At 47.3% G+C, this 57,671-nt stretch carries 45 protein-coding genes (1 of these 45 running past the window's edge); 10 read left to right on the top strand and 35 right to left on the bottom strand.

Annotated features, from left to right (window positions below; all coding sequences use genetic code 11):
- Positions 1–433 precede the first annotated feature (433 nt).
- Positions 434–1,417 (bottom strand): alpha/beta hydrolase, encoded by a 984-nt coding sequence (locus ACQSGY_RS02720; protein WP_427050564.1) that lies wholly within the window; start codon positions 1,415–1,417, stop codon positions 434–436.
- Positions 1,418–1,673: 256 nt separating this feature from the next.
- On the bottom strand, positions 1,674–2,903 hold the full coding sequence (locus ACQSGY_RS02725; RefSeq protein WP_427050565.1) for an RNA polymerase sigma factor: 1,230 nt from the start codon (positions 2,901–2,903) through the stop codon (positions 1,674–1,676).
- Between the two features lie 302 nt (positions 2,904–3,205).
- Here ACQSGY_RS02725 and ACQSGY_RS02730 point away from each other — a divergent pair, with 302 nt between their 5' ends.
- The 3 genes from ACQSGY_RS02730 (at position 3,206) to ACQSGY_RS02740 (ending at position 6,695) form a co-directional block, all read left to right on the top strand.
- A complete protein-coding gene (locus tag ACQSGY_RS02730) occupies positions 3,206–4,798 on the top strand; it encodes a hypothetical protein (protein ID WP_427050566.1) in 1,593 nt (530 codons plus the stop codon).
- Between the two features lie 100 nt (positions 4,799–4,898).
- On the top strand, positions 4,899–5,789 hold the full coding sequence (locus ACQSGY_RS02735) for an ABC transporter permease (RefSeq protein ID WP_427050567.1): 891 nt from the start codon (positions 4,899–4,901) through the stop codon (positions 5,787–5,789).
- A gap of 15 nt (positions 5,790–5,804) precedes the next feature.
- On the top strand, positions 5,805–6,695 hold the full coding sequence (locus tag ACQSGY_RS02740; protein WP_111272946.1) for a carbohydrate ABC transporter permease: 891 nt from the start codon (positions 5,805–5,807) through the stop codon (positions 6,693–6,695).
- A gap of 161 nt (positions 6,696–6,856) precedes the next feature.
- On the opposite strand, the gene ACQSGY_RS02745 is transcribed toward ACQSGY_RS02740, so the two are convergent.
- The 11 genes from ACQSGY_RS02745 to ACQSGY_RS02795 form a co-directional block, all read right to left on the bottom strand.
- The gene (locus ACQSGY_RS02745; RefSeq protein ID WP_427050568.1) at positions 6,857–8,611 is read right to left on the bottom strand and encodes a cache domain-containing sensor histidine kinase; all 1,755 of its coding nucleotides are present in this window, start codon (positions 8,609–8,611) and stop codon (positions 6,857–6,859) included.
- Positions 8,612–8,658: 47 nt separating this feature from the next.
- Positions 8,659–10,290, bottom strand: a complete 1,632-nt coding sequence (locus ACQSGY_RS02750) for a response regulator (RefSeq protein WP_427050569.1) — start codon at positions 10,288–10,290, stop codon at positions 8,659–8,661.
- A gap of 195 nt (positions 10,291–10,485) precedes the next feature.
- Entirely contained in the window at positions 10,486–11,973 is a 1,488-nt protein-coding gene (locus tag ACQSGY_RS02755) for a glycoside hydrolase family 30 protein (RefSeq protein ID WP_427050570.1), read from the bottom strand.
- A 103-nt stretch (positions 11,974–12,076) separates the two neighbouring features.
- The gene (locus ACQSGY_RS02760) at positions 12,077–13,441 is read right to left on the bottom strand and encodes a glycoside hydrolase family 30 protein (protein ID WP_427050571.1); all 1,365 of its coding nucleotides are present in this window, start codon (positions 13,439–13,441) and stop codon (positions 12,077–12,079) included.
- A gap of 56 nt (positions 13,442–13,497) precedes the next feature.
- Positions 13,498–15,138 carry a sugar ABC transporter substrate-binding protein gene (locus ACQSGY_RS02765; RefSeq protein WP_427050572.1) on the bottom strand — a complete coding sequence of 547 codons (1,641 nt, stop codon included), beginning with the start codon at positions 15,136–15,138 and terminating at the stop codon, positions 13,498–13,500.
- A gap of 54 nt (positions 15,139–15,192) precedes the next feature.
- Complete coding sequence (locus tag ACQSGY_RS02770) at positions 15,193–16,080, bottom strand: carbohydrate ABC transporter permease (protein WP_111272952.1); 888 nt, start codon at positions 16,078–16,080, stop codon at positions 15,193–15,195.
- 14 nt (positions 16,081–16,094) lie between these two features.
- Positions 16,095–17,081 carry an ABC transporter permease gene (locus ACQSGY_RS02775; RefSeq protein ID WP_427050573.1) on the bottom strand — a complete coding sequence of 329 codons (987 nt, stop codon included), beginning with the start codon at positions 17,079–17,081 and terminating at the stop codon, positions 16,095–16,097.
- A 215-nt stretch (positions 17,082–17,296) separates the two neighbouring features.
- The gene (locus tag ACQSGY_RS02780; protein ID WP_427050574.1) at positions 17,297–18,319 is read right to left on the bottom strand and encodes a LacI family DNA-binding transcriptional regulator; all 1,023 of its coding nucleotides are present in this window, start codon (positions 18,317–18,319) and stop codon (positions 17,297–17,299) included.
- A gap of 199 nt (positions 18,320–18,518) precedes the next feature.
- On the bottom strand, positions 18,519–20,897 hold the full coding sequence (locus ACQSGY_RS02785; RefSeq protein WP_427050575.1) for a glycoside hydrolase family 95 protein: 2,379 nt from the start codon (positions 20,895–20,897) through the stop codon (positions 18,519–18,521).
- Between the two features lie 233 nt (positions 20,898–21,130).
- Positions 21,131–22,096, bottom strand: coding sequence for an alpha/beta fold hydrolase (locus ACQSGY_RS02790; RefSeq protein ID WP_427050846.1), 966 nt, complete (start codon positions 22,094–22,096; stop codon positions 21,131–21,133).
- Positions 22,097–22,796: 700 nt separating this feature from the next.
- Complete coding sequence (locus ACQSGY_RS02795; protein ID WP_427050576.1) at positions 22,797–24,095, bottom strand: NCS2 family permease; 1,299 nt, start codon at positions 24,093–24,095, stop codon at positions 22,797–22,799.
- Positions 24,096–24,532: 437 nt separating this feature from the next.
- On the opposite strand from ACQSGY_RS02795, the gene ACQSGY_RS02800 reads away from it, so the two are divergent.
- Positions 24,533–25,894, top strand: coding sequence for an alkaline phosphatase (locus tag ACQSGY_RS02800; protein ID WP_427050847.1), 1,362 nt, complete (start codon positions 24,533–24,535; stop codon positions 25,892–25,894).
- 159 nt (positions 25,895–26,053) lie between these two features.
- Here ACQSGY_RS02800 and ACQSGY_RS02805 read toward each other — a convergent pair whose 3' ends face one another.
- Both ACQSGY_RS02805 and ACQSGY_RS02810 read right to left on the bottom strand, forming a co-directional pair.
- Entirely contained in the window at positions 26,054–27,253 is a 1,200-nt protein-coding gene (locus tag ACQSGY_RS02805; RefSeq protein ID WP_427050577.1) for a macrolide family glycosyltransferase, read from the bottom strand.
- Between the two features lie 63 nt (positions 27,254–27,316).
- A complete protein-coding gene (locus ACQSGY_RS02810) occupies positions 27,317–28,744 on the bottom strand; it encodes an MFS transporter (RefSeq protein ID WP_427050578.1) in 1,428 nt (475 codons plus the stop codon).
- 185 nt (positions 28,745–28,929) lie between these two features.
- On the opposite strand from ACQSGY_RS02810, the gene ACQSGY_RS02815 reads away from it, so the two are divergent.
- A complete protein-coding gene (locus ACQSGY_RS02815) occupies positions 28,930–30,156 on the top strand; it encodes an NAD(P)/FAD-dependent oxidoreductase (protein WP_427050579.1) in 1,227 nt (408 codons plus the stop codon).
- Positions 30,157–30,312: 156 nt separating this feature from the next.
- Here the strand turns inward: ACQSGY_RS02815 and map are convergent, their stop codons facing one another.
- From map to ACQSGY_RS02840, 5 genes are all read right to left on the bottom strand, one after another.
- Positions 30,313–31,053, bottom strand: coding sequence for a type I methionyl aminopeptidase (gene map / locus ACQSGY_RS02820; RefSeq protein ID WP_216514001.1), 741 nt, complete (start codon positions 31,051–31,053; stop codon positions 30,313–30,315).
- A 293-nt stretch (positions 31,054–31,346) separates the two neighbouring features.
- Positions 31,347–33,350 (bottom strand): glycoside hydrolase family 16 protein, encoded by a 2,004-nt coding sequence (locus ACQSGY_RS02825; protein ID WP_427050848.1) that lies wholly within the window; start codon positions 33,348–33,350, stop codon positions 31,347–31,349.
- A gap of 273 nt (positions 33,351–33,623) precedes the next feature.
- Complete coding sequence (locus tag ACQSGY_RS02830; RefSeq protein ID WP_427050580.1) at positions 33,624–35,078, bottom strand: glycoside hydrolase family 1 protein; 1,455 nt, start codon at positions 35,076–35,078, stop codon at positions 33,624–33,626.
- 15 nt (positions 35,079–35,093) lie between these two features.
- The gene (gene licT, locus ACQSGY_RS02835) at positions 35,094–35,933 is read right to left on the bottom strand and encodes a BglG family transcription antiterminator LicT (RefSeq protein ID WP_289372838.1); all 840 of its coding nucleotides are present in this window, start codon (positions 35,931–35,933) and stop codon (positions 35,094–35,096) included.
- A 43-nt stretch (positions 35,934–35,976) separates the two neighbouring features.
- Complete coding sequence (locus ACQSGY_RS02840; RefSeq protein ID WP_427050581.1) at positions 35,977–38,007, bottom strand: beta-glucoside-specific PTS transporter subunit IIABC; 2,031 nt, start codon at positions 38,005–38,007, stop codon at positions 35,977–35,979.
- A 170-nt stretch (positions 38,008–38,177) separates the two neighbouring features.
- Between ACQSGY_RS02840 and ACQSGY_RS02845 the strand changes: the two genes are divergently transcribed.
- From ACQSGY_RS02845 to ACQSGY_RS02855, 3 genes are all read left to right on the top strand, one after another.
- A complete protein-coding gene (locus ACQSGY_RS02845) occupies positions 38,178–38,363 on the top strand; it encodes a hypothetical protein (RefSeq protein ID WP_427050582.1) in 186 nt (61 codons plus the stop codon).
- Between the two features lie 79 nt (positions 38,364–38,442).
- Positions 38,443–38,910 (top strand): hypothetical protein, encoded by a 468-nt coding sequence (locus tag ACQSGY_RS02850; RefSeq protein ID WP_427050583.1) that lies wholly within the window; start codon positions 38,443–38,445, stop codon positions 38,908–38,910.
- Between the two features lie 111 nt (positions 38,911–39,021).
- Complete coding sequence (locus ACQSGY_RS02855; RefSeq protein ID WP_427050584.1) at positions 39,022–39,492, top strand: ferritin-like domain-containing protein; 471 nt, start codon at positions 39,022–39,024, stop codon at positions 39,490–39,492.
- A 219-nt stretch (positions 39,493–39,711) separates the two neighbouring features.
- Here ACQSGY_RS02855 and ACQSGY_RS02860 read toward each other — a convergent pair whose 3' ends face one another.
- The 13 genes from ACQSGY_RS02860 to ACQSGY_RS02920 form a co-directional block, all read right to left on the bottom strand.
- Entirely contained in the window at positions 39,712–41,298 is a 1,587-nt protein-coding gene (locus tag ACQSGY_RS02860; protein ID WP_427050585.1) for an FAD-dependent oxidoreductase, read from the bottom strand.
- Positions 41,291–42,244, bottom strand: a complete 954-nt coding sequence (locus ACQSGY_RS02865) for an ROK family protein (RefSeq protein ID WP_427050586.1) — start codon at positions 42,242–42,244, stop codon at positions 41,291–41,293. Before ACQSGY_RS02865 ends, ACQSGY_RS02860 begins: the two co-directional genes overlap by 8 nt.
- A 175-nt stretch (positions 42,245–42,419) precedes the next feature.
- Positions 42,420–43,253 (bottom strand): MurR/RpiR family transcriptional regulator, encoded by an 834-nt coding sequence (locus tag ACQSGY_RS02870; protein WP_427050587.1) that lies wholly within the window; start codon positions 43,251–43,253, stop codon positions 42,420–42,422.
- A complete protein-coding gene (locus ACQSGY_RS02875; RefSeq protein WP_427050588.1) occupies positions 43,240–43,932 on the bottom strand; it encodes an N-acetylmannosamine-6-phosphate 2-epimerase in 693 nt (230 codons plus the stop codon). The genes ACQSGY_RS02870 and ACQSGY_RS02875 overlap by 14 nt, the downstream gene beginning before the upstream one ends.
- 53 nt (positions 43,933–43,985) lie before the next feature.
- A complete protein-coding gene (locus ACQSGY_RS02880; RefSeq protein ID WP_427050589.1) occupies positions 43,986–45,515 on the bottom strand; it encodes a DUF4127 family protein in 1,530 nt (509 codons plus the stop codon).
- A complete protein-coding gene (locus ACQSGY_RS02885) occupies positions 45,502–47,208 on the bottom strand; it encodes a beta-N-acetylglucosaminidase domain-containing protein (RefSeq protein WP_427050590.1) in 1,707 nt (568 codons plus the stop codon). Before ACQSGY_RS02885 ends, ACQSGY_RS02880 begins: the two co-directional genes overlap by 14 nt.
- A gap of 18 nt (positions 47,209–47,226) precedes the next feature.
- Positions 47,227–48,045 (bottom strand): carbohydrate ABC transporter permease, encoded by an 819-nt coding sequence (locus ACQSGY_RS02890; protein WP_427050591.1) that lies wholly within the window; start codon positions 48,043–48,045, stop codon positions 47,227–47,229.
- Positions 48,045–48,926, bottom strand: coding sequence for a carbohydrate ABC transporter permease (locus ACQSGY_RS02895; RefSeq protein WP_427050592.1), 882 nt, complete (start codon positions 48,924–48,926; stop codon positions 48,045–48,047). The genes ACQSGY_RS02890 and ACQSGY_RS02895 overlap by 1 nt, the downstream gene beginning before the upstream one ends.
- Before the next feature lie 138 nt (positions 48,927–49,064).
- On the bottom strand, positions 49,065–50,369 hold the full coding sequence (locus tag ACQSGY_RS02900; RefSeq protein WP_427050593.1) for an ABC transporter substrate-binding protein: 1,305 nt from the start codon (positions 50,367–50,369) through the stop codon (positions 49,065–49,067).
- Positions 50,370–51,218: 849 nt separating this feature from the next.
- On the bottom strand, positions 51,219–52,118 hold the full coding sequence (locus tag ACQSGY_RS02905; RefSeq protein ID WP_111270984.1) for a cation diffusion facilitator family transporter: 900 nt from the start codon (positions 52,116–52,118) through the stop codon (positions 51,219–51,221).
- Positions 52,119–52,334: 216 nt separating this feature from the next.
- The gene (locus ACQSGY_RS02910; protein WP_427050594.1) at positions 52,335–53,054 is read right to left on the bottom strand and encodes a hypothetical protein; all 720 of its coding nucleotides are present in this window, start codon (positions 53,052–53,054) and stop codon (positions 52,335–52,337) included.
- 112 nt (positions 53,055–53,166) lie between these two features.
- Positions 53,167–54,549: a sensor histidine kinase gene (locus ACQSGY_RS02915; protein WP_427050595.1), complete on the bottom strand. Its 1,383-nt coding sequence runs from the start codon at positions 54,547–54,549 to the stop codon at positions 53,167–53,169.
- Between the two features lie 41 nt (positions 54,550–54,590).
- Positions 54,591–55,301, bottom strand: coding sequence for a response regulator transcription factor (locus tag ACQSGY_RS02920; RefSeq protein ID WP_427050596.1), 711 nt, complete (start codon positions 55,299–55,301; stop codon positions 54,591–54,593).
- A gap of 172 nt (positions 55,302–55,473) precedes the next feature.
- On the opposite strand from ACQSGY_RS02920, the gene ACQSGY_RS02925 reads away from it, so the two are divergent.
- Positions 55,474–55,731: a GlsB/YeaQ/YmgE family stress response membrane protein gene (locus ACQSGY_RS02925; protein ID WP_145402271.1), complete on the top strand. Its 258-nt coding sequence runs from the start codon at positions 55,474–55,476 to the stop codon at positions 55,729–55,731.
- Positions 55,732–55,805: 74 nt separating this feature from the next.
- Here ACQSGY_RS02925 and ACQSGY_RS02930 read toward each other — a convergent pair whose 3' ends face one another.
- On the bottom strand, positions 55,806–56,573 hold the full coding sequence (locus ACQSGY_RS02930) for an alpha/beta hydrolase (protein WP_427050597.1): 768 nt from the start codon (positions 56,571–56,573) through the stop codon (positions 55,806–55,808).
- 140 nt (positions 56,574–56,713) lie between these two features.
- Between ACQSGY_RS02930 and ACQSGY_RS02935 the strand changes: the two genes are divergently transcribed.
- Positions 56,714–57,331: a TetR/AcrR family transcriptional regulator gene (locus ACQSGY_RS02935; protein WP_427050598.1), complete on the top strand. Its 618-nt coding sequence runs from the start codon at positions 56,714–56,716 to the stop codon at positions 57,329–57,331.
- Between the two features lie 69 nt (positions 57,332–57,400).
- Here the strand turns inward: ACQSGY_RS02935 and ACQSGY_RS02940 are convergent, their stop codons facing one another.
- Positions 57,401–57,671, bottom strand: partial view of an ABC transporter permease gene (locus ACQSGY_RS02940; RefSeq protein WP_427050599.1) — the final stretch only. 2,381 nt of this gene lie beyond the right edge of the window; only the last 271 of its 2,652 coding nucleotides appear in the window; its start codon lies beyond the right edge, outside the window; it ends in the stop codon at positions 57,401–57,403.

A 57,671-nucleotide genomic window follows, 5' to 3' on the forward strand; every position in this document is an offset into this window, starting at 1 on the left:
CATGGGTGATCTCCTTTTGTGAGAGTCGTGGATAACATGTGCCACACTTTTACATTAGGGGATTTTTTTATGGTTTGGAAGTCTAAATTCACTTTTTTTTGCTGATTATTCATGTCAGGTTTAACGCATGACTAGTGTTCGTAGAAACCTTATTTTGGGAAAAAGTCAGCTTTTCGATGCCAATCTGAACGATTCTCATGAAATAGCGTCTCTGGGAATCGTTAGCGGTAAAAAAGCTGCCATATCGACCAAATAAGGCTTCACAGAATCGTTAGAGCCTAAGACCTATAAAGTTTTGCATTTTCGCAGCGTGTGCAGCTCCTGGCACACGCTACTCTCCAGGTTGTTCTGTCATCGGAGTGGATGGTGTAAAATCTTTAGTTCAACTTATATAGCTAATCCCCTTTTCAAAAAGTCGGGATATTTCCTGCGGTTACATCCTGCTTTCCATGAAATCCTTAATTTTATCTGCAATTTCGCTGGAGTGGGAGCGATACAGATAATGATCAGCCTCCAGCAGAACGATCTCTCCCTGCTTGGAATTCACGATCTGCTTCTCATGCTCCGAAACCCATTCGTGCACTACAGGGTGATTCTTTTGCACAAAGAAAAGCACTGGTAAATCCGCAGGAAACGTTAACGCTTTAGCGGTTTGAAAGTTGGAATACATGCTTACCGCTTCGTTTAATTGTGTGTCATTATACATATTTTTGCGAATCAAAATGTATAGCTGCTCTTGGGTCTTCTCATCATAAGGCAGCCCTTCATAAGGGTTGTCACCCAGCTTCAATTGTAAACGGGCAAACCCCAGGTTGCGGAACCATTTCACCGGTACAATATCCGATGTTTCCACTTTCTGTTCGCTGAGCGATGGAACACTGTGATCCAGCCCGATAAATGCTTCTACCTCGTCCGGGTAACGGTTCACATAATCCAGGCTGTAGAGCCCGGAGATGGAGTGAGCCATGAGAATATAACGATCTGCGCCGAGGCTTTGTAACGCTTCGTGAATTTCGCTGCTGATATTGGCTGTACTGCGCTTCTTGTCGGTCTGATCGCTCAATCCGTAGCCAAAAGGTTCAATAACAATGACCTTGTAATCAGACTTCAGCCTGGATAGCAGTGGTTTGAAATCAAGTGCAGGCGAAGCCGTGCCAAAGCCAGGCAAAATGACGATCGTTTCTTCCCCTTCTCCCTCAACAAGCACATTCATCTGTTTTCCGGCAACCGATACGAGCTGCCCGTAGGACTCAAGCTTTTGCATTTCGGAATGGCTGCTAACTCGATTCACGGTATACACAATACCAATGAACAGCACAATGGCCAATGCGATGATCATGATGACTTTCAGCAAAATACGCAGTATACGCCGTAATTTGGAATATGGTTGTTGATGTTTATCCTTCGTATGAGTCAAGAATCTTCATCTCCTTCAATGATGTAAACGCACCCGTCTGAACCTTTTCATAACCGTTGAATGATTTCTCATTTGAGCTATTCCATTGTAATGAATGAAAATGTCCTGTTGATGAATGAAACATGAACAGAAGATGAACTGGAGACTACACCAAAAAACACCTTCAAGCAGGTCACTCCTATGCTGCAACAGAGTGAGCCCTTATTGAAGATGTTGTTGAAAATACGTATCGTTGTACGTTTAATTACCGAACAGGTTAATTTTGCAAAGAGTCAACGATTTGTTGATGCAGTGCCGCCTCAGAACAATTCAGGATGCGTTCAACCTGCTGCGGATTACGAATCAGCTGATTCATCGCTTCAATCCCATATGTTTCAAGCACAAACTCAACGAACAGATATGAGAATTGGAAGCCTTTTTTGGCTTCAAAATCCCATGTATCATCTTGCAGCTGAGCAAAAGTCGGAATCGCATGGTTCCAAACGGTCTCTTTAATCGAGCTTTGGATATATTCCGGGGTCATCAATTTGGCTTCGTAACCGCCAATCCCTTGTCTGATCCATTTTGGGGCCTTAGGATTAATCTCTTCAATTATCCACATCGCAAACAGGTGAACGGTACCTTTGATGATGGATTCATACGTGTGCTCAGGGCCTGGATTCAGCGGCGACACGATTTTCAGAATCTCATCCTGATATGTCCCCGTAAACCAGTTCGGTGCATCTTTTTCCCCGACAGCCTGATGAAGTGTGGGTAGATCAGAATACATCTCAATGATGACTTTTCGTGAAGGCTGATAATGATATTTGACCGCGAGTCGTTCAACCTGTGCATCAAGTTCTGTGAAGAGGTCGTGATTCGCTTTTTTCAACTGATCGTCTGAATGTTCGGAATTTCCTTTATTAACAATTGAAATAAATTGCTCCATTGACATGTTAGCCATGCTCCCCCATCCATTTAGTTCATTTTTGAGCTTTGCAAGTGCGCGGTACAGCCTGTTCTTCACTGCACTCTCCCGCATGCCCACCAGATTTGCGATCTCAGGCAGCGTACAATCTGCAAAAAATCGCAGCGCGATAATCTCCTGATCCTTCTCACCCAGCTTCTTCAATGCCGCTCCAATGTCGATACGAAAGTCAACATATTTGGTAAATTCAAGAGAAATGGACTGTGATTCCAGTTGTGTAAAGTCAAGTGGTGTTTCGTGCTGGCGTGCAAGCCTGCGATATTCATTTTTGAGCGTATTCTGGGCAATCTTGAAGACCCATGTGAAAATATGGGCGTTGCCTTTAAAACGATGCATGTTCTTGGCGGCTTTCAAAAATACCTGCTGTGTAAGATCATCCGCAGAGGCAGCATCCAGTTTCATTGAAAAGTATCGGCTGATGCGATCACGATATCGTGAATAGATGTATTCGATCGAATGTGTGCTCTCCTGTTCATCCGGTTGAACAGAAGTTAAAACCTGGTCCTGAGCGCCTGACATGGTGTAACCTCCTCTTGATTTACAATGAATTAGACACCGAAGCACAACGAATAGCCACAAGTATTTCTCAAAAATATGTATACGTCCCCGTCTTGCCACCAGCTTGCTCAGGTCAAAAAAGTGCAATGCAGTTCAAATAAGTGCTGCCCACTAACCTCCACTGGCTCTCTCACTACCGTTCAAAGTAAAAAATCATACAGGTTCTGGTCAATTCCGTTTATATCCTCTCCCTGTATTCTCCATTACAATATCTTCAAGTACAACATTTATTCATGACAACTTGAATCTGAGGGGGAACGTTAATGAACAAAAAGATGAAGCTTCTGGTGCTGTCCATGAGCATGTCCGCTCTGCTCGTTGCAGCGTGCAGTGATGGAGGAAAGAAAACACCGACGGATGCCGATCAAGACGACACAGGCGCGGTCACCATTCACACCGTAACGTCTGAATACAGCTCGGCAAAATATCCAAAAGGCGACGATATTACCAATAACGTCTGGACACGCCGTTACAAAGAGAAATTAAACATTAACGTCAAAACGGACTGGGTGAGTGATGAATATGAAACCAAACTGAATCTGGCCATCTCATCGAATGAGCTGCCTGACGTATTTCGCGTAAATCCTTCTCAGCTTCGTCAGCTGGTTGAGGCCGATATGGTCATGGACTTGACGGAAGCATTTGAACAGCATGCCTCGGAGAGACTCAAATCTTATATGAAAGCGGATGCAGACAGTTATGAATCAGGGAAAAAAGACGGCAAGCTCTACGGCATCCCGCAGATGCATTGGGGGTTGATTGATCAGCCGGACTTCATCTGGATTCGCAATGACTGGAAGGAAGAGCTCGGACTACAGGACCCGAAATCGGTAGATGATATTGAAAATATTGCTCTCAAATTTATGGAAAAACACGGTGGATACGGCATCGCTGTAGATCAATCCCTTGACTATCTGAACCTGCTTGCCATTGCCTGGAATGCACATCCAGACATGTGGATTGATGACGGCTCGGGCAAACTGACCTACGGCTCCATCCAGCCCGAGATGAAGGTCGCGCTTGCGAAATGGGCCGATTGGTACAAGCGGGGTATCATTGATCCGGAGTTTGCGATCAAGGACTTTAATGCGATGAATGCAGATATAGTTGCAGGCAAAGTCGGCGTTCAGCCCTATTATCAGTGGTGGGGTTATAACCCTGGCGTTGATACGGTCGCGAACCTGGGCAAGGACGCCATCTTCTATCCGTATCTCATTCCAACGGTGGATGGCAAGGAAGCGAAGCAGTCTATCTTTTTTGCAAACAACAATTACATCGTCATGAAAAAGGATGCTGCCAATCCGCAGGCAGTGATAGAAATTTTGAATGATTATGCCTATATCGTAGATGAGGGCAACGGCAAGGAATCACCAGAGACTCTGTCCGCTCTGCTCGACAATGATATTGCACATGTTGTTGGCGCATTCCGTGTGCTTAACCCGAACTCGGACTATGAGCAGTATGAGGCTGTATCCAAGGCTCTGGAAACAGAGGACACCAGCGGGCTCACCACTTCAGGCATGTGGCAGAAATATAACAACAGTGTGGAGTTCAAGAAAAATGCTACACCGGGATCGGTTGGCGATTATTTGCAGCAGGGTGCTCCCAAAAATGCATATGGTCTGGCGAAAAAAGTGCTCGACAGTGAGAACTATATCAAAACGGCACTGTGGGGAGTATCCCCCGAAGCGCTGTCCAGCTATGGCACAACCCTGGATGATATTTTGACCGAAGGTTTTACGAAAATCATTATGGGTAGTGAAAGCATTGATTATTTTGACGTTGTGGTACAAAACTGGCGTGCAGCCGGCGGGGATACTGCGATTGAAGCAGTGAACGAAGCCTACGGCAAATAAAGCATCTGCAGTGTGAATGCCGAGGGGTTGAGCCTGTTCTCACCCCCTCTTTTTGATAAAGGTTACAACTGATCCAGTTATGCCGAACGGAGGAACAGCCATGCTGAAAAAATGGAAGCAGCAAAGTCCGTATCACCTCATGTTAATTCCCAGTGTCGTGCTGGTATTTATTTTTAGCTACATCCCGTTCTATGGGCTCATTATTGCGTTTCAGAAATATAACCCCGGACTTGGCTTCAGCTCTCCCTGGGTCGGATGGGATAATTTCACCCATGTATTCAACCAGCCTAATTTCATAAGAACGATCTGGAACACCCTTTACATGTCCATCTTCAAAATGGTTGGGGGGATCGTTGTACCGGTTGTATTTGCGCTGCTGCTGAATGAGGTGATGCATAACGGAATCAAACGCACCTTTCAGACCCTCGTGTATATCCCTAATTTTCTGTCATGGGTTATTATGGCGGGCATTATGCTGGACATTCTGAGTGCCGATGGCATCGTGAACACATTTCTCAGTCTGTTTGGCGTTAAACCGATCTCCTTTCTTGGCACACCTTCCATTTTTCCATGGACGATGATTTTGAGTGATATCTGGAAGGGATTTGGTTTTGGCACGGTAGTCTATTTGGCAGCCCTGACCAGCATCGACCCGGGACTATACGAAGCCGCAGTTATCGACGGGGCCAAACGCTGGAAGCAAACGATCTATATCACCCTGCCTCTCCTGATGCCAACGATTGTTTTGATGTCGGTTCTATCACTGGGGAACGTGTTAAATGCCGGTTTTGATCAGATTTATAATCTCTATTCACCTGTGGTGTATCAGACCGGGGATATTATTGATACTTATGTGTACCGTCTCGGTATTCAGCAGGCACAATATTCGATTGCAACCGCGGTTGGTTTATTCAAATCGGTCATCTCCTGTATTCTGGTCGCTGTTTCTTACATTCTGGCTTATCGCGTGGCAGGTTATCGTATTTTCTAAGGAGGGCACATTGGCATGGTTTATGATAAAAGTATAGGCAGGCGTCTCTTTCATATATTAAATTACACGATATTGCTGACCATCTCACTGCTCTGTGTCCTGCCGTTTGTGAATTTACTCGCCGTGTCCTTCAGCAGCAGCTCGGCGGTATCAGCGGGCAGTGTGACGTTCTGGCCCATTGAATTCACTACAAAGGCTTACGAGTTTGCATTATCTGGCGGGGCATTTTATTCCTCGCTGTGGGTTGCAATTCAGCGTACCGTTCTGGGCACACTGGTCAATCTGGTATTGATTGTGCTCACAGCCTATCCGCTCTCCAAAACCAAACAAAAGGTTGCGGGCCGAAACCTCTACATGGGCTTTTTCATCGTAACGATGCTGTTCAGCGGCGGGTTGATTCCTACGTATCTGGTTGTTGTCAAAATGGGACTGATTAACTCCATCTGGTCTTTGATTCTTCCGGGAGCTCTGCCTGTGTTCAGCATGATTATTCTGATGAACTTTATTCGAGGCCTGCCTGAAGAGATCGAAGAATCAGCCATCATTGACGGGGCTGGCCCCTTGCAGGTACTGCTTCGAATTATGCTGCCACTTCTCAAGCCGGCTCTCGCAACCGTTGGTTTGTTCAGCATCGTGGGGCATTGGAATTCCTGGTTTGACGGCATAATCTATATGAATAATCCGGCGAACTATCCGTTGCAGAGCTATCTGCAAACGTTACTCCAGAGCTTCGAGCAGATGATGCTGAAATCCGGATCAGACTATACCCATCTGTTGTCTATGATGAATGCGAGAACAGGACGTGCAGCGCAGATGTTCCTTGGTGCAATCCCGATCCTGCTGATCTATCCGTTCTTGCAGAAGTATTTTACCAAAGGGCTGGTGCTTGGCAGTGTCAAAGGTTGAGGACGTGTAAATGAATAGTTTAAATTATATAGTGATGCAAGCATACAGAGAAGGCCCGCAGATTCGTCTGCAGGCCTTTTCTTCATTTTCTTCCACACTTAGCCTAAAGAAGAGGTCATTATTATCGTATAAACGTCTCCCTTAAACTCGAAGGTTATTCCTTACTTGTTCTCCGGTAAACAGGTGATCGCAGGCAGCAGGATCTTAAATGTAGTTCCTTTTCCAATCCCACTGTGCACCTCTACCCCGTACGGACTCCCGAAATGAAGCTGAATCCGGCGCTGTACGTTATAAAGTCCAATACCCCGCCCGCCGTTTCCGGGTTCGTTTCTGTCCTCCATCAGACTTCGGATCGTATCCCCGTCCATACCTGTACCGTTATCTCGAACTTCAATACAAATCTTGCTGCCCTGCGGCCGGATTCGAATTGTGATTACACCATCCTCTTCCACCTCCACCAGACCATGAAAGAAGGCATTCTCGACAATAGGCTGCAAAATCATTTTGGGCATAACATAATCCAGTAGGCTCTCTTCAATCTCATACTTCATCTGGATACTGCCATAATATCGGACATTCTGAATGGTCACATAATGCATAATGTGAGTCAGCTCCTCCCGAATTCGGACAAGACTGCCATCCGATCTCGTTGCATATCGCAGCATGGAGATGAGTGCATCGATCATATCTACGATCTTGTCAGCATGCTGCATGGATGCAATCCACTTTACAGAGCCTAAAGTGTTATACAGAAAGTGCGGGTTGATCTGGTCGTGCAGCGCCCGCATCTCGGCAGCGGCCTTCTCAACCTCCTCCTGCTGCATTCGTTCAACCATACGTTTCAATTCATGAGACATACGATTAAATCGGGTCGACAGATGACCGATCTCATCGCGAGAGCGGATATCCTGTACATGCTCGAACTGTCCCTTTTCGACGAGCCGAATGTTGTTCAGCAGCTTTTTGATAGGCCTTGTTATCACATGAGACAGGAAAACAGAAATGACTGCGGCAAAGAGTGACATGACGATGGCCAAGGTTACGAGATTGCGGCCTAAAATTTTGCCATCGGCGGTCAGCTCTTCAAGCGGCATATAAACATATGTAGTCCATTTCTGCTGACTGAGCGGACTCGTCACAACCACATTGTAGGCTTCAGACGGGCGAACGTTATCCCGAAACAAGGTGCCGATCAGCTGCTCATTGACGTTGTACACAATCTTCTCATCTTCGTCGATAATCATAAATCTCGAGCGAAGCCCTTCCTGCAGGTTGCGGTTGACGATCTCAATAAACTTGATATCAATGCTGACAACGATGACACCAAGCAGTTTCCCGTTAGACACATCATGAATCTTTCGGGCATGGGATACGGCGAGCACTTTATTTTCCAGCTGCTTGTCCAGCCGGGTGGTTAACGTAATCGTTCGATCATCATCATGCATGAATTTTTTGAACCAAAGCTCGTTTCTGACGTTAAAGGTAGGGTCAATCGGTTGGTGCGGACTTACAAACAGGTCTTGTCCCCCGTTCATATTATACAGATAGATAGAAAAAACACGATCCTTCATCATGATGTAATTCATAAGGATGTTGTATGCGGCAATCTCATTGTTTTCATCACCTACACGCAGAAAATCCTGAATAGGAAAGCTGCCTTCATGGGTAGCCGACAAGCTGTCACTTAGACCATTGCTCGCAAGCAGGGTGATTTTTTCAATCTCCTTCAGAAACTCGTCGATGCGAATATTAGTCTGTTTGGTCAAATCAGTGAGCAGAGTTGTATAATTTTGCGACAATAAACGTTCAGAAGAATAATAGGAATTAATCGTCATCACGAATACGGGAAAAATAATAACGATGATGCAGATCACCATAATTTTGTACTTGATCTGGAAAGGCCGGATGTGCTTCATTCCTTACACCTCGATCTGATGTAATATCCATTATTCGGGTTTACGAATTAGTGCATATGCTGCTGCTCCCGATATTCTTCTGGCGTAAGACCCGCATTCTTTTTGAAAATTTTACTGAAATAGGTGTAGTTGTGGTATCCGACCTTATCGGCGATTTCATATACTTTCAGCTCTCTATTGAGCAGGTAAGCCTTCGCGTGTTCAATACGAACCCGAGTCAGGTAAGAGATAAAGTTCTCCCCCTTCTCTTGCTTGAACAATCGACTTAAATAGGACGGGTTCACGTTAATCTGGCTGGCTGCACTTTGCAGCGAAATATCCTCTGCATAATACTTGTGAATCAGATCAATGGCGAGGTCTGTATAGGAAAGCTCCTGTGCAGATTGCGAATAAGCATGAAACGTATCTAACATATGAGCTACGACGTTGTTATGGATTTCGTGCCAGCACTCTCCATACAGTACAATTTCATAAGGTGATTGCCTGGAAACGGGGAGCTTGCTTCGTGATGAAACATGTAATAAGTGAGCATGCATCGTCTCCATCATTACAATGTACTGCTTGCGAACACTGCTCTCATCCGCTTGCATGGTCAACAGTTCAGAGCGAATTTCATCCATAAATTGCTGCATGCCCTCCTTGTTCTGGCTGACACAAATCTTTTTGAATCGCTGTTCCTGCTCTGTGTTCAGCATAATGACAACCTCTTGCCTGCCCGGCTGCTCACGTACTTGCTGAACATGTAAAATCGGATGAGCACCCGCGAAAAATCGTTCTTCTAATGCGGCCTCTGCTTCCTGACATGCCCTGCGTATCATTGTAAAATCAGGCACAACCGAGCTTACACCTGCTGTAAGAGACAGGTTCATGAAATCCTTTAAAGAGGACATTATTTTACGAATAAGTTTGTCCAGATCAGTCTGTGTGGCTTTCACGTCAGATTCGACGCTTGAACCTGCGTTCACCACAACCCAGTATTCGGCTGAGCTCTCCACAAAAATCTCCTTGGCCCATCGGGAAGGAATCACTTCCTCCATTATGTTAAGGATAGAGAAACGAAGCAGCTTCTCCCCTTTTTCAATGTACTTGCGTTTGACCTGCTCCACATGATTGACGATGAATTTGATGACAACCAGATCGTCTGACTGAATGCGAAACTGAAGCTCCTCTGCTTTGAGTAACATGTCGTGATTAGATATGAATCCGCTTACAATATCTTGGAAAAAGCTATCTTTCAAGTATCGGAGACTCTTCGAATAATCTGCTGACGCAGGCGGGAAACCGTGTATAAGCTTCTGCTCGCTCTGCAGCTTCTCACGAATCGTCTCCAGCAGCTGGATGAGCGAATGCTCGTTGATTTCACTTTTGATCAGGTAATCTGCAGCACCGAGCTTTAATGCCCTTTTCACATAATGAAGCTCGTCGAAATTGCTGAGAATGACGTATTTGCAATGTTTTATTACATTGGACGCTTCCTGAATCAGCTGCAGTCCATCCATGACAGGCATTTTAATGTCGGTAATGATCAGGTCTGGAGCCTTTTCCAGCGCCATCTCCAAGGCTTCTCTTCCATTGCTGGCCTCACCCGCCACGCAAAAGCCGTGCTCTTCCCAATTCAGCATCGAGCGAATGCCCACACGCATCAGCAGTTCATCTTCCACAATGATCAGTTTATACATGTATGTCCTCCAAAGTTGTTATTTAACACTGATTTCTTCATTCTAGAATTCAAGTGCTTATATGTCCCCCTTGTAATTTATTCGGAGTGAATACACAAAATCCCCTTAAAAGAATGATAAAACGAATAAAAGACCGCTAAGTTCAGCGGTCTTTGGTTTGCGGAGACGTTTCACGCGTATGTTTATTCCGTTTTTCTACCATTTGTAGGTCATGGCCGATTTCCCTGGGATGGTGACGGTGAAACTTTGGCTGCCCCATACCACTTTCACACTTCGGGATGAACTGGAAGCGTTATATGCAACCACCACTTTAGTACCGTCCGGATTGCGAAACGCTACATTTCTCACTTCTGTTCCGGTGTTGCTGTCTATCCGATATGCGCCAGGTACAACAAACTTACTGAAATGACCTAGTAAATAATACTGTTTGTGATAGGTTACCTGGTTCTCGGGATTGTCGTTCCGATTGTCCGAATTACGAATCATGAGCATGCCTTTGTTACTGTTATTGGGTGATAACAGAGCGGGACCGTCGTTCTGATCCAGAGCTGCATTCCAGAGGATGATGGATTTGGACCAGTTTCGTGTAATGTTGATAAACTCATTCATCATGTTATCAAAGCCAGCCGCAGTCCCGTTCGGAGGATCATTCCAGTTCCCGAATCCACCCTCTGTAAACCAGATATCCTTATCTGGATGACTGTTATGCAGTGATGTCATCTGAGAGCCATCCCCGCTGTCATAATGATGGAACGCACTACCTGATACGTAGCTGCCTTTGCCTGAGTTTTTCAAGCTTGTAATGACTTGATTCGGAAAATCCCAATCCAGAAAGTTGTGGTCAAAGGCGATAATTTTGGTGTTCATCCCGGCGCTACGAAGTGCAGGTCCGAGGTAATCGCCAATAAAGCCGATCTGATCAGGGATGTTCATTCCCATGGATGGATAATGAGAGGGCTCATATAGTGGTTCATTCTGCAGTGTAACCGCATAAATCGGAACACCTTCAGCCTGATAGGCTTCGATGAATTTTTTAAAATAGTTCGCATACGTGCCATAATGCTCTGCTCTCAGTTTACCTCCATTCAACTTCTCGGAATATTTCATCCATGCCGGAGCACTCCAGGGAGAGGCCATAACTTTAATCTGCGGATTTTTGGCTAAGGCTGCTTTGACCATCGGCAGAATATAGGGCCTGTCGCGTTGAATGGTGAATTGGCTAAGTGAATTATCATTAGGAGCATCCGCATATGTGTAGGCCGCCCATGCAAAATCAGAGCTGCCCAAAGGCTGTCTTAACATACTAAGCCCAATGCCCGTATTTCCAAAAAGCTTTTCCATAACCTCTGCCCGCTTGTTTGCATCCAGCTTGTAATTCATCAGCCAGGCAGATGAGTCTGTCAATGAGACACCAAAGCCATCCATCTGCTGGAATGTTCTGTTCTCGTTGACCGTAATGGTTACCTCTGCGTTGGCAGATGCATTGTCAAAATGCTGAGAGGCTATTCGGGTCAGCCTGGCATCGGATCGCAGCCCCACTGCAGGCTCTGTATGGGGATCGGCGGTCGAAATCCACACCTCTACCTGTTCTCCTGCGGCTTGTGTGGTGCTGACAGCACCTAAACTGGAAATAACCAGACATATAGAGAGCAATCGAATCAGCCTTATTTTCCAAACCTTCATGAAACCCTCTCCTTCTCATGATCATCTGAGGCATCCAGTGGAAAGACTGCACGTGTATTACAGACAGGAAATAGGCCCTCACCTCCAAAACTATTCTAAATTTCTAGCTCTTTAATATCGACAGTGCACACTTGGGCTCCATCGACAGATTAACCTGCTCTCCTTCCTTCATCTGCACCACAATTTGTTTGCTTTCCTGCCCGTCGTTGAACAGGACCAATGCTACAGATCCGTCTGTGTTGCGGAAAGCAACCGTAAATACTGTATCATCACTGGATATGGAGTGAATCTGGACTGCTTTGGGGCGGATAAACGTACTGAAGTGAGCCAGCGCATAATAATCGAGCGTATACACAAACTCGCCGGTTTGCTGGTTGATCTGTATGATCCCCCGGCAAGTGCTCCGTCCAAATCCAGGCACAGTGGGTCCGTTCTGCTCATCCAGTGCCATATTCCATAAAATCATGGACTTGCTGTAATTTCGAAGAATCTGAATACCGGTTCGTATCACATTGGAGAACGCCTGTTCAAATGGAGGTATCCACTCTCCGCCAGACCCTTCTGTAAAATGCACCTCTTTACCTGCAAAAGCTTCATATACCTCGCTCTGTGCAGCCGCATTGCCGCCATACCAATGCCAGGCAACCCCATCGACAGCTTCTCCAGCCTGCTCAAGCACTGTAAGCGGATAGTCCGGGCGATCCCAGTTATGGTCATAACAGAGGATTTTGGTCTGGAGGTTATTGCGTACGAAAGCGGGCTTCAAGTGGTGCTGGATAAACTCGGCCTGTGCTTCGGCAGGCATCAGCATGCCGGGGTAATGCCCAGGCTCATACAATGCTTCATTTTGCGGTGTAACGGCATAGATGGGCAGACCGTGCGCCGCGTAAGACTGAATGTACTTTACAAAATACGCTGCATATGCCGAATACCACTGGGGTTTTAACTGGCCAGTAATCATCGACCCGCTTGTTTTCATCCAGCCTGGTGCGCTCCATGGCGAAGCAAACAGCTTTAACTCAGGATTAAGAGCCAGCGCCTGACGGGTTAACGGAATGATATCTGCTTCATCATGGGCAATGCTGAACCCGGACAAATCCGGGTCAGTTTGATGGTCGGGCAGATCATTATAACTGTAGACCGTGCGTGCATAATCAGAAGCGCCCATCGGATTGCGGATCACAGACAAACCTATGCCTTCCACAGGATGAAACAGTCGTGTCATCACTTCGACCTGCTGTTCCTCAGTTAACTTCTGATGCATCAGATAGGCAGCGGCATCCGTAAACGAAGCACCGAAACCATCCATCTCCTGATACGTTTCACGATCATTTAATCGAACGCTTACAGTTGAAGCGGCATGGGCTGTGCCCGTATTCTTTGACAGGTCAGCACGGCATTGCTCCAGACTTACGGACTGAAACAGCTCATTCTCACTTGTAGTCCTGTATATTTTATATGTGGTCATTGCGAAGCCTCCCTGTTCAGGTGTGGATTGTGAGACGGTTTATGGAGTTCAGCTTATTAAATGCCTAATTTTTCTTTGTTCTGCTTCATCTTCTCGCTGCGAATCTTCACAATGTCCGGCCAGCGATTCTCTTCAAGGAAGGTTTGGTACGCAGCAAGCGCATTTTCAAACGAGGCATCGTCTTTGGCCCGCAGCATGCTGACAAGGGTAGAGTTCCACTTCGTCTGGATCGCTGACAGCGCACGGGCTTCGGGCGTTCCCAGATTTGGATTAATATTTTCCAAAATAAAATGTGGTGTCAGCTTGCCTTTGCCCCATTCCTGCATCTGCTTGATGGCCTCTGGGAAGGCATCTGCGCTCAGCGCTTTATGACGGTCATGACCAAAGAACATAAACTCGCCCATGCGGTAATCCTTTTTGAATTGATCCGCGTTATGCAGCTGCAGGTCCTTCACCGCGGGGAGTAATTCTACCGTACCATCTGCTTTCTTGGTAAACGTCTCTCCTTCAATGCCGTAATTCATCAGCATCTGTCCTTCTTCACTCAGCAAATAGGTGAAAATCTGGATGGCCTTTGCCGGGTCCTTGCAATCCTTGGAAATAAAGTTGATCATCCAGCCTGTAATTCCGGATTGATTCAGCGTTGGTGCATGCCCCTTGGTGCTCTGCGGTCCGTCAATGGCAATATACTCCTTGCCTTCATTAGCACTCATATAAATCTGGAGATTTCCTCCCTGTTGAGGTGTACCGTCCAGCAGCATCGTAGCATATTTGCCCGACTTGACCTTCTCTTCAAAAGCCGTCCCATCATCCGCAAAGCTGTCATCACTAATATTGCCATCTCTGTACACTGCGTTTATTGTTTTCAGCCAGGTCAGGTAGTCTTCGTCCAGATTACGATCGTAGAACTCGCCAGTGTCCGTCTCCAGCGGCACGCCGATAAAATCCTGAAGTGTATCCCCCAGTGAACCTGTGCCTTCACCAATCGCATTAAAACCAAACGGAATTAAGGAAGGGAACTTTTCCTTGACCTGCTTCATGACACGCTGGAATTGCTCGGGTGTGCCCATAACTGGACTGCCCAGTGCTTCGTATACATCCTTACGAATGATAAAAGCTGTTTTCGCTGGAATGTTACCGCTATCATAATCCTCTTGCGTGTTCGAATAGTTAGGGTAACCATAGGTTTTACCGTCCTCCTGCTGGAACCAGTTCAGCGTGTCCGCAGCAGCAACCTTATTGAAATATGGATCATATTTCTCGGCCAGATCATTCAGGGGCATCGCCCAGGTGGAGGCCTTGTGCACTACGGCTGAATTGGAATCAAACACCGTCAACAGATCAGGCATATCTCCCCCTGCAAAAAAGGTATTTAATTTCGTGTCATCTCCTGTAATGAACTTGATATTAATATTCAAATCCTCCTTGATTTTCTTCGTTACAATATCTTTGCCAAAATCTGTATTCCACCAGTCTGCATTCACATACCATGTCAGATCGGTAGCTTCTTGCTTCTGGTCGAGCGTCCAGGCAGGCTTATTCGGATCAACCGTATAACGGTCTTCAATGGAAATCCAATTGCCTTCACCCGTACCGCTGGAGCCCCCGCTGCATCCGGTAACCATGAGAACTGCTGCCAGCAGCACTGCAAAGCCCCTTACTCCTTTTACTTTGGACCATCCATGAAAATTGAACATGTGTTTGCCTCCTCATTATGAAATGCAAATATGCAGATGTATTGGGTTGCTTCGTTATTCCTTTACCGCTCCAAGCATCATTCCTGATATAAAGTATCTTTGAAGGAGAGGATAGATCAGCACGATGGGCAGCGTTGTAATTACAATCGTGGCGAGCTGCACCCCTTTGGTTGTCGTTTCAATAACAGCTGATCCGCCAATGTTTTGCATGGATTGTGTCTGTGACTGGACAATAATTTCATATAACATCATCTGAAGCGGATATAGCGATTGATCTGTGATATACAGCTTGGTGGTCATGAAGTCATTCCACTGGCCAACCCCGTTAAACAGAGCAATGGTTGCCATCGCCGGCATGGAGAGCGGAATAAATATTTTCAGAAAAATATGCCAGTCTCCCGCCCCGTCCATCTTGGCTGATTCCTCCAGAGAATCGGGGACATTGCGGAAGAAGTTCATCAGAATAATGACATCATAGAAGCTGAACAAGGCGGGGATAATGTACACCCAGAAGCTGTTGAGAAGCCCAAGGGACTTGATCAGCAGGTATGTTGGAATCATTCCGCCGGAGAAAAACATCGTAATGACACCCATCGTGACGTATAATTTGCGGCCGCGCAAATATTTCTTGCTTAGACCATAGCCAACCATGGCACAAAAGAAAACATGTGTTGCTACACCGATCGTTGTTTTGGATACAGAGATAAAAAATGCCTGCCAGATGCTGGAGTCGTTGAACACGGCTCGATAGTTTTCCAGCGAGAACTCGGGGGACCAGAAGATGAATCCACCTTCTGCTAGGGCTCTGCCGGAGCTAAAGGATGAGATGATAACATTCCAGAGCGGAACGACAATCACAATCGTACATAGCAGCAGCAGCATGACATTGACGGTATCGAAGACCCGGCTGTCCAGATCTTCCTTTGCCACCTTTCCGTTCACGGGGAGGCCTCCTTCTACAGCACTGATTGATTGTCATTCAGTTTGCTTGTAATTTTGTTTGCGGTGACCAGCAGAATGACAGACACGATTGAAACGCCCAAACCTACCGCGGTTGCGTAGGAAAAATCACCCTGTGACATCCCCATGCGATAGACATAGGAATTGATCACTTCCGCCTTTTCACGGTTTTGCGAATTCATCAGCACCAGCGTTTGATCCAGATTCGAGCCAAGCAGACCGCTGACCGTCAGGATCAGATTCAGACTGATGATGGATTTCATGTTAGGCAGAGTAATGTTCCATATTTGCCGCAGCCGGCTGGCGCCATCTATTTTGGCAGCCTCGTAATAGGTAGGATCGATCTTTGACATAATGGCGAGATACAGAATCGTACCCCAGCCGGCTTCTTTCCAGATATCGGACAACGTGGCAATCCACCAGTACTTGCCTGCGTCCAGCAAAATATTTTGCGGCTGTGAGATGATGCCGAGTCCAACCAGCAGCTCATTGAACAATCCCGTCGTGGAGAACCAGGTAATCAGCATGCCGCCGAGTACAATCCAGGAGAGAAAGTGAGGTAAATATGAAACCGTTTGCACGAATTTCTTGAAGCGTCCGCTATTTAACTCATAGATCATGATGGCCAGTATAATCGGGATGACAAAGCCGATCCCCAGCTTCAGAAAGCTGATGCCCAGCGTATTGACGACCGCGTCCCAGAAATATTTATCAGACAGAATAATTCTGAAATTATCCAGACCAACCCAAGGTGCAGTAGAAAGGGTATCAATAACGGTGTAGTTTTTGAAAGCAATGGTCAACCCATAGATAGGTATGTAGCAGAAAACAATCATAAAGATTATGCCGGGTATAACCATGGATTGAATCTCCCATTGCCTGGCGTAATCGGCCCAGAATGCCTTAAAGCGCTGAGCTAACGGCGGTTTGCTTCCGGGCTGGTGAGGCTGCTGCTTGCTTGCCGCAGTGGTCAGATGACTCATGTATTCGCTTCTCCCCTCTGCTTATATAGTTTAATAAAAACGTTTTTATTTTTGTGTCGAAAACTCCTTTCCCTGGAATATATAAGTTGAACTAGAGAGTTTACACCGTGCACTCCGGTGATAGAACAACCTGGAGAGTAGCGGTTATGCCCGTGTAAACCATAGTTCAACTTATTTGGATTTTGAGAGAAAAGAACTTCACTCTACTACAGCTATCATTTACGCACGTCTCTTCGGTCCATTTTCACATGGCTTGAACCTCTTACAATAAGCTCTCCTGAGAGCTTCTGTGCGACTCCTTGCTCCTGCCCCTTGATCATATTGACCAATTGAGTAACCGCCAGAATACCCTGTCTTGCAATCTGATTCCGTACCGTTGTTAGTGGCGGAGAGTAATACTGAGCAATATCAATATCGTCAAACCCCACCACACTGATATCGCTCGGTACCTCATATCCATGTGCTTTCAAGGCTTGGATGCAACCAATTGCACTCAGGTCATTGCCGGCCAGGAAGGCATCAGGCAGCTTGCCCGGCTGCAGATGAATGAAGGATTTGGTGGCGCTGTAGGTGGCTTCCTCCTCGAAGTAGCCTTGAATAATGTAGTCTTCATCGACAGGCAGCTCGTATTCACGCAGCGCCGCCAGATATCCCTCTTTCCGCTGCACGCTGTCAAACATCGTATCCACACCGCAGATATAGGCAATTTTCTTATGCCCGAGCCCGATCAAATATTTGGTGGCTTCGTAGCTGGCTACGTACGAGTCAAAAATAACACTCCCCATACGTTCGCTTTCATATTCACGGTCGAGAAACACGGCCTTGATCTTGTCTTTCTCCATAGAAAGAATGTCCTGTTCATCAATTCGAAGCTCTTCGTAAATAATAACGCCATCCACCCGTCTGCCCAGAATATTGCTCATAATGACATGTTTATCCCGGGTAACAAATACATTCAGTCCATATCCGAGACGGTCACATTCACGCGACATCGCTTCAACAAGCTTGTAGAAATAAGGCCCCGATACACTCGTAGTGAAAAAACCGAGCATTTTGGTTTGTCCCGATTTCAGAAGTTTGCCATTCAGATTCGGTATGTAGTTCAGTCGCTCCGCCACTTTGAGCACATGGGACTTGGTCTCCGGGTTCAATACATCCACACCATTCAACGCATTCGAGACGGTAGAGATCGACACGCCAGCTTCTCTTGCCACATCTTTGATTGTGATTTTTCCCATAAGTTCCGGTTCCTTTGCTATAAAAACGTTTTAATACATTCAAAATAGCATAAAACCGTTTTCATTACAACCTTAAACTTACGGAAAAAAGCCAAAAAGAAAACCGCTGATCGAGATTGATCAGCGGCACATGATCTCCAGCGCTTCATATTGAATACGCTGAAGGAAGGTTCATAAGATTAGGTTCATGCGGTTCATTCTATTCAAATGAGATAACATAGGTTTGTCCTTTTTGCGTTGGCACGCTTATTAGGCCGTTCTGCTCCGCGTGTGTTTCTACTTCAGTCTCATCGAGGCGCACCTTTAAGCCTGGCGCAGATTGCAGATAACATACATTACCTGTATGTGAGAGAATTTCAGCTTCAATCAGCTTGCCATTCTCCCAGCGCAGGCTGACCTCGAACCCGCCCCTTGCTCTCAAGCCTTTAACATAACCTGTAGACCATCGCTCTGGCAGTGCTGGCAGGAACTCCAGATATCCTTGATGGGATTGCAGCAGCATCTCGGCAATACCCGCTGTTGCTGCAAAATTACCGTCGATCTGGAACGGCGGGTGAGCATCAAACAGGTTGGCATATACCCCGCCCTGCTCATGTTTGCCTGGCTCATGCGCCTTGACGAGGTTCAAGAGATTAGAGATCAGCTGCTCGGCACGGCTGCCTTCTCCGAACCTTGCCCACAGACCGATTTTCCAGCCCAGACTCCAGCCTGTTCCGCCATCGCCGCGAATTTCAAGGGAAGTGCGGGCCGCACGCATCAGATCAGGAGATTTTTTGTGGGTAATCAGCCTTCCAGGGAATACACCAACCAGATGGGAAACGTGGCGGTGCTGCGGATCTTCCTCAGTGAAGTCTTCACTCCACTCCTGAAGTCTTCCCTGTCCATCGATTTGCAGTGGAAGCAGCTGCGCCCTTTTTGTACGCAGAAGTTCAACGAATTCGCTGTCCGTATGCAGCACATCTGCTGCCTCAATACAGTTATCGAACAACTCCGCAATAAGTGAAATATCCATGGTAGTTGCTTCACTGACCGCCGCCTGTTCACCATTAACGACAAATTTCATCTCTGGTGATGTGGAAGGTGATGTAATGAGGTGTCCTTCTTTATTTTCGATCAGCCAATCCAGACAGAACATAGCAGCATCCTTCATAATCGGGTAGGCCGTTTCCTGCAAGAACTGTTTATCTTCCGAGAATGCGTAATGCTCCCACAGATGCTGTGTCAGCCACACGCCGCCCATCATCCACAGTGCCCATACCGGATCACCTGCGCCATAATCTCCAACTGGAGCCGTCTGTCCCCATATGTCCGCATTGTGATGAGCAACCCAGCCTCGAGCACCGTAGTTGATCTCTGCGGTTTTGCGTCCATTGACTGCAAGCTTGCCAATAAAATCAATAAGCGGTTCATGCAGCTCGGCCATATTACATGTCTCCGCAGGCCAGTAATTCATCTCGGCGTTAATATTTAACGTATAGTTGCTGCTCCAGGGAGCCCGTGTATCCTGATTCCAGATGCCCTGAAGGTTCGCTGGCAGTGTTCCCGGTCTGGAGCTGGCAATCATCAGATAACGGCCATAGTTGAACAACAGCTCTACCAGGCCTGGATCACTGCTGCCGTATTTCTCAATCCGTTCATCTGTAGACATGTTCTCAGGTGCAATGCTGTCACCCAGATGTAATTGAACACGATTGAACAACGCCTGGTGATCCTCAACATGACGTTGACGCAGATCCTGGTAATCATGTGCCATAATCTGTTTTATGACGTCTGCCGTTTTGGCTTCGGGAGAGATCAGCTTGCCACTGCCCTGCTCTCCTGCCCCATAACTCGTAGCGCCTGCAAAATAAATCACTGCTTCGGTAGCATCAATGATTTGCAGCTCACTGCCGTTTGTATGCAGTGTGCCACCCCGATGAGAAACAGCAAGTCTGCCATGGAAGGACATCGCTTGTGTAGAAGCAGGGTCACCATAACGCACAGGAACTTCAACATCATGATAGTTGGGGGATACATATTCTGGAGCTGTACCCGACAACTCGAATTGAGAATTCGCAACCGAGGTTGTATGTCTTAATGGGCTGCCCAGTCGAGTACGGAAGCTTAATCTGCCTTCCTTGCTTGCTGTCAAACGAATGACGATGCCTTGATCGGGATGTGAGGCGAAGACCTCTCGATCATAACACACGCCGCCAATTTCGTAGGAAACGCTTACAACGCCTGTTGATAAATCAAGCTTGCGTTGATACGTTTTCCGCTCACATAACTGACCATGCTCCATAACCAGCTCCAGATCACCGAATGGAAGGTACGATTGTGTGAAAGGCCCCATCATTTTTTTACTCAGCAGATCAGCCTCTGCATACTGTTTATTCGCAATCAACTCTCTGATCCGAGGCAGTACTTCCCGAGCTTCCGGGTTGTTCCAGTCCTGGGCATAGCCTGACCATAACGTATCCTCGTTTAATGCAATGCGTTCCTTTTCGATACCACCAAAGACCATTCCGCCCAGCTTGCCGTTGCCGATAGGCAGTGCTTCAACCCAATAGGTGGCTGGAGAACCAAACTGAATATTCATGCTGATTGTTCCCTCCGAATGCACTTGTATTTTGGAGATGTTCTGATAACTTGTTCAGCAATCATTATATCTTTCATTTCAAGGAGAGGATATATAATTTGATAAAAATGGTGTGGAAAAACTTAAACGAATGACAAATATAACTTAAAATCCCAGATCGATCTCTTTATTTCTATAATTGAGAGCACAAAAGCGTCACCAGGTCGGCGACGCTTTTCTATATCAGAGTATTATTACAGTTTAATATGTTGCATATATGCTTTGAACTGCTCGGCAATCTCTTTATACTTCGTATGATGCAGGTAGTGCGAGCCCTCCATCGGAACCAATTTGCCCTGATCGGATTGTTTGATCTGCTGCTCATGCAGCGGCAGCCAGTTCGGATTTTTGTCGTTGTTGGATTGCACAAACAGCAGCATCGGCAGCTCACGCGGATATATCATGTTCTCTGCATTTTTAAAGTTAGAACCCAGATTTTTCAATTCATTTATTAGCGTTGAATTTGTGGAAACCTGATTCGAGATCAGGTTCATCTGCTCCTTGGTATGCTCATCGTAGTCCATTGCATCATAGGGATCTGCGCTTACCTTTTTAATCAATCGCATCAGACCTGAGGATTGAAGGAACTGCATGGATTTCAAAGGCAATTTCGCATCCATGCCAGGCTGATTCGGAACACTGCTGTCAATGCCAACAAAGGCCATTACTTCATCTGGATATTGCTTCACATAGGAGACACCGTACAGTCCTGTGATGGAATGACCCATCAGGATATACCGTTTAAGACCAAGCTGTTCTACAGCTTCATGAATTTCGCTGACAATGTTCTCCGAGGTGCGCTCCTTATCGGTACGATCACTCAATCCGTAGCCGAAGGGTTCAATCGCTACCACTTTATAATCGGAGGCCAGTTGATCAATCAACAATTTAAAATCCAGTACAGGCGTAGGGGTTCCCTGCCCTGGAAGCAATACAATCGTCTGCTCACCGTCGCCCTGTATGGATACATTCATTTTTTTACCATCCACTTGCACGTACTGTCCGTAAGAGTCAATTTGTTTTTTTTCAATGCCGTTGCAAATCACATTGACCACAAACACTATGCCCATGAACAATGCAAGCGCTGCGATGATTCCCCCGCCTATTTTAAATAATAACTTTCGTTTTCTTCCCGGCTTTTTCTCTTTCTGTTTGATCACTACATTCTCTCCCATTGCAATCTTCTCCTGTTCCTTGAGTCTAACAAAGAGTCTTGCTGACTTCTGTTTTGTACAGTATAAGCTGGCAAGATGTCGTCACAATGACGCCAATATGAACGGAGTATGAACAGGAATACAGGCTGAAGATATAAATAGATTGTTCGACATAGATAAATTGAACTAAAGAAACGACATTATACCGATTAACGGTTCATGATCGTCAAAGCGCGTTGTACTGGGTCAAGAATACCAGCCTTGGCAGGCAGTTTAAGTCGAAGAGGGAAGGCTAACGATCCCCATAGAGCTTATTTTCCCTGAATCGGGGACATTTGAATTCTAACGATCTCCAGGAAGCTTATTTCATTCGAAATCCTGAAAAATGAGCCTGATCAAGCTGGTTTCAGCACAATAGCGTCTCTGGGGATCGTTAGAATTTTCCAAAGCCCGAATATGCCGAAATAAGGCTTCTCCTGATCGTTAGCGCTCGCAGTAGAGGGTGGCAGACTTGCACTTGCCACTTGCCATGAGCGATGGACGATATTTGATTAATGTGCCTGGATTGATGAGCATATTGGAGTGGATTGCGTACATTCTTTAGTTCAACTTATATAGATACATGAAATGAGTATATCAAAAAAAGAGAACTGCTTTATTGAAAGCAGCTCTCTCTATGCATTTCAGATTCATTTCAAATCGTCTCTTAATGATCAAGGAAAACAAGTTGAATAAAGAACAGTATCGCGAAAATATAGAAGATCGGATGAACATGCTTACCTTTACCCCGAAGCAGCTTGAGCACAGGATAGAAAATAAAGCCAATACCGATGCCTGTTGCAATGCTGTGAGTCAGTGGCATCAGAATAATGATCAGGAACGCCGGGAAGGCCTCTTCGAGATCACTCCAGTCCATTTTGCTAATGACACTGATCATGAAGAACCCGACTATAATCAGGGCCGGAGATGTGATTGCCGGAATGCTGGATATAACACTCACAATCGGGCTGAAAAACAGAGTCAGTGCGAGCAGTATACTTACAGTCACCGCAGTCAGTCCTGTTCTTCCTCCAGCTGCAACCCCTGTACTGGACTCTATATAGGCCGAGGTCGGACTTGTCCCGAGCATGGCCCCCGTCGTTGTACCCACAGCATCTGCCAGCAGCGCACCGCGGGAACGCGGGAACTTTCCGTCTTTGAGCAATCCGGCTTGTTCTGCAACGCCCAGTATCGTTCCGGTCGTATCAAATAAAGTAATGAGCAAGAAGGTGAAGATGATCGTATACAGCCCATTGGAAAAAACGCCTGCGAGATCCATTTGGAACGCGGTTTCCCCAAGACCCGATGGCATGGCTACAATGGAATCGGGCATTTGGAACAGACCCATGAACCAGGCAATGATTGCCGTAACGACCATACCGATGAAAAGGTACCCTTTCACATTGTAGGCCATCAGCGTAACCGTAATGATTAATCCGATAATCGTCAGATACGTCATAGGCTGCGCCAAATTACCAAGTGTAATCAGGTTCGATTCCGAATTTGCGATAATGCCCGCATTTTGCAGCCCCACGGTTGTAATAAATAATCCAATACCTGCTGTAATGGCATGTTTGAGACTCGCCGGAATTGCATCCAACAGCATGTAACGAAATGAATTGAGCGACAGAATGATAAATAAAATCCCCGCAATGAATACGGCACCCAGTGCTGTCTGCCAGGATACGCCATATCCCTGTACAACACTAAACGCGAAAAAGGCATTCAAACCCATGCCAGGTGCAATGACGATTGGGTAGTTGGACCACAGTCCCATAATCAAAGTTGCGACAATACTTGCCAAAATCGTAGCAATAAATACCCCGTTGAAGCTCATTCCTGTGCCGCTAAGAATTCCGGGATTAACAATTACTATGTATACCATCGTGAAAAATGTAGTAATACCAGCAATGATTTCTGTCGAAACCGTGGTGCCTCTTTCCTTCAGCTTAAACCAGTTGTTCATTGTAAAGCCAGCCTCCAACTTTCATATTGTTCGTTCTGCATGAATCCTCATTGCCAAAAACAAAAAATCCTAATTCACATAGGATTGGATTTCTTTAGCTCCTATATTCGTCATTAGGATCAAAATAGCTCCGAATGTAAAGATAAGGAAATCTATTGTTTGTTATTAACCTGAAGTCCATTTCGAATTTTATTAAATATGACATGCGTTGTCAATGAAATAACGAGTTTGTTCACATTATTTACGAACTATTTTATGAAAATATATTTTTATATTCGTTTTTAAGGGGTCCATTGCCCTTGTGAGACTATTTTAATTTTACATTCATCATACAATGATGATGGTTTTTATTTACAAATGAATGATAATCTTCATAAGGATCAACAAATGAACAAGGCTTCATGCATTCATGTTAGAGATATAACGAGGAGGAATTTATTGTGAAATTGTCCAAAAAAACATTGCCCGCATTCGCATTAACCCTGGCTGTATCAGCCTCTGCCCTTTTGTCTGCCGGGCCAGCAGGAACTGTTCAGGCTGCGGGTGCAGCAAAGAAACCGATCAAAAATATTATATTCCTCATCGGAGACGGGATGGGAACCTCCTACACGTCAGCTTACCGGTATATGAAGGATAACCCTTCAACCAAAGTCATGGAAAAAACGATTTTCGACCCTTATCTCGTCGGTGCACAAATGACGTATCCGGATGATGACAAGCAAAATGTGACCGATTCTGCTTCCGCAGCAACGGCCATGTCCTCGGGTGTGAAAACATACAATGCAGCCATCGCGGTAGACACGAATAAAAAATCGGTCAAAACCGTGCTGGAGCAAGCCAAACAAATCGGTAAATCCACTGGCCTGGTAGCCACTTCGGAGATTACACATGCCACTCCTGCTGCTTTTGGCGCGCATGACATCAGCCGTAAAAACATGGACGCCATTGCCAATGATTATTTTGATGAGATGATTAATGGCAAGCATAAAGTGGATGTGCTGCTGGGCGGTGGAAAAAATAATTTTGTTCGCAAAGATCGCGATCTCACCAAAGAATTTCAAAAAGCAGGATATAGTTACGTCACCGACCGTACATCCCTGCTTGCAAACAAAAATAAACAGGTGCTGGGATTGTTTGCTGACGGCGGACTCGACAAATACATCGACCGTACAAATGCAACGCCTTCACTTGCCGAGATGACCAATTCAGCAATTGATCGCTTGAAAACAAACAAAAAAGGATTTTTCCTTATGGTTGAAGGCAGTCAAATCGACTGGGCAGGCCATGATAACGATATTGTGGGTGCAATGAGCGAAATGGACGATTTCGCCAAAGCCTTCAAAGCTGCTATTGATTTTGCCAAAAAAGACGGCCAGACACTCGTAGTGGCTACGGCTGACCACTCTACAGGCGGTCTTACACTCGGCAAAGACGGTGAATACAATTTCTTTGTTGATCCGATCAAAGCGGCAACTCGTACACCTGACTTCATGGCTGCCCAGATTGCCAAAGGGGCTTCCGTAGAGGAAACATTAAACAAATATCTTAAACTGGAGCTGACAGCTGAAGAGCTTCAATCCGTTAAAGATGCTGCCCAAAGTGCTGATGTTACCAAAATTGATGATTCCATTGAAGCGATTATCAATAACCGCTCCTTCACGGGCTGGACGACAGGTGGTCATACAGGTGAAGATGTACCGGTTTATGCATATGGTCCTGGAAGTGATCGTTTCTCCGGCCTGATTGATAACACGGACAATGCAAAAATCATTTTTGATATTTTGAAAAAGAGCAAGTAAAACGAGTTCTAATTGACTTGAAGTTTAGCTTGCCGTTTCAGTTTAATAAAATACGCCTTTAAATTAGAAACCCTTCCTTGCTTTCAACAAAAAAGCAGAGAAGGGTTTTGATGTTGATGTAATCACTGTTGCCATTAAGTATAGTGGATACTACGTTGTTTATACTTTAGCAAACTGCTGCATAATGGCTGCGGCAGCATAAGCGCACCCCCCTGCTTGTCTCAGCGATTCACCAATCAGATGAGCTTTCTCTTTGTAGACGGGATTGCCTAGCACCTCCATGACTGCTTCTCGCAAGTCAGCTGCATGCAGGTTATTTTTATCCAATACGGTCCCTGCCCCAAGTTCTTGAACCCGGTTTGCAACAAACGGTTGATCTGAAGTCATCGGAATCATCACAAGCGGTACATCAAAATATAATGCCTCGCTGACACTGTTCATGCCTGCATGAGTAACAAAAACGTTCGTATACTGCAGAAGCTCAAGCTGTGCAACGTATGGTTTTACTATGAAATTATCCGGGATTAATTGGCGAAGTGGCTCTATGTCCGTGTTCTTGCCAGAAGATAGAATAACGTTTATCGGCAGATCTTTTAATGCATCAAAGCACAATTTGTAAAATTCCAGGTTTTTATTCAGAATCGTTCCCATCGAGATATACACGTTCTCACGCGGATGCTCGCGGAGCAAATCCAGAGGAAATACAGGCGCATCCTGACGCGGAATGATGGATGGCCCTGAGAAACAATATCGGTCGTGCAGCTCATCTGCTCGCGGCTGGAAAAAACGGCTGGTGTACACAATGTTCAATGCACCTTGATGTGCCATCATGTCCTCCACAGCAGGTAGACTTACTTGAAGCTCTGATGCAATTTTCCGTGCTGTATTCATGATGGCTTCATACAGTTCTTCCGTATCTATAGGTTTGTCATCCAGGCCTGAAGGCTCCACCAAAGCAAAGGAGGAGATTGTACATACAGCCGGGATGCCCAATTTCTCAGCCAGAATCTGGCCACCCCAGCCCATCAGAGAATCATAGATGAGATAATCAAATGTCTGATTCTCTATAACTCGAAGCACTTCGGGAATCATTTTGGGAATGATACCACATGTGACCATGTGAATGAATTGATAAGGGTGGCTGTATTCCAAGGGCTGCAGAATCGGGTCATGTGAAAATGCATCATGTAAAAAAGGATATGTGATAACCCTAGCCCCAGTCTGCTCGATCCGTGAACGATACTCCTCTACACATACATAAACCACTTCTTCTCCAAGCTTGACCAGCTCCGTAATTAATCCCAGTGATGGATTCACATGACCTTCAGCCGGGGTGATAACAACCAAAACACGCGCCATCCTGCGCACCTCCTGAATGTAATATTTTCTCCGATCCTTACGCTGTCTGACCGGTTGTGAATCTTACATCGGAAGTGTATCTGTTTTCTGCCCAGCGGGCTGATGTTTGTGCCAAGCGAGACTTGAGATTCGTAAAGAAGAAAGGAAACTGCATAAAACCAATACAAGTTGAAGCGTTAATACCATGAAAATGCCTGTCGATATTCCCCATCCCATGTTCTCTGCTAGAGCAATCACTGCCCCGCTGACACCAATGCTTAACGCTACATAGAAGGAATCAACAAACTGCAGATTGGACGACATCTTCCCCTCATGTCCAGACTCGGCATACTGCAGAGCAATGACCGCTGTTGTCGGGTTAGCCAGACCCACTCCAAATCCAATAATAATCTGGGAGAGCAGAATGAGTGTGATTCCGGTATCCGATAAAAACAATGCGAGCATTACAAGAATTACTCCGCTAATCATGATTCCGATGCCCAGCATAACCCTCTGTTTACGCCCCGCACCCTCGTCTTTGGCATCCCATCTGGCTTGCAGCCATGCTGCTCCAGACCAGCTCAAGGAGCCGGCTGCGACTAACAATCCGGCATTGTGTGCAGATAAACCTTTCATCTCCGTCAGTCCCAATATAACGAAGCTCTCTGTTGCAAAATAACAGGCGACATACAATCCTTTGGTTACAAGTGTTGCTGGCAAACCGCATTGCACCCGAAATGTTCCCTGAGGCAGCAGCTTGTACATTAATGGTATCATGATCAGTAAACCCCCAAGGGATAGAACGGCCCCTTGCCATTGAGTCACCATTCCAAGTCCAGTGAGTAACAAGCCGGTTCCAATAGCAAGCAGAATCGCTTGACTAATCCTTGAGTCCCCTCCCTGTACGCTTTCAATGACTTCCTGACTGCGCTGTAAAGCTTGGAAGGAACGGTATGTAAGCAGCAATGCCACAGCAATCAAAGGAATGACAATCCAGAAAACAAGCCGCCAGGAAGCAAAGGAAGCAAGCAGTCCTGCCAAATAAGGTCCTATCAACGACGGCAGCACAAAAGCCATGGAGAACGCCGCCAGAATCTGTGATCGCAGCATATCTGGATAATATAACGTAACACATGTATAGACACATGTAATTAAAGCGCCGGCACCAAAGCCTTGAAAGACTCTTCCCCCAATGAGCATATACATGTTAATGGAAGCAGCAGCAGCAACGGTTCCAAGTACAAAGACGGTAAAAGATATAAGCATGGATGTGTATACGCCTCGTTTATCCACCTGCTGTCCCATCACTAATGTGCCTACAAGCTGAGATAACAAAAATGCACTAAAAATCCAGCCGTATAGATGAATGCCCTGCAGTTCCTGAGCGATCTTCGCGGCAACTGTTGTTATCGCTAGTCCTTCAAATGCTGAAGTCGTTAATACCAGCATAATACCAAGGGTCATGGCTCTGTATTGTTTGTTAAAAATACCAACGCTTTTATGTTCTTTCATTCACACCTCCCATAAAAATTGAAATATTAGTAAAATACACCTGCAGATGTATCTTTAATATAGAGTAACCAGTATACTTTGTAAACTAAAATGTTTAAAAAGTAGCAACGACCCAGAGAACCTCTGCATCGACTTCCAAAAAAGTGCTCATACTACGTACCGAATATATCTAAGGAGAGATCGACATGGATCTGCAGAGTGGCAAACTATACTGGCCAACCACGGTAACCAATCCACCTTCCTACCCCCGGCTCGATGAGGATGTTACCTGTGATGTTCTCATTATCGGTGCAGGCAGTTCAGGGGCGCAGTGTGCTCATTTTTTATGTAATCAGGGATTATCCGTCGTTGTTGTGGACAAGCGCAAGGTTGGCGAAGGCAGCACAAGCACCAATACTGCATTGATTCAATATGCCGGGGAGAAAAGCTTTGTTTCATTAAGCCACACCTTTGGTGAAGCCTCGGCTGCACGTCATCTGAAGTTGTGTGAACAGTCGATCAATCATATTGAGCAAATAAGCACTCAGCTTCCGATCAATCCCGATTTTATAAGGCGTGATAGCCTGTATTACGCGAGTTACCAGGAAGATATTCCGGCATTGCAGGAAGAATATGCGCTCCTGAAGAAGCATGGATTCAACGTGGATTTTTGGGATGAACAGCGTATAACGAGTGTGTATCCTTTCTCCAAATCGGCTGCCTTGTATTATTACAATGATGCGGAGATGAATCCGTTAAAGTTTGTATACGGACTTTTGGAGAAGGCGAGGTCGGAAGGTGTTCAAATCTACGAGGAAACCGAAATTGCGGGTAAACGTTTTGAACAGGATGCCGCCGTTTTCTTCACCAAGGAGCGCCGCGAAATTCGCGCCAAACATGTGATTATCGCTGCCGGGTATGAGGATAAAGATTTTAAAGTAGAGAAAAATGCTACGCTCTCCAGCTCGTATGCGGTGATTACCAAGCCGGTAGAACAGTTGGAAAACTGGTACAAACGAACGCTAATCTGGGAAACGGCACGTCCATATGTATATATGCGCACGACCCCGGATAACCGTATAATTATCGGTGGTATGGATAAAGATACGGCATACGCCGACACAAGAGACTCCAAAATCCTGGCCAGCAAAGATAAACTGATCAGCGAGTTCACAAAGCTTTTCCCGAATATCCCTGTGGAAGCAGATTATTATTTAGGAGCTTTTTACGGAGGAACCCATGATGGCCTGCCTGTGATCGGTCAGTACGAAACATATCCGCATTGTTATGTCATCATGGCTTACGGAGACAATGGGACTGTATATAACGGAGTTCTGGCAAAGATCGTTACAGATCATATTGTGCATGGCTCCAGCCCGGATATGGAGCTTTATTTGCAGAACAGACCCCTTCTTGAAAAAGTGAAAGTTTAGCTCGGTTCGTTTAGGATTAAGGATTCCGTTCTTTTGTATACTCGCCCACATGCACAAAAACCGACTCCTTAGGTGGAATCGGTTTTTTGCGTGTGTTTGCATAACATAGCTGACCTTACAAGAGCACGTATCGGCCTTGAAAGAACAGAATCGCTCTTACTGAGTGATGATGATAGGGCCTTTTTTAGAGAGAATAATCGTATGTTCAATCTGTGCCACATAGCTGTTTTTCGTAGCAAAAGTCCATCCATCGCCTTTTTGATATACCTCTTCTTCGGACGTTGAGATGAAGGGTTCAAAGGCAATAACCATACCTTCCTTCAACAGCTCATCATCTGACGTATCATTATAATTATAGATATGGTCTGGTGCTTCGTGAATTGCGCGTCCAACCCCATGTCCAGTCAGATTACGAATAACGGTTAAGCCATGCTGACGTGCAGTCAGGAAAACAGCTTTGCCAATACCGCTTTTTTTGGAGCCAGGGTTTGCTTTTTTCAGACCTGCTTCAAACGCTAGTTTGACTACCTCACATATTTTTGTTAATACTTCTTCTCCCTGACCTACAACAAACGAAATGCCTGTATCTGCAAAATATTCGTTTTTGGAGCCGGAAACATCAATATTGACGATATCGCCTTCCTGAATGACCCGATTGCCCGGAATCCCGTGAGCGACTTCTTCATTGACACTAATACACGTAAAACCAGGAAAGTTATATTCACTTTTGGGAGCAGAGATGGCTCCTTCCTTCTCGAACATCTCCCCCGCCAGATCATCCAGTTCTTTTGTTGTTACACCCGGAACCGTGCGCTCCACCAACGTATCTCGAATGGAAGCTACAATTCTGCCAATTTCCTTCAACCCATTAAAATCTTCTTCTGTTTTTGCAATCATAACCGGTACCTCACTATTCTCATCTTTATCAACGTCGTTCACTTTGATTGCATCATAAATCAGCGCTGTTTGCAACATTTTTAGGATTTGATGTACTGGCGTAAAGGGAAAACTCAACTATTCGACATCTCAAACAAGTTGAAAAACGTTACCAGTACTTCTTTATGATACGGCTGCTGACCTTTTTGCGTGCAGAAAAAGAGGTGAACCGAAGTTCACCCAAAAGTTAATGATCATGCTGCATGATGAATTTAGCTCTCGCTAAATTAAATCAATGAACTACATTAAAACCATTATTGCTGTTTATATACCCGAACATAATCCACCTGCATGGTTGCAGGAATATCCGAAGCATCCGGAATGCGACCACCATCGAAATTACCGCCGATCGCCAAGTTCATGATTAAATAGAACGGTTCATCAAATGGAGCATTAGGGTTGTTCGGTGCAGCTGCGGACGACCACTGCTGATTGGTAACTTTATAGAAGAATTTACCGTCCACGTACCATTTGATGTTGTCCGGTTCCCAAACTACAGAATATACATGATAATCGTTAGCAATCGTTTGTCCTGCGGGGAAGTGATACTCTCCACCTGCATACTGATTGGCAGGCCATTGTCCGCCAAAATGAATCGTTCCACTGGTTGTTCCAGGCAGACGACCTCTTGCCTCCATCACGTCAATTTCACCTGATGCAGCCCATGTGCCATATACCGAATCTTGCGGCAGCATCCAGAGTGCAGGCCAGACGCCATCCCCTGTAGGCAGCTTGGCACGGAAATCGACACGCCCGTACTTCAGGGATAACTTGTCTTTGGTATTCACCTTACCGGAGGCATATTTGGCAAAACGATTCGGGTCTTGAGGGAATGATTGGTTACTATGTGTTGCACGGATATTTAATTTTCCATCCTGAACAAAAATATTTTCCGGACTGGTAGTGTAGTGCTGCAGCTCCGCATTGCCCCAACCCCAGGTTCCCGGATCATCATTGAGATAATACCCTGTTTCTATATTCCATTTGCTTGTATCCAGCGCAGAACCACTGAACTCATCCTGCCAAATCAGATTCATTCCTTCAATCGCCGGATTGCTCGGTGTACCGATGGAGATGTCTTCTTGGTCCGAACCATCGGGACGTGGGGCATTCGGGTTGCCAATGAGTGTATAGTTCACATAGTTGCTGCCCACGTTTCCACCGGGTTGTCCGTTAAGCGGATAGCCGATTCGAATTTGTATATTTTCCTGAATAGGTCGGAACCATAGACCATAGATATGATCGGCCCAGTATCCCCACTGATTGGCATCGGAAATCGGATTGTAGCCATTGCCGGAATACGTAAATTTACTTTGACCACTATTACTTAAGTCTACCCATTGACCATTGATATTGATTTGGTATACAAAATTTTGTAATTCCTTCGCAATAGGTGCGCTCCCGTCAATCTTGGGCAGCGGGATACCTATGGAACCGCTTTCATCTGCTGTGAAAGTTGTCCCTTCATAGGCAGTAACTACGAATGAATTACGCACAGGTTCATTGAATGTAATGGTGTAAATAATATTCGCAGCCGATGTTTTGGACTGCAGCTTGACGTGAATAGACTCGGTTACGTTAAACCAATATCCTCCTCCACCCTCCGTGAATTGGCCGAAGTTCTGATCGTAAATCCAGCCGCTGGCTGCGTTATTGTCAATATCAATCCACGTGCTGCTCTGCACAGGTTTCACATACACCTTGAGATCCTGAGCGACGGCTTCATAGGTGACTGATGGATTATTGTTAAAGGTGGGATACGTAAAGCCGGCGCCTCCGGTGCTGCTGGCAATGATGTCAGGCCCCTGTGTAGGGCTCATTGCTGTGATCGTTGTTTCGTTAATGTTTTGAAAGACCAGTCGATAATCAAGCTTTATTCCGTTCGCTTTGGAATACAATTGAACATCGGTTGTTGTGGAGAGAGTGAACCAATATCCATGAAAGCCGGCGTCAGTCCAGTGCCCCCAGTTTTGGTTGTACGTAAAGCCTTCCGCCTGATCAATATCCACCCACTCGCTTCCTACCTTGACATTAACACCTAAATCCCCGCTCACTTCGCTCCATGAAGCAGAACCCCCATTAAACTTAGGCATCACGAACCCGAAACTGGCCTTGCCAACCCCGGATTTGGATATGACAGGTCCGTCAGCAGATGAAAAGTACTCCATGGTCGTAATCGTCTTCCCGGCAGCCCGAGCCGTTGAGCCGGGCCCAAGTAAAACACTGGCCAGCATGATGAATACGAGCATCACACCCATCCTTCTGTACACCAATTGCCTCTCTCTGCAAGCAGCCGATTTCATTCATTCTCCTCCTTCAAATCATTTTTCCAATCCGTTATCAATAAGGAAAAAGATTACAGATTGAATAACTCTATTCTACCGAAAAGAAGAATGTGCTGAAAGATATATTTATAATTTGTTTTAGCCTGCCAATTCATTCTATGAATAAAAAGAGATGATTCCTTTACAACACAGAAATCATCTCTTACTTTAACTTTTTAGCATGTGTTTATAATCCATTACATGTGTTTATAGTCCATTATTAGAAATCAGATTTTGGTACCAGAAGAAGCTTTCCTTCCGTCTTCGCTCCAGTGTGCCGTTTCCGTCATTATCCTGGTCGACGTGGATCAGACCGTAGCGTTTTTCCATTTCAGAAGAGGAATAGCTGATCAGGTCGATGATTCCCCAGACGGTATACCCCATAATTTCAACACCGTCCAGCAATGCCTCATGAATTTGTTCGATATGAGAACGCAGGTATTCAATGCGGTAAGGATCGCTAATTGTACCGTCCTCTTCAACGGTATCGTAAGCACCCAGTCCATTTTCCACGATAAACAAAGGTACCTGATAACGGCTGTACAGATTATTAAGCGCAAGTCTCAGTCCAATCGGATCGATCTGCCATCCCCAATCACTGACAGGAAGGTAAGGATTCTTCACGCCGCCCATCGTATTGCCGCTAACCGTTTCCAGTCCCTCGCTATCTGCACTCGCCACAAATGAGTTGTAGTAACTGAATGATATGAAGTCAGCCGTATACTCTTTTAGCAAATCACTGTCGCCTTCAGCTTTTTCAATAATGATCCCCTGCTCTCTAAAATACCTCTCGATGTAACCTGGGTAAGCGCCACGCACCTGCACATCGGTAAAGAACAGATTAAATTGATTATTTTTATGCGCAGCCAGTACATCCAGCGGATTACATGTGTGAGGATAGTGCAGCAGGCTTGTCAGCATACAACCGATTCGGGCATCTGGAATAATCTCATGGCATAGCTTTACCGCATATGCACTCGCGATGAATTGATGATGCAGCGCTTGGTATACCGCCTGTTCAACCTTCTCGAAACGATCCGGAACAATGCCACCGTTGGTGAACGGATGACGAACAATACCATCAATTTCATTAAAAGTGATCCAATATTTTACTTTATCTTTATAACGGTTGAATACTGTTGTACTGAAGCGTACAAAAAAATCAACCACTTCTCTGGAGGTCCATCCTCCATAATGATCAACCAAATACATCGGCATCTCATAGTGAGACAAGGTAACCAGAGGTTCAATGCCATTTTTAATCATCTCATCAAAAAGACGATCATAGAAAAGAAGTCCTTCTTCATTGGGTTGAGTTTCATTGCCATTCGGGAAAATCCGGGTCCATGCAATGGAAGTTCGCAGCGTTTTGATGCCCATTTCGCCCATTAATGCAAGATCCTCTGGATACCGATGATAGAAGTCGATGCCTCTTCGTTTCGGATAACTCACGGTAGATTGATCCTCAAGCGCTGCCGCAAGCTGCTCTGAACTTACAGCGTTTTGTTTTTTATAATCACTTTTACTTATATTTTTCTTATTGATAGCCGTATCGGCGGTGGAAATTCCTTTTCCTGCTACGTTCCAGGCACCTTCAGCCTGATTCGCCGCTATAGCTCCGCCCCATAGAAATCCTTCGGGAAATGTTCGTGTAGTCGTCATATCATGATCCTCCTGTTAATGCGCTCTGTCCATCACACGGCTGATGTGAATGATGAGATACAATCTCTCCTCGTTGGACATAAATCGTTCAAATTTCGCGCCAATATAATTGTTGATCTTGGAAACACAATTGCTTTCCTCTGGATATTTACTCGAAATTCGTTCGAGCAATTCATCATCCTTGGATTCAAGCATTGTATTCTCTAATAATCGCTGTACAAAAAACTGCAAATGAGTCAAGAAGCGTGAATAATTAATGCTCGATGTGTCCAGCTCAATTCCGTAATGAATGCGAATAATGTTAAGAATATCTTTAACGGTATTCGTCATCATCATGACCTGACTCATGTTCTGTTCCGTTTGCTGAGCGTTGACCAGATGGAAGGCGATGTTAGCTGCCTCCTCTTCCGGCAGATCCAGTCCAAGCTTATCTTTAATAAAATTCAATGCCTGCTTCCCAATGAGAAATTCTTGCGGGTAAAATTTCTGCACTTCCCATAACATACGATTTTGTATCGTAATATTCGATTTGAATCGTTTGGCAGCCATATGGAGGTGGTCTGTTAACGAAAAATAGAGATTTTCACTGAGATCACGCGATAATACTTGTTTCGCATAGGATATGATTTCGTCTGCCAAAATTAAATACTCTTCCGGCGTCTCTTTCATCAGAGTCGTCATATCCGAGGACATTCCTTCATTCTCAACGACATATACTTTTTCAATTTCATTTTCGTTAATGATGTCCCCGGGTCTGCTTCTGAATCCGATTCCCTTGCCCATGGCAATAACCTCTTTGTTGTCATTACGCTTGGCCAAAACAATACTTGTATTGAGAACCTTAACTACTCTCATATCCATGCTCCTCTATGTTCAGGGTGAGCTTCACCCCATAATATTACAAAATGGTTATAAGTGGCGTCTCGGGTCCTATTTTCTCGGACTGCTCATATCCTAGGATTTCAAGATAATCACCACTGTTGGTTACAATTACGGGTGTTGTTGTGTCAAAGCCTGCTTTTTCAATGGCATCCATATCGAATTCAATCAAAATTTGACCGTGCTTCACGACATCTCCTTCTTGAACAACAACATTGAAATGCTGTCCTTTTAATTTGACGGTATCAATGCCGACGTGAATCAGAAGTTCAATGCCTTCTACTGATTTTAAACCGATGGAGTGTTTGGTACGGAACACAGTTTGAACAGTTCCATCAAATGGCGCCACGACTTGACCTTTACAAGGTTTGATCGCCATTCCTTTACCCATTGCCTCTTGGGAGAACGCTTCGTCGTTTACCGCCTTTAACGGAATTGCCTCTCCTTCAATTGGTGAGAAAACAACCAAACGAGATTGCAAATTCTCTTTCTTCGGAGCTGCTGGAGTTGCTTCTGTTGTTTCTACTGTGGCTGTTTTGCCTGATGATTGTTTAACATCGCCCTCACCTGCAGGATCATTAAAGCCGATGAAATAAACGGCAATTGGCGTAATAATGATCGAAATAGCTGCTGTAATCAGCGCGTAGGTAAAGTTATTTTCAGCCCCGATAAACATTGGCAAAGAAGCTAAACCCGGCCCTACTGCTGCATAAGCTTTCAAGTTGACGATACCGGCAAAAAGTCCGGCTGACCCTGCACCAATCATACAAGCGACCAAAGTCCGTTTCAGACGTAAATGTACCCCGTACAATGCCGGTTCGGTAATGCCGAACAATCCGGATATACCTGCTGGCAATGCAACCTGTTTCAATTTCTTGTCTTTTGCCAGGAACCAGACCGCAAGCGCTCCAGCGCCTTGTGCCATGTTAGAAGAAAGCATCGCACTGTGGATCAATGTTTCATAGCCTGGTGAAACCATGGCTGCGAAAATAACGGGATAAAACACTTTGTGCATTCCGAACATGACGATAAACGGAAGGAATACAGCCAAAATGACAACGGTTAACCAGCCAATTTTACCTTGAATCCAGAATAAACCGTCAGACAATCCCACACCCAAATAGTTACCGATTGGTCCCAGAACCGTGAGAGCCAGTGGTGCCATCACAAGAATAACAATCAACGGTTTCAGGAAGATTTTTACTGGACCAGGGGATACCTTATCCGCGAATTTCTCAACATATGACATGAGCCATACCGTCAGAATGATGGGTAAAACGCTGGACGCATAACTGATGTTAGGAACAGGAATACCCGCAATATGTACAGGTACTTCTCCTCCAAGCAGCGCGATCATTTTGGGGTGTAATAATCCCCCTGCCAGTGTGGCTGCAATATAGGGATTGGAGTTAAACTTCTTTGCACTTGAGTATGCCAGCAGAACAGGCAGGAAATAAAAAGCCGAGTCAGCGATATTAAACAGTAACACATAGAGCTGATTTTCTTTTGATAGTATACCAAGCGATGTACACAACAAAAGCAAAGCTTTAAACATCCCTGCTGCTGCGATTGCTGGAATGATCGGCTGGAAAATGCCCGTAATCAATCCGGCAAAACTCTCAAACAAACCTTTGAAGCTCAAATCTCTTTTCTTGTTTGGCTGTGAGTCTGCCTCTGTATTTATAGTGACCATTTGTTTAAGTTCATTATATACATAGCTTACATCATTACCAATGATAACCTGATATTGTCCCCCACTGTATACGGCTCCCATAACGCCATCCATGGCTTTAATTTCTTCGGTTTTTGCTTTGGCTGGATCCTTTAGATTCATTCTTAGTCGGGTGGAACAGTGAAGAAAATCATTAATATTCTCTTGTCCGCCTACTTTGTCAAGGATCGCCTTGGCGGTTTCTTTGTAATTCATAAAAAACACCTCGCCCCTAAAATTGTGCATAAAAAAAGGCTTAAACAGGGCGGGTATATTAAATATACAAACCACCCAATTTAAGCCTTGCCTGCCGAACAGTAACACGCCAAATTGAATCATATATGATGTTGTTTAAAGCAAATATAAACGTTTACATGGCTACTCTAGCATGTATTTCGACAAAAAGCAACACTTTCGGATCATATTTTTCACCTTCACCTTTGCATTATCTAACTGCCGGATGGGCATCTTAACCAGATGATATGTGTAAGAGAAGGAGTGAATATACCATGCAGCACATGAATGATTGGATAAAACACATTGCGCACAACTATATTTTGATAATTATCGCTGCAGTGCTCTTTTTTGCAATCAAAGCAGTAATCGGCTGGTTTACGTACAAGCATTATAATCAAAAATTAGATACATTAGCGAACAAAATAGATCGTCTGCTTGAACAACATAAAACAGATTAACCGTCGGTTTTTAACAATCATTTGTGAAGGATACTACAACTCGGATTCGTTGGCTCGTTTACGTTTGGAGGAAAATAAAATGATAGGTAACACGATTATAGGTATGCTCATTCCCTTGTTATTGGGAGCGTGGATTTTACGGCGGCATTACAGATTTCTCGTGCTTTATTACCCGCTAGGGGTAGCAGTATCTGCTTGTATTAACAGCATCGGATTTAATTTTTTTTGGAATATCCTGCCGAATACACGCAATCAGTCCTTTGCAGCCCTTCCGATGGATCTCGGCATATACCCGATTACAGGCTGCATTATGATGTATATGATTCAGGTCAGACGGACCCGGCCTTGGCCCGCCATTTTCGTTTCATCCCTCTTGTTAACGTTGATCGAATGGACGGCCAAGCTGTTGGGACATGTCGTTTATTTTAATGGCTGGAATATTTTCTGGACCTTCTGGTCTTACTTCCTGCCCTTTGTGATCGCTTATGGATACAGTAAAGTATTGAAAATGACCTTTCCAGAGCGTTCAGGTGAGGGCTCAATCTAAAAATGAAGTACGCGTAAAATTCGAACTGCCGTGAGCAAAATATTGCAAATCGGATTAACGCGTCTAGGCATGTGTGCATATCCTAACCCATAATGGTTATGGAGGGATAGTATGTACACAGCGTATCCTTATTTTTACAGAAACACATTCACTCCCGTATGGGCAACTTCGACATCAGAAGCACTGGGGTTAATCCAATCGGCTGTCCAGGGAGAACGCAACGACGAGATGTTCTATGACGCTCTCATTCGGATGGCCCCTGACTCTCACCAAGTGGCTATCATTACAAGCATTCGCGATGATGAACGCGGACATAACATGATGTTCAGACAAATGTATAAGGACCTCACAGGTCAGGAGATCACTGGGGTGAGCAGTGAAGCTCCGGAAACGGTCTCATCCTATCTTGGCGGATTGCAGAAGGCATTCCAGGGCGAGCTTGCCGCGGTCGAGAAATACAGAAAAATATGGTTTGGTCTGCCCTATGGCATTTACAAGGACACCGTATGGGGCATTATTCTTGATGAACAGAAACATGCGGACAAATACAATAATCTCATTATTTACAATATGCCTAAGTAATTTCGCAGACCGGGACTCGTCAAAAAAGGGGCTGTTTCAAAAGGCCCTTAAAACACACATTGGTGAAGAAAACTAACAACGATACGTCTAATCGGGGCAAAGCAGAGGTTTATCTTGCTTTGTCCCGTTTGCGTTTTTCCACCACTGATGCTTTTTTGAGCAGATTCAACAGCTCAAGGACATGGCTGAGCTGGCTGGATTATCGGGGAAGGAGTCCACTCAGGCCTCCAGTTCCTCCTTGGTCCAGTGCAGCTGAACGCCGAGGGCAATCAGCTGCTGCTGATAGGCCGCAAGATGCGTGGCTAACTCCCTGACCTTAGCTGGCTCTACCTGCTGCTTGATGGAATAGGCCGCGAGCGTTCCCGCTGCTTCGCCTATATTCCATTCAGTTGGATGCAGGCGGTAGCAGCCGTTCGCGATCTGGGTCATGGATATGTTCTTGCAGGCTGGAAGAAGGTTCTTGACCCGCACCGGAATCAAAGCGCCCAGTGGAATCTCGTAAGGATAATTCGGAATATAGAAAGTCCGCTGGCTTACCGTGGTAGGATGAAGATCTAGATGATAGCTGCCTACGCCCACGCTGTCCTCATAACGCTTCGGTCCCTCTAGCCCGCGCAGCTCCTTGCTCACATCCTGCTCGGCTATCGTGTACAGGCCGCAGATGCGCCGGGATTCCCGGATGTAAGGTGCCTTGGCCAATCCATCCTCTGTGCCGAGCACATCTCCGCGCAGCCGCACGCCCGGATAGCCCTTCCCGCCGTCCAGGCGGGGCGCTTCGGTCTGAAGCCAGTACACGAGTGAGAGGGTGAGCTGCCGTGCTCCCTCCAGGTGCCGGTCCCGTTCTTCCGGCGATACGCCGATGATGGGCCCGGCATAATAATCGTTCAGAGCCCAGTTTAGCAGCGTGACTTCGCCGTCATTCAGCGGCTCTGTCCAGATGGCCGGGTCCACGATCCGCCGGTAATCCCACAAGGAGACAATTCCTTGATCATTCGGGAACATCGTGAACTGCTTTAGCTTACTCGTATCATCGGCATCCGAAGCGAACCAGCTCAAGATCGGATACTGCGAGAACGATGGGACATATTCATGCCAGTAATCATAATCTCTTGGGCACGGAATCGTGTAGTCCCTGCCTTCCACATAGTCCACGGCCGCCACATGAGTGATGGACTGCATATCGAGCGGATCCGCTGCTTCCAATGCATGAGGCTCCCCTGTCTCGCTACGGGCTTCTGCGCCGCTGACATGCTCTACTCCAGCAAGCGGCAGCAGATCGCCGCATTCTGTGGCATCCAGATAGTAGTCCCCGCGCAACCGGATCAGGTTACGGCCCTCCCCCTTCCGGACAGTGACTCCAGTAACATGATCCCCTTCAGTATCAGCCTCCACTGGCACCGTATGATAGAGCACCTCGATCCGCCCGGTGTTCACATACGGAGCCAGCATCTCTTGGAGAACAGCCAGCGCCACCTTCGGTTCGTGTGCTAACCGGCTGACCCAGCCGTTCCCGGGATTCAGCACGGGATTACTCCGGGCTTCATCCGTGAGCGGATAATTTCGCCTGTAATAGTCCCTGACCCTGCTGCGAAACTCCTGGTATGAGGCCGTGCTGCCAGATTGCTCAATCCAGCGGTGCTCATCCGGTGGTACAGCCTGCGAGGTTAATTGCCCGCCCAGCCAGTCTGTCTCCTCAGTAACAATCACGCGCAACCCTGCCTTGGCAGCTGCCAGCGCAGCCGCCGTTCCGCCGAGGCTCCCGCCGATAATTACAACATCCGCACGCTTCTCCTCTCCACTAGCCATGCTCCCTCTCCTCCTTGTTCCCGCAGGTATCCCCGCCTCTGTCTATCTCAATTTGGTGCAGCCGCTCCAGAGCCAGCCGGGCCGCGCCGAAGCAGCCGGCACGGTTGCCCAGTTTCGCCGGCACAATCCGGCCGACCAGTTTTTCGCCTGCCTTAGCGACCAGCAGCGGCCACCAGACGGCACGGCTCTGGATAACGCCTCCGCCAATAATAATCAACTCGGGGTCTATCGCCGCCCCGATATTAGCTGTCACCTGCGCCAGATACGCAGTAAAACGCTCCAGCACAGCCAGCGCAGCCGCGTCGCCCTGCTCAGCCGCTGCCATAACCTCACGGCCGTGCGTATATTCCCGTCCGGTCTCCTCCCTTGCCAGCCGCAGCAGCGCCCGACCGGACACATATTGCTCCACGCAGCCCCTCTTTCCGCAATTACAGGGGCGACCATCCTGCACCAGCAGGCTGTGGCCCCAGTCGCCCCCGCTCCATGTGGCCCCGCGCGGCAGCTGCCCGGCCACCATATTAGCCCCGCCTACACCGGTGCCCAAGGTCAGCATGACCAGGTTCGTTCGGCTGCGCCCGGCGCCCAGCCAGGCCTCGCCCAGCAGCGCGGCATTGGCATCATTATCGGCCGTCGCAGGCCGGCCAAAGGCAGCCTCCGCCCACTGCGTAAGCTGCACTCCTTGCCAGCCGGGCAAATTATCGGTGGCGTATACCACCTCGCCGGAGTCTGCGTTGATCCGGCCCGCCGAGGCAATCCCGACTGCCTTCACCGCGGGATGCCCAAGGAGCAGTTCCTCAACGAGGCTGTGAAGCTGGTTGAGGATCGAATCCCGGCCCAGCCGGGCCTCCGTATCGCGCACGGCTTCCGCTAGAACGGCTCCCTCTTCATCGGTAACAAGCCCCTTAATGCCTGTCCCCCCGATATCTACACCTATGACTTGCCGCATTCGCACCGCCTCCACTACTACGTCTGTATCAAGCGGAAACGGCTTTGCCATCCTTTTGGGAAGGCACCGTTTCAGTTCTTAAGTGTCACCTCATATTTCTCATTTGCCTGCTTTCTGGCGGCATACAGCCGGTATATTGGTGCATCATTTATTATCGTTTCATTTCTCCCACAATTTAATATATCCGGTCAATAACTGCCCGGGCAGTCAGCTCCTTCATCCGCTTGGTCTCTTCTCCATGCAGGCGCTCCAGTCCCTGGCAGAGCAGGTCAATAATGAACAGTTGTGAGATCTTAGCCCCGACAGAGCCGCCCTCCAGCGGCGACTCCTTCCCGGCGGTCAGCAGTACAATATCGGCAATGGAAGCAATCGGGGACTTCGCATAATTGGTCATGGCAATGATCTTGGCCCCGTTCTGCTTCGCCTTCATCAACATGTCATTCGTATCCAGCGTGCTGCCGGAGACACTGATCCCTACAGCAACGTCTCCCTCCCCCATCGTGACTGCCATCATCGACTGGATGTGGCTGTCGGAATTTGCTTCAACCCGCCGCCCGATACGCAGAAAGCGGTTCTTGGCTTCCAGTGCTGTGATTCCTGACGAACCTACGCCGAAGAACTGGACAAACCGCGCTTGGTCCAGATCATCTACGGCCTGCTGCAGCTGCTCCCGGTCAATCATTCCCAGACTGGATTGCAGCACACCAACCATCGAGGCATACAGATGGTCGGCATAGTCACCTTCGCCTGCCCCCTGGTCTCCAAAATGCTGGGCCTGACGCTTCGGCAGTCCCTGGGCCAGCATCAGCTTGAAATCCTGGTATCCCTTGAAGCCGATCTTGCGGCAGAAGCGCATCACTGTAGTCTCGCCCGTTCCGGCGAAGTCAGCCAACTCGGTGACTGACAGATAGATCAGATTGTCCGGGTGCTCCAGCACACAACGGGCAACCTTCTGTTCTGATTTGGTCATGGAAGGATAATACGTATTAATTCGGTCATTCATTTCCATTGCGGTTCATCCTCACTTTTCTCGCCGCTGCTGCGAACGGCTGGGTAATCAGTTGCGGCCGGGTAATGGCCGAGCCTACCACCACTGCATAGGCTCCCAAGTCCAGCGCAGCTTCCACCTGAGCGGGCTGGCTGATCCGGCCTTCGGCAATGACCGGAATCTTTAGCCGCCGGGCAGCCTGTTCCAGCAGCTCTAGATTTGGTTCCTCCTGCTGCCGCGAATAGGGCGTATACCCCGACAGGGTGGTCGAGACACAGCTGACCCCCAACGATTCGGCATAGACCGCTTCCTCCAGCGTAGAGATATCCGCCATGGAATCGGCCGGGCTTGTGCCCAGCAGGTCTATGATCTGCTCCAATGTACACCCCCCCGGACGCCTCTGCAGGGTTCCGTCAAAAGCTATAATATCTGCTCCGGCCTCCAGCAGCTCCTCTATCTCCCGCAGTGTAGGTGTAATGTAGACGGCGGAACCAGGGTAATCGCGCTTCACGATGCCGATCACCGGCAGCGAAACCGCCTGCTTGATCGCCCTTACATCTGCCGCCCCGTTCGCCCGAATGGCGATAGCTCCTCCCTCCGCAGCGGCTACGGCCATCCGGGCCATGATCTCCGGCCCGTGCAGCGGCTCATCCGGCAGCGCCTGGCAGGAGACAATTAATCCGAGGTGCAGGCTTTCCATTATACTTTTGCTCAGGATCCCCACCCTCTCTTCTATATTATAATAAGCCTGCCTCAACCGGACACATACTGCACAGACAACCCCACCTCAAACATCCGGTTCCACGGCATATAGCAGTCGGTAATCTTTACGCTTCCTTCCGGACTGTCGATCCGCACCGCCAGTTCCTCGATCAACCGTTCCTGTACACGTGCAGCCACACGGCCGCGCGGCCCGTCAAGCTCATATTTGCCGTAACCCATCTCCTGAACGGGACCGTCACTAAGCTCTCCCCGTACAACCGAGCAATAGCAGACATCCTCCGCGTAGCGGAGCGCCAGAAAATCCAGATGCACCTGTGTCCGCCCGAAGTGCAGATAGATCATCGCCTGGGAGATGACGGTTCCAAGCGAGTTCGAGCTTGTGTTCCAGCCAGCGTAACCGGCCAGGTCGAACAGCATGTTCTTCTGACGCAGCATTTTGACCAGCTTTTGGTCGCCTCCATTGGCATAGCCGACATCGGCTACAGCTACTGGAATCTTCTTGTGCCGCAGCAAGTACTCCCCGTATTCTAGCAGCTCCATCAGGTTCCGGTGTATATCATAGCTGAAATAAGCATGATGCTGCGATACCGCCTCCGCCATCGTCTCGCCCGGTGCACTGACCAGCAAGACCAGTTCCGCTTCTGCAGCACTGGACGCGATTAGCCCGCCTGCGGCCAGAATCTGATACTTCAGCGTCTCGTAGAAGAAGCGGTCCTCGAACAGCGGCGTCACGAACGCCCCCTGTACAGCGGACAAACGCGGGTAGATCAGTGGCCTCCGCCCTTCGGCCATATTCAACACTCGGGCAAGCAGCGTACAACCCACCTCATCTGCTCCCGGATACATATAGACCTTAAGCTCCAGATCAAGCGCCATGATCCGCGCCCGTACCTTCTCCTGATCCCTGGCGGTATGCCCGTACGGGGCCGAGTCATCTTGCGGCACAATCATGAAGTCAATCACTCCGTCCCGGACCAGTTCCAGCGCCTGCTTGTTGGCTTCAATATTAACGGCTCTGCGGCCGAGATAATCTTGCAGTACTGCGGCCGGGAGTCGCAGATCAATATCGGACAGCTCACGGATCTCCTCGTTGGTGGCAATACCCAACTCCAGCCGGTGCCCAATAAAGCCTTTGCGGAAGATCTCCCGGCCCCAGTCGGCATAATAATCCGGTTCCTCGTCTGATAGAGAATACTGCGGACAGCGCATAATCAGTTGGAACGCATACAGCTTAAGCTGCGGATAGCGCCGTTTGATCTCCCGCAGCTGCTCCAGACGGGCGTGCAGTTCATCGGGCTTCAGTCCGTGCAGCCTTGACGGAATGATCCCGCCGTAGAGCAGCGTATCCAGCGCGACTACTGCGCTGTCCGCTCCTTCGCAGGCAGCCTCGAACCAGGACCACAACTGTTCTACATCACCCGGCCGCTTCTTCAGCCCCATGATTTCGGCAGGCGGGCGCTCCACTATATAATCTGTTCCCTGGGCCAACAGATAAGGGAATTCATAATTACAGGGCCGCTCATCCAGCGGGACCAGGATCAACTTCCTAGGCTTCGTCATGTCCGTTCTCCTCCTTTGTTTTCTCCGGCAGTTCGATGCCCAGCGCCTTAGCCGCACGGACGGCCGGATCACTGCCGAGCCGTACACCATAGCTGCGGCAGGTCTCCATGCATTCATGGACTTCTGCTGCAGCCTGCGGCTCCAGCGGGTCCTCCAACTGCCTGCGCACCGCCCTCCAGAGCGCTGAATCTGCGATAGCCCGGCGCAGCCACGGTCCTGCTTCTTCGCTGAACTTGGTATTGTCTAATCCGCCCAGCCGCACGGCCGTCTGCTCCAGCCGGCTGAAATAAGCATCCAGCAGATCCAGATCGCGCTCCGCCAGCGCATCGTCCAGATCCGGGTAGCCACCGGAATACAGGCGGCTGTTCAGATTCTGGCGGCAGAAGAACATCATTTCATCCGCCAGTTCCCCGGAGAATTCACGCACGGACAGCTCCCAGGACAGCTCCGGCATGTAGCGCTCGCTGTTCCACATATAGTGGGACATGGTGGTGAGCGTAATTTTGGAGCATTCCCACTGGTTCATGGGGTTGGCCACAACGGCGGTATGCCCGAGTTGGCCGAGCCGTGAGCTGCGCCCGCGCACCGGGTCAAGGAACAGCCGGTCCTTGTCGCAGTCATTCACCGGAATATTGTCCCACAGCCACAGCTCATGCCCGTAATAATTGAAGTTATCCTCCGCATGCTTGCGGCCGATCTCCGGGGCGAAAACGAAGTAGCCGGTCCAAAAGACTTTGACAGCGGGATGAAGCTGCTCCCGGATATCCTTCTTGTACTCCGTATTCCAATACGACCAGTACTCTGAAGGACACATCACCAGGGAGAAGTGCGGCAGACAAACGGCCAGATAATCGTAGACCCGGTTCGTCACGTAAGCATGGGCGTTCCCGGAGCGCTCCAGGAACTGCTTGTTGTCACCTTTTAACACATAATCAATGTCATCCATCAGCAGCGCGAAATGCCGCACCCCAATCGCGATCATCGCAGCAAGTTTCTCCTCCAGCTTCGCGAAGTCCTCCCGGCTGCGGAATTCCAGATCATTGCCCGGGCTGATACAATAGTAGAAATCTACCAGATGTTTGTCGCATTCCTGCTTCAGGTCATGAATCTTGGCAAACATATCGTCCGGGTACGGCTCACGCCACAGCTTCCGGTGATAGAGATCATCCTTCGGCGCGTACATGAAGGCGTTCATCCGGTGTTCACTCATGTATCTGACCGAATCCATGCGGTCTGCGAAGCTCCATGGTACACCATAGAACCCTTCAATAATGCCCCGCACCGCAAAAGAAGGCTCATCCTCCACTGTAACCACCGGCAGGCGGCAACGGTCCTCCTCCACCGTAAGCAGCCGCTTCAGCGCATCCAGACCATATTTTAGTCCCCGCTGGCCTGACGCAGTAATGACCAGCTTTGCATCCTCTCCAATCACAAGGCGGTATCCGTCTGCAGCAAGCCCGCAGTCATACTCCAGCATTAGCTGTGCATTCCCCTTGTCGGCGGTAGCTACACCCGGACCGGCAGGCTCCAGAATCACGATGCCGCCTTCCTCCAGCAGTCCGTGGACATCCTGATTCATCGCATACCGGGAAGCCAGCTCGCAGCGCAGCTGCGGACCCTCCAAAATCAGCTCTTTGCCTTGCGTATAATAGTCGCGGAACAGATACTGGCATTCCCGTAACGAAATTCCCATTGAGTTGTGCCTCCTTAGTTACCCTTTAATTGCTCCGGCAATTCCTTCCATATAATACTTCTGTGTGAACAGGAACACGATGATAATCGGCAGCACCGAAATCATCGTTCCGGCGGCAATCCAGCCGAAGTTATAAGAGAACTGCCCGTTCAGATAAGTCAGCGCCGCAGCGAGCGGATACTTCTGCGGGTCGTCCAGGACAACAATCGGCCACAGGAAGTTGTTCCAGAACGCCATGACCTCCAGCAGCCCGATAACGGCAATCCCCGGCTTGACGAGCGGCATCACCAGTTGAATAAAGATCCGCAGCTCGGATGCCCCGTCCATTTTACCCGAATCCCGGATGTCAACAGGAATGCCCAGGAATGTCTGCCGCATCAGGAAGATATTGAACACCGACACCGCTGCTGGAAGAACCACACCCAGGAAGGTATTGCCCAGTCCAAAAGCCTGAATCGTCAAATAATGCACAATCATAGCGGTAGCCGACGGAATAATCATGGTCGAGATTAGCAGCGTGAACACCAGATTCCTGCCCTTGAACCGAAAGACCGCCAATGGGTATGCGGTCAGAGAGGACAGCAAGATATTGAAGACAACTCCGAGCAGCGTAATGACGACCGTATTCAGAATGTAACGCGGGAAATCCATGAAGTTCCACACCTGCACATAGTTCTCGAAACCGATGAAGGTCGGCAGAATGGCCGGCGGATTCGCAAAGACGTTGCGCCCCGGCATCAGTGATACACTGAGTAGCCATAAGAACGGCCCCATCATGAACAGGGCTAGCAGTATCAGCAGAATATAAGTAATCAGATAACGAAAGCTACGCGGCATCAATAGGAATTCACCCCGCCTCTCCGGTTGAGCCGTAATACGAGCACGCTAAGCGCCCCCACCAGCACACTGACGATCAGCCCGAGCGCCGAGGCATAGCCGAAATTGAACTGCTCCAGCCCTTTTTGAAAAATATAGACGCTTGAGGTCAGTGTGGACGTCCCCGGTCCGCCCTTAGTCAGTATGTAGACCTCATCGAATACCCGGATTGCCCCCATGACCGAGATCAGCGTGCAGAACAGAATATGCGGGCGCAGCAGTGGCAGCGTTACATGCACAATCAGCCGCAGCGGCCCTGCTCCGTCTACCCTTGCAGCCTCATACAGGTCTGCTGGAATGCCTTGAAGACCGGCCAGATAAAGCATCATGTAATAACCGAGGCCCTTCCACATCGTAATGAACATCAGGACATACAGCGCTGTGCTGCTAGTGGAGAGCCAGGAGACCTGCTCACTGAGAATACCCACCTTCAATAGCAGATAATTGACCACTCCGTTATTGCCGAGCAGCCAGCTCCAGATCAGCGCCACTGCTACCATGGACGTTACTACCGGGATGTAGTAGGCGGCCCGGAACATTTTGACCCCCGGAATTTTACTGTTCACCAGAATCGCCATCAGGATTGAGAGGATCTGGATTACCGGCACAATCAGCACATACACAAGCGAGTTCCATAGTGAAATCAGGAAATTATGATCCTGGAAGGCCCGGGTAAAGTTATCCAGACCCACGTAATGCGTCTCGGTAATGACTGAATAATCTGTCAATGAGAGCGGTACTCCGTATATAATCGGCCAAAAGGTAAACACCGCCAGAAACAGCAGGCCCGGCGACATAAAAGCCCATGCGGTAAACGCCTCGGAACGAATTCCTTTATACATCCGCTACACCTCCCTCTCCTTCAAACAACTCCACAAAGTGTGTCTTTAGGTTAGATGTTTACTCAGATACTTTGCGGGTACCCAAAACATATAAAATTTCTTGTTGGCGGAATCCCCATCCAGCTATGTTTCAGCAGCTTAGGAACCCTGACTGATAATGTCGTTAACTTCCTTCTCTACCTTGTTCAGCGTCTCTTTGATATCTGCGCCGTTCATCAGAATCTCTTGCAGTCCCCGCGTCAGCGCAGAGTTGATATCCGAGGCGCTTGGCACACCGACCATGTAATCAGTAGCCTTATCCAGACTCTGCGAGGATGCCACCTTCGCTTCCGCTTCCAGTGAGCCGTCGGAATCGGTGAAGAACGGGTCCTGTATGGAAGCCTTGCTTGACGGCAGTGTATTGGCGACTTTGGAGAAGGCCGTCTGGTTCTCGGCGTTAGTAATGAAGGCGGCGAACTCAACGGCTTCCTTCGGGTTCTTCGACTTTTGTGGCACGACCAGGTTCATAGAGTTGGAGAGACGCAGATTTGCCTTGCCTGTTGGCAGCGGGACTGCGACCGTATTCTTGTAGACATCCGGCGCAGAGGTCTTAATGAAGTTAATGAAGGTCGGGCCGGATAACTGGAAGGCTACCTGCTCACCGGAGAAATATTGGATCTGCTTGCTGAAATCCGCGTCCTCCTTGAGCACCACGCCTTCCTTCATCAGATCACGCATCTGGGTAATCATCGCTTCGGCTTCCGGCGTATTGAACGCGGCGGCTGTCTTGTCTTCATTCAGAATCGGAATGCCATCGATTGGGAACAACTTGGAGACCAACTGCTGGGCATACCCGGCTGCTCCGGTCTTCTCATGAACCTGACGGGCCCACTCCACCAACTCCTCGCGGGTCTGCGGCGGGTTCGCAGGGTCGAGGCCAGCTTTTTCCACCAGCTTCTTGTTCATGAACAGCACCTCAGTGCCTGTATACCAGGGAAGCGCATAAGCTTTGCCCCCGAGCACGGTAGAATTATAGATTCCCTCGAAATAACTCTTTGCCTGCTCATCCGTCAGATACTCACTCAGATTAAGCAGTGCCCCCTTGCTGCCTAACTGGCTGGCGAATTCGGTGTTCAGATTTACGACATCAGGACTCTTGCCACTGGCCGTGCTGGTCAACAGGCGCTGCGAGATGGCATCATAAGGATAATCCTTCCACTCGACCTTCACTCCCGGGTGGCTGCCCTCATACTTGGCGATCAGATCATTGAAGTAATCATTGAACGTAGGCTGAAGTGCAATCGTCCAGAATTCGAGAGTTACGTCCTTCGCAGCAGCCGTTGACTGCCCCGTGCTTCCTGTATCCGGTGTACCCTTGGTACTGTCATTCCCTCCGCATGCCGCAAGTAGCATAAACATCGTCAGCAGCAACAATACTGTGAAGCCCTTCCTGTTCGTTCTCACACAACATTCCCCCTCAGTATAAGTGTGAGGTGAGCGCCCTTCCCGCGTAAGCATTCCTGACTTGTTGCTCCCTCTTTGCAAAGAGTATAGCAGAATTTACATTAAAATGAAGTATTTTTCCAAAATTAAATTAAAAAGTGAAATAATTTTTCTTTTTTACTGATTTTAAGAGGTAGCGGAAACTTTCCCCGAGCTTCCGTGATAGATTCGCTTTTCAAGAAACATCGGATTTTGATCCGGATTGCCAGTACCGACTTTTGCCCCTTCCATATCGTGGTTCAATCCATTTACTCCTTAGACTCGTATATGCTGCATGTTTTTCTGTCGGATCAACGTCATTTGCTTCAGACCACTCTGCAACGAGTCAAGCTGTATCCTCTCCTTCACCAGTGATACAACCCTATCAGGATTTTGGAGCAGTTATTAATTTAAATGTCGGCCAACGCACTTGGGCTACTGGCTATTCATTTCAGATCATCACTACCGATGGGAGCGTTATCATAGAGCCATATAACGATTATGCGTTTTATGCTCTCAGACCAGGGGTTACGGTTATAAGAGCTGATTTTGGTAATGGAAACTGGATGTATTATTCAGTAGTCGTGAAATAATTTAATGCGTACTAATCATAAAGAGAGTACCTTAATCACAATAAATAGTGAAAAGGTACTCTCTTTTTTGGACTAGCATTAACTTGAATCCCCTACGCCGGGCAAAATCAACAAACCTGAACTTGTCTGGCCTATGCCGTGCCTCTGTATACTGGAATTGACTGGCGTCCTCCAGATACACCTGACTTATGGGACAGCACCTTTCACGTTCTCTCGGATGTATATTGATTCTCTATGATCACAAGGATTCCTTGACACGTTCCTGCTCGGGCTCAGGCTCTACATGCACATGCACCGTATATACATCATGCTCTTCCAGCAGCTCATTCTCAACATCTGTGCAGATATCATGAGCTTGCTGCAAGTCCAAATCACCTCGAACCGTGATCACCACGTCCACTACAGCATTGCTGCCATAATTACGTGCTCGTACATCCTTCACCGTCTCGACACCATCAATCCCTGCAATCGTATCACGATATTCCTCAATCAATTCAACATCAAAGCCATCCGTAAGATGGTGTGTAGCTTCTCTGAAAATATCCCATGCCGTCTTGCAGATCAGCAAACCGACGATAATCGCCGTTACCGGGTCAAGCCAAGGCAGACCGAATTGTGAACCTACAATGCCAATGACTGCACCGATACTCACCCATGCATCCGAAATATTGTCCCGTGCGGCAGCCATCACAGCCTGACTTTTAATTCGTGTAGCCAGTCTCTTGTTGTAACGATAAACCAGGTACATAATGACCGCACAGAAAACCCCGGTATACGCTGCAAGAAGATCGGGGGATTCATGTTTGCCTTGAAAAACAGAACCAAAGGCTTCGAACAAGACTTGAAGCCCGACAGCCATCATAATGAACGAAGCAACCAGAGACGCCACGGTTTCTGCTCTCCAATGCCCATATGTATGATCTTTGTCTGCTGGACGCTGTGCGAGCTTCAAGCCAATCAATACCGCAATAGATGCCACGATGTCCGTTGCATTATTCAGTCCGTCTGCCTTGAGCGCCTCCGAACCTGCCGTAGTACCAATAATCAGCTTCAGTGCAGTCAAACATATATAAGCGACGATACTGATGATCGCCCCGCGCTCCCCAAGTTTTAGATTATCGTATCTCTGCTGATCCACTTCAAATTCCTCCTGCAATCTTCAACTCTACTAACACTCGTATGATGGTATCATTGAACATTTGTGTGGGTCTAGAGAAACGTTTTAAGTGTAAGACAACATAGTCTGAGAGCGGCAAGAGTTTAACGAGAATCCAAAAAAGTTGCGTCTGGAAAACATGTTCCCTTGTCTTTTACAATTCAAAAAACCTGTCCGTCTCCGGGCAGGTTTCAAAAATTAATCCAGAAGCGTATAAATCTGAATGCTCTCCACTTTCGCATCCTTGATATGAAACGACATTACATCCACATAGTTGGACGGCTCGTAACGGAAATCGTCCTCTTCATTCGGGGCTCCGTCACCGAGCAATTTCCCTTCAGGATAAGCACTTTTTAGTGTATCCAGACTGTCCCCTACTTTAATATTCCGCGCTGTTGTATATGTGGGTTCTGTTATTTCAATATGAAAGATGGAGTCTTGTTTCCCCTCCGGGATACTGATTGTTTTGATCACCAGACCCGGATACGTGTACACTTTTTCCGTAAAACCGATTAATGTGTCCATATTCGTTCCATCGTCAGCGCTGTAGGTATGAGATTTCAGGTTATCCGGTTTACCCAGCATCTGTTCCATCTGCTCTTCATTTGCTGTATCGGCAATCGCAATGGTGTGTTCATTATAAACAAAAGCAAGCTCCTTCAGCACTACATTGCCTTCCTTCTCCATAGAACCTTCCTTAATGACTTCACCACCCTCTCCCTCGGAACTTTCGGAAGGAGACGTATTGGAATTTGCTGCACCTTCGCCTTTGTTCTGTTGATTCGATGAACCTTGTTCAGCCGAGTTCTGTGCAGGAGCTGGAGAACTGGCGTTACCGGATTGACAGCCCGTCAGTGCCATCGTTAGTAAAGCACTAAGCAGGATAAGACTTGCAGATTGGTTCGTTAATTTCATCATGATCCCTCCATAATGTGTGTGATTTCTTCTTATGAAGTGATTATAAAAAACGCATTTGTTAGTCTCATAACAGAAATGTATCAGTCTTGTAACGTTACTTATTTAGGCTGCTTTACGAACGAGGCAAAACAATCGTAACGGTCGTGCCTTCTCCCAATTGACTTTTGATGTCGATATATCCGTTAAATCGTGCCACAATCTCTTTGCAAATGGACAGTCCAAGACCTGAACCGTTCGCTGTACTTGCATTTTTTGCCCGGTAAAAACGTTCCTGCACTCGCTCCAGTTCATCTCCCGCGATGCCGATGCCCTGATCACATATCCGGATAACCACTTCACTCAAAGTATGTTCGATCTGCACTTCAATCTGTGACGGATTTTCCGAGTACTTGATGGCATTGTCTACAAGGTTTGCGATCGCATGGGACATCAGCATGTAGTTCACATTGGCGTAGACGTTTGTCGCACCCTCATTTTGTGCTTCTGTCTCTGCTCTGTTGATTATGATTGCGATTCCTTTTTCCTTGGCCTTGGCTCCCATATTTTTAACGACTTGCTGAATCAGCTCGTTCATTTCCGTCCTCTCGACCTCCAGTTCGTCAGAACCAGCCTTGTCGAATCGGGATAGTAATAACAATTCGTTGATCAAACGGGTCAGGCGATCCGATTCCTGCAGCAGATGAGCATAGATCTTATGAAGCTGCTTGTCCTCCGTCTCCTCTTCATACAGGTATTGTGAGAAACCGCGAATGGCTGCCAAGGGTGTCTTGAGCTCATGCGATACATTGGAGACAAATTGCTTCTGGTACTGAATGTAATCATGAAGCTGCTTCCCCATTTGGTCTAACCCTTCAGCCAGCATGCCAAGCTCATCCTTCCGCTTCAGATGCACTCTGCGAAACTCCTGTCTGGAGAAACTTTGCACAGCGCCAAGCAGCACCTTGACCGGTTTGGTTGTATTACGTGCAATCCAGAGACTGGATAAGGTAATCAGCACAATAAATCCGCCTGCACCTGCAAACAGGATATAACGTATCTGATCCATCATTGTATAAAAATACGATATATCCTCAACGAACTCATACACATAAGCGTTCTGGTAGTATTGGTCCTGAATGGGAGTCGCAAAATAAAGCAGATGATCTTCCGTAACCGTGTAGGCATAGCTGCCGCCAAGAGCTTTCTCTATATTTTTTGCAAAAACAATCGGCTTGCCATCATTAATGATGATGCCATCTACAGCCAGGCCCAGCAGCTGCCTGGAGCTGTCGTAAATACGTACTTCCTTGCCAGAAGCTTTCAGCTTCTCCAGAGCAAGTCTGACAATCTCCTTGGTCTGCGGCTCTCCAGATGATGACCTGTGCTGTGATAAAACCTCTCGGAAGGACAACTCGGAGAGATCGGCTTTCTCCATCATCTGTTTCTCAATGGTAACGAAACTGTAGTAATCAATCGCCTTGTTGATTGCAAATATGATGATGCCAAAGGAAAGCACGGAGAAAAATAAATAATTCAGCAGTAAGCGTGTTGCATATTTCAGACCTCCCCACCTCCAAGCTGATAGCCAAAACCGTAGATGGTTCTGACATACTTCGGATCGTCCGCGTTATCCTCCAGCTTCTTTCGCAAACGCATAATGGTCATGTCTACGCTGCGACTGTCTCCCATAAAGTCATAACCCCATCCGATCTGCAACAGTTCATCCCGCGTAAAGATTTTGTCAGGCCTTTTCAGCAGCGTTTCCAGAATTTTAAATTCTTTGGCTGTTAAAGACACAGGGATATCATTTTTCAGCACACTTCGGCTTTCCAGATCAAACGTCAGCTCTTCATGAATGATGCGTGTCGATTGAACCTCTGTTGTTGCTTCACTTATGTTTTCCCTGCTCTCGTTTCTTCTCAGAATGACCTTGATGCGGGCCAGCAATTCCCGATTGTCAAAGGGTTTGGTCATGTAATCCTCGGCTCCCAGCTCAAGCCCTAACACCTTGTCAATGATCTCGTTTTTGGCAGAGAGCATGATCACCGGAATGGCGCGTTTTCCCGTAATTTCCTTGCACAAATCATATCCGGAGCAATCTGGCAGCATCAGATCAAGCACAACTAAATCAGGTTGAAAGGAGTCCAGCAGCTGCAGGCCAGCTTTGCCATCCTCTGCGGTCTGCACATCATAGTTTTCTCGTTTGAGCACCAGCTCAATTAAATCTCGAATTGCAATTTCGTCATCAATCACTAGAATTTTCTTCAAGGGAATTCCTCCAGTTCGGTATATCCGCACATTCGTTTTTTACACCTTTTTTCACGTCATAACTCAATGTCTTTACTATAACAATGCTTTGTCAAAAAAACATCGGCTTTCTGGTTCAAGTTGCTCTGTTTCAAACATAACTTAAAGAAACCAACGGAAAGGAGACAAATGCATGGATCTCATATGGGTACTCATCGTCGGTGGTCTTATCGGTTGGTTAAGTGGTAATCTGATTGGGCGTGACGTGCCAGGAGGCGTGATTGGAAATATTGTCGCAGGTTTTATTGGTTCTTGGCTAGGAACGGAGCTGCTTGGTGCAAGAGGGCCTGTTGTGGGTGGGTTTCATATCATTCCCGCAATCGTGGGAGCGATTATTGCGCTGCTGATCTTTTTTGCTCTGGCGCGTGGTGGTGCATTCCGAAGACGTTAAAAAATAGACTCAAAGCGATGAACCACTTGATCGGTTTATCGCCTTGAGTCTTTTTATTTGGAAAGTTGTATATTTTATTTATTCCATTTCTCAAACCATACTTCCAGCGCCTGAATCACCTGCTGAAGCTGCTTTTCTTCTGTGATCTGAGGTGTATTATCTCCCTTCTGCATGCCATACGAGCCAAATTGACCATGATTTCCGCCCTCAATGCTTACAAAAGTAGTATCTTGGGGAAGGTTGTTTTTAGCTTTTTCCCACTCTTCCCAGTTCAGAACGCCATCCTTGCTTCCTGTAATCTGCAGGGCGGACAAGCTACTGCCGTTCAGTCTCCCGCCCTCATCCGCGTAGGATGCCAGATAAAAGACACCTTTGATCTGATCCGTGTGGGCTGCAGCATATCGTGAGGCGAATACTCCCCCGAGTGAGTGACCACCGATGACATACGTTTCATCCGGATGCTGCGCCAGGAAGCTATCTGCCCGGCTGCCACCAAACATCGCCAAATTCAGCGGCATCCGGGCAATATAGACCCGGTGTCCCTGCTCTGCCAGTTTTCGTGCCATAGGAGCATAGCTTGCCGGTTCTACCAGCCCTCCCGGGTAAAAAACAACGTTAGGCTGTATGATATCCTGATCCTTCGGTTCAAATTGGTATCCATGCCTGATTTCACTTACAAGCACCTTGCCGTCGCTTTTCATTGCGTCTTCTGCTTGTTTGGACGGGCTGTAGGTTACGGATGCCAAATAGGCAAACAATCCTGCAACCAAGGCAATAATGATCACACTGGCCCATATCGCAAATTTTTTCCATCTGTTGCTGCGCGCTGCTGTCTTCGCCATAACCTGATGACCCCACCTTTTATAACTTATCGTATTCCTTGACGATTTTTATTATATTTACTGGTAAGTAAAATTACAAGCCACTTTGCTTAAATGTATCTTTTAACATAAAATATTGATGAAGGAGCGTGTACGAATCTATGCCAGCACAAGTACCTAAACGTTTACGGGGCAGACCCAAACAGACGGATAATGATATTTCCATCCAGCAAACGATTATTTATACGGCCTCCACCCTTTTTAAAGAATTTGGATACGAGACGGTGACACTTCAGCAGATTGGCAAGAAATGCGGTGTATCCAAACCGACAATATATTATCATTTTGCGAGCAAAGCTGATCTATTCCAGGCGGCTATGACAACAATGCTGCAGAATGTAAGAAAAATTACCGCGCGTATGCTGGAGGAAGCAGCGCATTTGCAGGATGGATTAATTCAATTAACCGAAGCCCGGCTCGCCAATCCGCATGGCCAGATTGAAACGATGATGCGAGAAGCAGAGCCGCTGCTGGAGGAGAAACATATTCATGCAATTCGCGAGGCGGAGCATCAGATTCATGAAGTATTGGCTGCGCATTTCAAGCTTGCCATGGAGCAGCAGATGTTCCGCGAAGAGGATCCGTTATTTCTGGCAGAGGCTTTCTCTACGTTAATGTTAATGGGCAATCGTGAACATGACACGAAGAAATATGAGTCAAATCATGTCTTGGCGGAGAAGATTGTACGTGTTTTTCTACAAGGCGTGACCTTATCTTAGATCTTGTTATGAAAGTCAAAGAACCCCCGCGCTTCGCTCGAAAGCTCAGCAGGGAGTTCTTTGACGTGGTTAGTTTTCCCCACGCAAACCATCTGTGATTTGAATGCGCTCAAGCCGTCTGAGCGGCCAATATGAAGCTAACAGTGTAGCTGCAATGCCTCCTGCACTCGCGATTAGAATGCTGCTCCATGGGACAAACCATTCAATCTGCACAGCGTTTCTCAATAGATAAGATACGCCGTAACTTAAAGCTGTTCCCAGCACGCTTCCATATATCGCTGCGAATATACCGTAGAACATGCCTTCCAGCAGCACCATTTTGCGAATTTCCTTCTGAGTC

Source organism: Paenibacillus sp. TC-CSREp1 (assembly GCF_050171015.1).
Taxonomy (GTDB): Bacteria; Bacillota; Bacilli; order Paenibacillales; family Paenibacillaceae; genus Paenibacillus; species Paenibacillus silvae.

Coding starts and splice junctions, on each gene's coding strand:
- ACQSGY_RS02725 (WP_427050565.1), bottom strand. CDS start 2,903: ATGTCAGGCGCTCAGGACCAGGTTTTAACTTCTGTTCAACCGGATGAA.
- ACQSGY_RS02730 (WP_427050566.1), top strand. CDS start 3,206: ATGAACAAAAAGATGAAGCTTCTGGTGCTGTCCATGAGCATGTCCGCT.
- ACQSGY_RS02735 (WP_427050567.1), top strand. CDS start 4,899: ATGCTGAAAAAATGGAAGCAGCAAAGTCCGTATCACCTCATGTTAATT.
- ACQSGY_RS02740 (WP_111272946.1), top strand. CDS start 5,805: ATGGTTTATGATAAAAGTATAGGCAGGCGTCTCTTTCATATATTAAAT.
- ACQSGY_RS02745 (WP_427050568.1), bottom strand. CDS start 8,611: ATGAAGCACATCCGGCCTTTCCAGATCAAGTACAAAATTATGGTGATC.
- ACQSGY_RS02750 (WP_427050569.1), bottom strand. CDS start 10,290: ATGTATAAACTGATCATTGTGGAAGATGAACTGCTGATGCGTGTGGGC.
- ACQSGY_RS02755 (WP_427050570.1), bottom strand. CDS start 11,973: ATGAAGGTTTGGAAAATAAGGCTGATTCGATTGCTCTCTATATGTCTG.
- ACQSGY_RS02760 (WP_427050571.1), bottom strand. CDS start 13,441: ATGACCACATATAAAATATACAGGACTACAAGTGAGAATGAGCTGTTT.
- ACQSGY_RS02765 (WP_427050572.1), bottom strand. CDS start 15,138: ATGTTCAATTTTCATGGATGGTCCAAAGTAAAAGGAGTAAGGGGCTTT.
- ACQSGY_RS02775 (WP_427050573.1), bottom strand. CDS start 17,081: ATGAGTCATCTGACCACTGCGGCAAGCAAGCAGCAGCCTCACCAGCCC.
- ACQSGY_RS02780 (WP_427050574.1), bottom strand. CDS start 18,319: ATGGGAAAAATCACAATCAAAGATGTGGCAAGAGAAGCTGGCGTGTCG.
- ACQSGY_RS02785 (WP_427050575.1), bottom strand. CDS start 20,897: ATGAATATTCAGTTTGGTTCTCCAGCCACCTATTGGGTTGAAGCACTG.
- ACQSGY_RS02795 (WP_427050576.1), bottom strand. CDS start 24,095: ATGAACAACTGGTTTAAGCTGAAGGAAAGAGGCACCACGGTTTCGACA.
- ACQSGY_RS02805 (WP_427050577.1), bottom strand. CDS start 27,253: ATGGCGCGTGTTTTGGTTGTTATCACCCCGGCTGAAGGTCATGTGAAT.
- ACQSGY_RS02810 (WP_427050578.1), bottom strand. CDS start 28,744: ATGAAAGAACATAAAAGCGTTGGTATTTTTAACAAACAATACAGAGCC.
- ACQSGY_RS02815 (WP_427050579.1), top strand. CDS start 28,930: ATGGATCTGCAGAGTGGCAAACTATACTGGCCAACCACGGTAACCAAT.
- map (WP_216514001.1), bottom strand. CDS start 31,053: ATGATTGCAAAAACAGAAGAAGATTTTAATGGGTTGAAGGAAATTGGC.
- ACQSGY_RS02825 (WP_427050848.1), bottom strand. CDS start 33,350: ATGGGTGTGATGCTCGTATTCATCATGCTGGCCAGTGTTTTACTTGGG.
- ACQSGY_RS02830 (WP_427050580.1), bottom strand. CDS start 35,078: ATGACGACTACACGAACATTTCCCGAAGGATTTCTATGGGGCGGAGCT.
- licT (WP_289372838.1), bottom strand. CDS start 35,933: ATGAGAGTAGTTAAGGTTCTCAATACAAGTATTGTTTTGGCCAAGCGT.
- ACQSGY_RS02840 (WP_427050581.1), bottom strand. CDS start 38,007: ATGATTCAATTTGGCGTGTTACTGTTCGGCAGGCAAGGCTTAAATTGG.
- ACQSGY_RS02845 (WP_427050582.1), top strand. CDS start 38,178: ATGCAGCACATGAATGATTGGATAAAACACATTGCGCACAACTATATT.
- ACQSGY_RS02850 (WP_427050583.1), top strand. CDS start 38,443: ATGATAGGTAACACGATTATAGGTATGCTCATTCCCTTGTTATTGGGA.
- ACQSGY_RS02855 (WP_427050584.1), top strand. CDS start 39,022: ATGTACACAGCGTATCCTTATTTTTACAGAAACACATTCACTCCCGTA.
- ACQSGY_RS02860 (WP_427050585.1), bottom strand. CDS start 41,298: ATGGCTAGTGGAGAGGAGAAGCGTGCGGATGTTGTAATTATCGGCGGG.
- ACQSGY_RS02865 (WP_427050586.1), bottom strand. CDS start 42,244: ATGCGGCAAGTCATAGGTGTAGATATCGGGGGGACAGGCATTAAGGGG.
- ACQSGY_RS02870 (WP_427050587.1), bottom strand. CDS start 43,253: ATGGAAATGAATGACCGAATTAATACGTATTATCCTTCCATGACCAAA.
- ACQSGY_RS02875 (WP_427050588.1), bottom strand. CDS start 43,932: ATGGAAAGCCTGCACCTCGGATTAATTGTCTCCTGCCAGGCGCTGCCG.
- ACQSGY_RS02880 (WP_427050589.1), bottom strand. CDS start 45,515: ATGACGAAGCCTAGGAAGTTGATCCTGGTCCCGCTGGATGAGCGGCCC.
- ACQSGY_RS02885 (WP_427050590.1), bottom strand. CDS start 47,208: ATGGGAATTTCGTTACGGGAATGCCAGTATCTGTTCCGCGACTATTAT.
- ACQSGY_RS02890 (WP_427050591.1), bottom strand. CDS start 48,045: ATGCCGCGTAGCTTTCGTTATCTGATTACTTATATTCTGCTGATACTG.
- ACQSGY_RS02895 (WP_427050592.1), bottom strand. CDS start 48,926: ATGTATAAAGGAATTCGTTCCGAGGCGTTTACCGCATGGGCTTTTATG.
- ACQSGY_RS02910 (WP_427050594.1), bottom strand. CDS start 53,054: ATGATGAAATTAACGAACCAATCTGCAAGTCTTATCCTGCTTAGTGCT.
- ACQSGY_RS02925 (WP_145402271.1), top strand. CDS start 55,474: ATGGATCTCATATGGGTACTCATCGTCGGTGGTCTTATCGGTTGGTTA.
- ACQSGY_RS02930 (WP_427050597.1), bottom strand. CDS start 56,573: ATGGCGAAGACAGCAGCGCGCAGCAACAGATGGAAAAAATTTGCGATA.
- ACQSGY_RS02935 (WP_427050598.1), top strand. CDS start 56,714: ATGCCAGCACAAGTACCTAAACGTTTACGGGGCAGACCCAAACAGACG.